This window comes from Vreelandella nanhaiensis (assembly GCF_003990185.1).
GTDB classification, from domain to species: domain Bacteria; phylum Pseudomonadota; class Gammaproteobacteria; order Pseudomonadales; family Halomonadaceae; genus Vreelandella; species Vreelandella nanhaiensis.
The window spans coordinates 1-57,671 of record NZ_RZHF01000029.1; the positions used below are offsets into that span (position 1 = coordinate 1).

Genomic DNA, 57,671 nt, shown 5'->3' on the forward strand with positions numbered 1-57,671 from the left:
GGCCGGCATTCTAACCAACTGAACTACCGGTCCGCTGTTACATCATGCTGATGCTACTTTGATACTGCTTCACGTTTCCAGGCCATCTTACGATGGTGGGTGGTACTGGGTTCGAACCAGTGACCCCCAGCTTGTAAGGCTGGTGCTCTCCCAACTGAGCTAACCACCCGCTGGTCACGTGGCGCTGCATTCTACAGAAGCCTGCCTGAATGTCAACACGTTATGTTTAAACTTTGTGATTTAAACCAGCGCGTTGCTCACATTCCCGAAGGCGTTCCATGAGCGCGGACGAAGGATGCCGCAAGTTGGGCTGCTTCGTCAATCAAAAACTCATGTTTTAACCCGGAAGCACGCCTTGGCTTGAAATCATGATCGCCATCGGCGAGCCATTTTAGGCATGCACGGGGAGTCAGTGAATAACGTTTTACTTCTTCATGGGTGCCAAAAGGATCACGCTCCCCCTGCAGTACAAGCAGTGGACATTGAATATCGGGCCAATGGCTTAACCGAAGTTTTTCAGGCGCCTTAGGGGGATGAAACGGATAGCCTGCCACAATGACGCCAGGGCAGCTCTGCTGGCTTGCCAGTAGCGTCGCAACCCGACCACCCATGGATTTTCCCCCTACCCACAAGGGCAGATCACCGAGCGGTTTAAGCAGGCGATGCCATGCTGCAAATGTTTCCAGTGTGCGCTCAACCGCGGGTGGCGGGCGGCGTTTACCCTGCTGCATCATTTGCTGCATGTACGGGAAATCAATCGCGAAGACCTGAATGCCCTCTGCAGCAAGTGCTCTGATCATCTGCTGCATAAACGGCGACTGCTGTCCCGCGCCAGCTCCATGGGCCCATAAAAGCCGCCCAATACGCGCCTCCCCCGCCACGGCCAAGGGGCCCAACCCATCCACCAGAAAACGCGACGGGGTGGCCTGCTTTAACGCATCAGCCAATGTTGCTGGCTGAATGGGTGCGTAACCTGGGTAAGCATCTTGCGTCACCGTTATTTCTCCTGGTATCCATATCTGTCAGCAGCCTGCTGAGTATCCTGCTAGTCTCTTCGAGCCATTAAGCATTACTATTTAGTGACCACCTATTCATGGCCTGTTCATTCAAGGAACGTTTCTTGCCTAATAAAGCGTTGATAACATGGCGATTCAAAGTGCTGACAGCAAGGTCATGACAATGTCTGCAGCCAGCGCCTGCTATCACTGCGGCAACCCCGTACCCGCCAATGCACCTTGGCATATTACGCTGGATGAAACAGTGCGCCCTTTGTGTTGCCCAGGCTGCGAAGCCGTGGCCCATGCCATTGTTGAGGGCGGCCTGGAAAGCTACTACTACCAGCGCACCAAGCTACCCGACAGGCCCGCTAGCGAGGCGCTGGATAGCGACCTCTGGGCGCATTTTGATCGTCCTGACCTGCAGAGCACCTTCGTGAGCCATGAAGGTGACATCGGTCAGGCAAGTGCCACGCTGGCAGTGGAAGGCATTACCTGCAATGCCTGCGCCTGGCTGATTGAACACCGCTTGAATGCGCTTGATGGTATTGTTTCAAGCGCAGTGAATTTGACCCACCACCGGCTAGTTGTTAGCTGGCAACCAGATCAGCTTAAACTTTCCAGACTCATGGCCGAGCTTGCGGCTATTGGCTACAACAGCCTTCCCTTTACGCCTGCCCCTGACCAAACGCGTTTGCAGAATAAGAAACGCCTGACGGCTAGGCGCCTGACAGTAGCGGCAACAAGCCTTGGGTGTATTGGCCTTTTGAATTTTTATCGCCCTATGGGTGGGGCTGAAGCAAGCGGTGACCGTGCTGATATTCTACTTGCCTGGCTATCGCTTGCGCTCGTCACTACCGTAATGTTTACCGCAAAGCCTTTTTTTCACCAGGCGCTTGACGATCTCAAACGCGGCCGTTTTGGGCCCATGCTGCCTGCGGGAATTGCCCTGCTCGCTGCCTATTTGACAAGTATTTATAGCGTGTTTTTGCATGTCGGCGAGTCCTATGCAGGCTTTATTGCCTTGTTAACCACCTTCCTGCTACTAGGCCGCTACGTAAAGCTTCGGCACGCCCTGAAAGAAACTCTGCACGCTAGGTTGCCCGTTTCTGCAACGCGACTCGAGGGCGACACAAGAAGCGAGCGCATGCTCCCCTTAAGTGAACTGATGGTTGGCGATTTGATAGTGGTGAAAGCAGGTCAGCGCCTTCCGGTTGATGGCACGATAGTTCAGGGGGAATCAAGCCTGAATGAGGTAAGCCTTACCGGTGAGCCGCTACCCGTCACACGTAAAGTGGGCGATCATGTATTGTGCGGTTGCCAGAATCTGGAGAACCCGTTAACCATCAAGGTAATGCAGATAGGCCCCCATACCCGTATCGCGCGCATCAACGCTCAGGTGAAAGCCGCCTGGTGCGAGCAGCTCTTGGCCGAGGTTGACTCTCGAAAAATACATGGGTGGGTTGTGTGCGTACTGCTGGCAACTGCCGCGATGGCGGCAATTGGATGGCGGTTTGGGCCAACCCAGACGCTGGATGGAACACTCGCCATGCTGGTCGTGGGAAGCCCCTTTGCCCTGGCGCTGGCGGCTCCAGCGGGCCTGCTTGCCGGTTATCAACAGCTGCGCAGGCGTGGCGTGGTGGTTACCCACCCAGGCGCGCTGATTTCATTGGCGCAAGCGCCCCACACTAAGTCTGCTCTCATGGCGTCTTGCCCTGAAGTGATCGTGCTTAGCCCCCGCTCAAGCCGCTATGAAGACATTTGCTACATTGCCCGTCTTGCAAGACGATACATAAGACAAAACCGATGTGTGGCCCTAGGCGTAAGTCTAATCCTGCTGCCTTTGGCCGCGTTGGGTTATCTTCCACCCTGGGGTGCTGTTATGGGCGCTGCCTTAAGCACATTGGCAGTGATTGGTAACACGCAGCGGTTTTCACGCCTTTTCCCTTTTCAGGCCAGAGGCAATTTATGAATCCTAGCGGGCTTGATCTTCCGCCCCTGCTGGCGGCCTTTGTGTTTGGCCTGCTGGGCGGTGCCCACTGTATCGGTATGTGCGGGGGAATCATGGGCGCGCTCACCTTTACCGTACCGCCCAGCATGCGCAGCCCCTTGCGCATGGGCGGTCTGCTGCTGAGCTACAACCTTGGCCGCATCTCAAGCTATATGACAGCAGGGGCGCTAGTGGCCGCCCTGGGCACGCTCATTTCCCTTTCGCTGCTGGCCCGCCTGCTTTTGCAGGGATTAGCGGCAGTCATGCTGATTTTAATGGCACTTTACATTGCCAACTGGTGGAAAGGCTTGCTTGGTATAGAAGCCTTGGGAAAGCGTCTTTGGCGACACATTGAGCCGGTAGGCCGACGCTTGATGCCGGTAGTGCATTTTCCCCAGGCGTTCGCATTGGGCGCCATCTGGGGTTGGCTGCCCTGCGGACTAGTCTACGCCATGCTGGCCTGGAGCCTGGCAACGGCTCTGCCGCTTCAGGGGGCGCTACTGATGGGCGCTTTCGGGCTCGGCACGCTACCCGCTTTGCTGGCCACCGGGCTTGCGGCCCGCAAACTTGGCCACCTTATCCGCCAACCGGCGACACGCACGCTGGCCGCACTAACGATCATGGCCTTTGCAGTATGGCAACTGTGGGCGCTGAACGCGCATTCAGGTGATCACGCCTCTTCACACTCCCCCACTCACTCTTCCTCTCATCCGGCTTCGCATTCGTTCTCTCACACCATTCATTGATATGGCTCAACTCTTCGCGACGCTATTTCACTTACTCTGTCGGCAGGACTTAACTACAGTAGATCGGAGGCGTTCTTCATGCCCGTTAGTGCCCCTGCTGCCTCCCTAACCACCATGGCGCCAGTGCCATCAATGCCCCATTGGGACGAAGCGCTACTGCGCCGCTACGATAGAAGCGGCCCGCGATATACGTCGTACCCAACCGCTCTGGCATTTCATGAGCACTTTACGGCGGATGACGTTACCCAGGCGCTAGTGCGTAGCAACCAGCGCAACCGCCCGCTTTCCGTGTATGTGCACGTACCGTTTTGCCGCAAGGTCTGTTTTTACTGTGCGTGTAACAAGATCGCAACCAAAGATATCTCGCTGGCCGAGCCTTACCTTTCGCGGCTTGATCGTGAAATGGTGCTAACCTCACGTCGCCTGGACACATCGCGCCCGGTCAAGCAACTGCACTGGGGAGGCGGCACGCCGACTTTCCTATCGCTTTCGCAAATGAGCGATTTGATTGACCGTTTGGATGCCCGGTTTGGTCTTTCAAGTGCCGCCGACCGCGATTACGCCATTGAAATCGACCCGCGCGAAGCGGATGTGCTTACCCTACGCCATTTACAGTCGCTGGGCTTCAACCGCTTGAGTCTCGGCGTTCAAGACTTGAATCCTCAGGTTCAAAAAGCGATCAATCGTCGCCAGCCACGCGTGCTGACCGAAACGCTGATGGACGAAGCCCACCGGCTAGGCTTTCGCTCCCTGAACCTGGATCTCATCTACGGGCTGCCCTTTCAAACCGAACAGAGCTTTAGCGAAACGCTGGAACAAGTAATCGAGTTGAGCCCGGCACGGCTATCGGTATTCAACTACGCCCATATGCCCGAGCGGTTTAAACCCCAACGGCGCATCCAGAGTGACGACCTGCCAAGTAGCGAAGAGAAGCTTGCCATCCTGCGCGCGACCATCGAAAGGTTAACTGCCGCAGGCTATATACATATCGGTATGGATCATTTCGCCAAACCCAATGACAGCCTGGCGATTGCCCAGGCCAACGGCACGCTGCAGCGCAATTTTCAGGGCTATTCAAGCCATGCACAGTGCGATTTGATTGGACTAGGCGTCTCGGCCATTTCACGCATCGATGATATCTACGCCCAGAACCCGACTGACTTGGCAAGCTATGAAGCCGCTTTGGATCAAGGTCGTCTACCTACGGCAAAAGGCGTCCGCTTAACTAGGGACGATCTGATAAGAGCCGACGTCATTGAACGGCTGATGTGCGATATGCAACTGGATTTGGCCGCTGTCGGCCAGCACTGGAAAATCAACGCATTTGACTATTTTACCGACGCGCTTGAAAAGCTACGCACCGCCGAGCGGGATGGGCTAGTCACTTGGCAGGGTGATACGCTTAGTGCAACGCCTATGGGTCGTTTACTGATTCGCCACCTGGCCATGGCGTTCGATACCTATCTGCCCGGTCACTCAAGCCCGCGCTATTCAAAGATTGTGTAGCGGGTTGACCACGCAGTCCCCTTCAGGGCACACGACACGACACGGAGAAATATATGTCACTACCGGCAAGCCAACGACGTTCGCTTCTTCAAGAAGCCCGCTGTCAGACCTGTAGTCTAAGCTCGCTATGCCTGCCGCTTGCGCTTGAGCTTGAAGATATGGGCCAGTTTGACGCCATCATCCGGCGCCGGGCACCGCTTAAAAAAGGCGAGCCGCTGTTCCGCCAAGGCGACCGCTTTACCAGCGTGTATACGGTACGTTCGGGCAGTCTGAAGCAGGTAACCAGTGAAGGTAACGGTAATGACCAGCTCACCAATTTCTTTTTGCCCAGCGAGCTTGTCGGGTTGGACGGTATTGACGAAGAGCACTACCCAGGCAGCGTGATTGCCTTGGAGACCACGACCATCTGCGAAATCCCCTTTGACCGGCTGGACATGCTTTCAGAGGAGCTACCTGAGCTACGTGGCCAGCTGTATCGCAGCATGAGTAAAGAGCTTCGTGATGACCGGCGCATGATGCGGCTTTTATCGCGCAAAACCGCCGACCAGCGGCTGGCAAGCTTTTTACTCACGCTCTCGGAGCGTTTTCGGCGCCGCGGCTACTCCCCTTACAGCTTTCGCCTCTCCATGGCCCGGGCAGATATCGGTAATTATCTGGGGCTCGCGGTCGAAACGGTCAGCCGTATCTTGAGCCGCTTTCAGCAGCAAAAGGTGATGGCCGTCTCTGGACGGGAGGTCAATATCCTTGATATGCAGCGCCTGATTGCTCTGGCCGAAGAAGACGCCCAGACGGTCAGTTCACGTTAAACGCCTGGATACGTCCACTCATCAGGTCGGCCTGTTTGGCTTCAAGGCCGGCAAAGTCAAACAGGTCACGGTCAGCCAATTGGGATGGCGCTACGTTAGTGACGGCCTTGAACATGCTCTCAAGGCGGCCTGGATGTTTCTTATCCCACTCGGCCAGCATCTCCTTGACGACCTGGCGCTGCATGTTGGGCTGTGAGCCGCAAAGGTTGCAGGGGATAATCGGAAATTCCATCAGCCGGGAAAACTCTGCGATATCCGCCTCTTTGCAGTAGGCCAGCGGGCGAATCACGATATTCTTGCCGTCATCGGAAAGCAGCTTGGGTGGCATCGCCTTCAAGGTGCCGCCAAAGAACATATTCAGAAACATCGTTTCCAGGATATCTTCACGATGGTGACCAAGGGCGATCTTGTTGGCGCCAATCTCTTCGGCAAACCCGTAAAGCGACCCGCGCCTTAACCGCGAGCACAGCGCACAGGTCGTTTTGCCTTCTGGGGTTTTCTCCTTCACTACCGAGTAAGTATCGCGTTCGAGAATGTGATACTCCACGCCAAGATTATCCAGATAGCGGGGCAGTATATGCTCGGGAAATCCGGGCTGTTTTTGGTCCATATTGACGGCCACCAGCGAAAAATTCACCGGCGCATTGCGCTGCAAATTGAGCAAGATCTCAAGCATGGTATAGCTGTCTTTACCACCGGAAAGGCAGACCATGACCCGGTCGCCTTCATTAATCATTTGGTAATCGATAATCGCATTACCCACTTCACGCCGCAGTCGCTTTTGCAACTTGTTGAATTCGCGCTTTTGTTTGGCATCAAAATGGTCTTGCTGGCTTTCAAGGCCAGCTGCCGGTGCAACCGTTGCGGAGGCGGGGTCAAAATGATCAATGTGTTGCATGGTATAAGCACTGCCAATGGTAGAAGGAGCAGAGGCTATTCTAACAATACTCCTTCCATTCCCCCAACTGGCAAGCTCAGGTCATTTATCCGTTAAATGCTAACCAGATTGGGTCATATCACGCTGTAAACGCATATAAAGCAAGGCGCTGGCGGTCGCTTTACCCAATAAGCCACGTGTGGCGATAGCGGGAATTTGCCAGCACGCCAGCGCGTCAGAAAACTGGCAGGGAGCCTCTACCAAAGGATGTCTGCGGCGTAGCTGGCGCTGGTGCAGTTTAGCGACATCCACCTGGGCGTTAGGCAACCCAAAGCCCAGGTGATCTTTAAAGGCGTTATTTAACGTCGACAGTTGTTGATCCAGCTGCCAGCCAATCAAGGGCCGATTACCGATAAAATCAGCCAAGCCTTTCAGCGTCTGAACACTGAACTGAAGGGTCGTTTCGATATTATAAAGCTCCCTGTGGCGGCGGATTGTTTTTTCACATGCTGCCTGCGGGTCTGAAAAGGTCGTCACCCAGGCCTGGCTCAGGTGAATCTGCTGCTGATCCAGAATCACCGCGGCAAGGCTTACCGTAGGTGTTTCTCCCGGCGTTACCTGACAGGCCAGGGCCACCAACTCCTCCCCCATATAGGGTTGGAATAGCCAGGCATAGGGCGTATTCGCGTAGCGCCGACGGTCCCTTTCACGCTTGACTAACCCGCGCAGCGAGCGTCCGAATAGCGTGACGTATTTATCGATTCCCTGCATGCTGCTCATGAATACTCTAAGTGGTAGCGGTGGGAAAGGTGCTGCTTGAAGTCCTTGACGATATGCAGCGACTCCCGCAGTAGATCGCGCTCAAGAGAGGACAGCTCCTGAACGATGACACGGTTGGAGTGGGTATCATTAACCTTCTGGCTACTCAGCTGTTGCTTAAGGCGCAGTTCGGTCAATAGCGATAGAGCCTCCCCCAGGTCATCGGCCATGCGGCGCTCCAGGCGGCCGTCATCGGCAAGCGCCTTCAACCGGCCAAGCGTTGAGGTCACGCCAATACGCCGCTCAAGCGCCATGGTACGCACGCCGTGCACAATAGGAAAAATACCGCCCTTCTTGATATCGATACCGTGCTGGGGCTTTTTAAGCGAGCCAAACAGGGTCAGTGGCGTTGAAAAGCGCAGCGCCGTACGGGCCAGATAGGAAAGCAGAATTTCATCGCGAGCACAGCGTTCAAACAGCGCTTCGCGCACGCCCTCTAGCAGCCGCGGATTACCCGCAACCGAGTGGGCGTCAAGCATAATGGCAAGTTTCATCAGGCTGTCGCCATCGCGCACGTCAGCCCACCTGGCAATGCTTTTTTTCCATTCAGTGACACTTGCCACCCACTGTGGATTGGATACCATGATATTGCCTGGGCACGACGGGTATCCCAAAGTAATCAGGGTATTGGTCAAGGCCTGCATATCCCCTGCAACCTCGGGCCACTGCGCATCGTCGGCCAGAATCAGCCCGTTATCCTGATCCGTTTTCAGAATCTGCTCACCCCGGCCTTCGCTGCCCATGACCATCAGGCAGCCTTGGGAATGATGCTGTTCATCCACGGTAAATTCCCAGGCCTTGTTCATGATGCGGCCGTTGAGTGCTGCAAGCAGATCCATGGCAAAGCGCAGCTTGACGCCCTGCGCCATGAGCGCGCTGACCAGCTCAGGAGTGCGATGGCTCGCTGCTGCCAATGTTTCCAGATCATTGGCCTGCTCCACCTGCAAGCTCACCACGTAGCTTCTGCTGGAAAAATAGCTGAGTACGTCAGTGAGCTCGACCACCCCTTTTAGCGTTGACTGCTCCATGACCACGACCCGCGTCACCTTGTGCCGGGTCATTAATACCAAGGCTTCAAAGAGATACTGATCGGGTGTCACGGTGACCAGCGAAAAGTGCGCTACCTGATCAATAAGGGCGGCCTGCGTGTACCCTTTGACGACCAGGCCGTTGAGCAAATCCGTTTTAGTAACCATGCCAAGCCTGCCTTGGGTCTCGACCAACAGGCTGTCGGCATGACTGTCATTGAGCTTTTTTACGGCGTTGGCAATGCTGATTGATGCATCCATCAGCAGCGGTTGGCGCATGCATTCGCTGACTTTGGCCAGCATGAACCCCGCCATGGTCACGCCACCTTCGGCACGCTTTTCAGTCAGTAAACGCGCTTTATGCGCCAGCGTCTGCCTAAAAAACTGCTCAAACGGCGGATACTGCCGACATAGCTGGGTAAATAGCGTGCTGGGCATGAGATAACATAAGCACTCCTGCTCGGCTTGAAAGCGATAGCGGCTTTTGCCGTTCAAGAGACTGATAGCACCAAACAGGTCGCCTGCCGTGTAGTGGCCTATACGGGCGCTGGCGGCAGGCAAGGTGGTGTCGATCTCGGCGACTTCGCCTTTATGGACAAGAAAGACATATTCGCCCTTTTCGCCCGTTTCTAGAATGATCGTATCGGGCTCAAAGTAAGCAAGGTCCATGCCTCGGCGAACGTGGTCGCGCCCTTCATCATCAAGCAGCGTAAACGGCGGCTGGGACAGATCAACATCAACCATGGGGCATGCCCTCACGACAAAGCTCTTTTACTAAAGAGGAAAGCGACGGATAACGTAAAGGCGATCAGATCAATCGTACGTATGGGAACCATTCCTGCATACGGTTTGTGTGCCGTATGTCGCTTGTTATTGTTAAACGGGAAAGCATCTTTTGTTAACAGCCAGTCGACGCAGACAACAACTAATTAAAGTTAAAAATTATTAAAATTTATTTAAACAGCATGCTTTCAAACCTCTTCATATACCTTTAGCTATGCTGCTAACGTCGACTCGACGTTTGGATTAACGACTAAAGTAGTGCTTTTAAAAGTCTAAAACAGACATAACTAGCCGCTTATTAAAAGTAGCAAACAATAGCTTAAACCAAACCCTAGACCATCGTTCTATTAACCGGCAGCCATTCGACGCGAGACAAAAAATTTCTTTTATTACAGCAGTATTAAAACGCACCTGTATTTCTAAACGGTTGTGATACCAAAGTCTGGGATTTATTTTTTAGCTATTATTGTCCAGTATTAACACTGTATGATTCAGGGTAATCTCATATGATCAACCAAAACTTGCCTTAGCGCTTAAACGACAACTCAGCCAAATTGAACCGATCTTATAACTGACAACTAAGAGATAAGTGGCTTTTGGCGTGTAATTACCCTGATACGCCAAACGCTATTCCTGGTGAACTTTCCAAACCTTAAAAAACACAAGTGGAGAGCAACACAATGGCAGACGACAAATCCAATGCTGCTGAATACTGGAAAGCCAACGTTCGCTTGATCTTCGGATGCCTAGTGGTATGGGCCTTCGTTTCTTATGGATGCGCGATCTTGTTCCGTCCGATCCTGGCGGGCATTCCTGTGGGGGGAACAGACCTGGGCTTCTGGTTTGCTCAGCAAGGCTCCATCCTTACCTTCATCGTTCTTATTTTCTTCTACGCCTGGAGAATGAATAAGCTCGATGCAAAATTTGGCCTGGGGGAGTAAGTCAACATGAGCCAGTTTGCGATTAACCTTCTGTTCGTTGGCGCCTCCTTTGCCCTGTATATCGGCATTGCGATCTGGGCGCGTGCGGGGTCTACCAAGGACTTTTATGTGGCGGGTGGTGGTGTTCATCCGATTACCAACGGGATGGCGACAGCCGCTGACTGGATGTCGGCCGCCTCGTTTATTTCCATGGCAGGCCTTCTGGCCTCCGGTGGCTATGCCAACTCTACGTTCCTGATGGGCTGGACCGGCGGCTTCGTTATTCTTGCGATGCTGCTGGCACCGTACCTGCGTAAATTCGGCAAATTCACCGTACCGGATTTCATCGGCGACCGTTTCTACAGCAACACGGCCCGCTTTGTCGCCATCGTGTGCCTGATTATTGCATCGGTCACCTATGTTATCGGCCAGATGACCGGCGCTGGCGTGGCCTTTTCACGCTTTCTGGAAGTCAGCAACACCTGGGGTATCTGGCTCGCCGCCCTGATCGTTTTCCTGTATGCCGTTTTCGGCGGTATGAAGGGGATCACTTATACCCAGGTGGCTCAGTACATCGTTTTGATTGTTGCCTACACCATTCCTGCGGTGTTTATTGCATTCCAGCTTACCGGCAACCCAATTCCCATGTTCGGCATGTTCAGTACGCACACCGAGTCTGGCGTCCCCCTGCTGCAGAAGCTTGATGACGTAGTCAGCGCGCTGGGCTTCCAGGACTACACCGCCGACGTGGACAATAAGCTCAATATGGTGCTGTTCACGCTCTCGCTGATGGTGGGTACAGCCGGCCTTCCTCATGTTATCATTCGCTTTTTCACCGTGCCTAAGGTATCCGATGCACGCTGGTCAGCCGGTTGGGCGCTGGTGTTCATCGCCCTGCTCTACCTTACTGCTCCGGCAGTAGGTTCCATGGCGCGCCTCAATCTGATGACCACGGTTTATCCGGAAATGGCAGGCCAGGTTGAGAACTATGAAGAAGCAGCGCAAACGCCCATTCTTTATGAAGATCGCCCAGGCTGGTTCCGCACTTGGGAGGATACCGGGCTCATCACCTTCAATGACCTGAATAACGATGGCCGCATTCAGTTCTACAACGATGCCGCTGACTACGCCGATCGTGGCTGGGAAGGCAACGAGCTAACGGTTAACAACGATATCCTGGTGCTTGCTAACCCGGAAATCGCTAACCTGCCAGGCTGGGTAATCGGTTTAATTGCTGCTGGCGGTATTGCCGCGGCCCTTTCAACGGCGGCCGGGCTACTACTCGCGATCTCCTCAGCAATCAGCCACGACTTGATCAAGACGATGATCAATCCGAGGATTTCCGAGAAAGGTGAGATGCTCGCGGCTCGGATCTCCATGGGGGGTGCTATCCTACTGGCGACTTACCTGGGCCTGAACCCGCCCGGTTTTGCGGCCCAGACCGTGGCACTTGCCTTCGGGATTGCCGGTGCATCGCTGTTCCCGGCGCTGATGATGGGTATTTTCTCAACCCGCATGAACAACGTGGGCGCGATTGCCGGTATGCTGTCAGGTCTGATCTGCACGCTGCTGTATATCTTCACTTACCTGGGTTGGTTCTTTATCCCAGGCACCAATACGCTGGCCAATACGCCTGACAACTGGATCATGGGTATCTCCCCGCTCTCCTTTGGTGCAGTAGGTGCGATGATCAACTTTATCGTGGCCTTCGCGGTATCCAGCGTCACGGCCAGACCGCCGCAAGAAATTCGCGAACTGGTGGAAAGTGTTCGCTATCCAAAAGGTGCTGGTGTAGCGATTGATCACTAAGCCATAATCATTCCGAGCGTTTTACGCGTCGGAAATCATAGAGTGACCATCGGGCCTCCTCAGGGAGGCCCGATGACTTTCAGAAAGGATGTTTTATGATATGGCACTTGATCGCCGCCGTGTTTGCCGGGCTTGCCGGCGCAGGGATTGGCCTACTCCTTCGCACGTTAAGCGGCAAACGACTTCCCAAATGGATCGTGCCTGTCTTCGGTGGGCTTGGCATGCTGGCCTACCAGATCCAAGTTGAGTACATGTGGTTTGAACATAAGCAGGCACAGTTGCCTGATACTGCCATGGTTATTTCAAGCGATACTTCAAGCGCCGTATGGCGTCCCTGGACCTTTGCTTTTCCCATGACCACCAAGTTTAGCGTCGTCGATAGCGACAATATCGTTACCCGTGAGATTGATGGCACGCAGGTGGTGGAATTCATTCTGTATCAGTTCGAGCGCCACCATACCGATATCCTGATCACCCAGCCTTACGTTCTAAACTGCGCAAGCCGCGAGCTGATACCAATGAATACCGACACAGGAGAAGCACAGCTTAGCGAGCTTCGCCGACTGCGCGAAACATCTCCGCTATTAACCACCGTGTGCGGTCTCGCTGGCGTGTAAGCGAGACGTAAGTGTTCGTCTTCGCCTAGAATGAGGCTCTTTGTACGCGCCGCTCGCTAGGCGAGATAAACGTTGGTGGGGGAATAGGCATGTTTCACGGTGGGCTACTGGTCGCGGTATCACTTCTGTATATCGCGGTTTTGTTCGGTATTGCCTGGTATGGCGACCGTCGTGCACGTACCCACGGGGCTAGCCGTCGGCGGCCTATTATTTATAGCCTGGCGTTGGCCATCTACTGCACCTCGTGGACCTTTTACGGGGCGGTCGGCCAGGCAGCCACTGCAGGCTGGTCATTTGCCAGCATTTTCGTTGGGCCCATCCTGACATTTTTGCTGTTCTGGCCGGTGCTGGCCAAGATGATTCGCGTGGCCAAGCATCAAAATGTCACGTCCATTGCCGATTTTATCGCCTCACGCTACGGCAAGACCCAATCGCTGGCGGCGTTTGCGAGTCTGGTGGCACTGGTCGGCACGCTTCCCTATATCGCGCTCCAGCTTAAAGCGGTCTCGACAACCTTTAGCGTCTTGACCGATACCGATACCACGGGCGCGCCGCTATTTGGCGACACAGCCTTTTATGTGGCGATTGTCATGGTGGTATTTGCAATCTTGTTTGGCACCCGCCACACCGATGCCACCGAGCACCATGAAGGCCTAATTCACGCTGTGGCGTTCGAGTCGATAGTAAAACTCCTGGCCTTTGTAGTGCTGGGCGCGTTCGTTACCTGGGGCATGTTTGATGGTTTGGGCGAGCTGATGGGCCATGCCGAGAGCCAGCTTGAACTGCAGCGCCAGCTCGCCAACCAGGACTTTGGACAAAGCTTCTGGGCACAAACCCTGCTCGCCATGCTGGCGATTCTATGCCTTCCCCGCCAATTTCACGTCGCGGTGGTCGAGAACATCCACCCTGATGATGCCACCAAGGCCCGCTGGCTGTTTCCCCTCTACCTTTTAGCTATTGCCTTTTTCGTGGTGCCGCTGGCCGCCGCCGGGCTGTTACTGTTTTCAGAAAGCGGCGTGGAACCCGACACCTACGTGCTGGCGCTCTCTATGCAGTCCGGCCAACAGTGGCTGACACTGCTTACCTTTATTGGCGGCTTTTCAGCCGCCACCGGCATGGTAATAGTGGCGGCCGTGGCGGTATCCATCATGATTTCCAATGAGATTGTCATACCGGCGCTATTTAGATTGCGCTGGTTTGATACCAAAGCCCGCGATTACGGCCGTCTGGTGCTGCGTGCACGGCGTATTACCATCGCCGTGGTGCTGGCCATGGCCTACGGCTTCTATCGGATGATCGCCGAGTTCACCTCGCTGGCTTCTATTGGCATGCTCTCTTTTGCTGCTGCGGCCCAGTTTGCTCCTGCCTTGATTGGCGGCCTTTACTGGAAACGTGGTAACCGGTTGGGCGTTATTGTAGGTATGAATGCTGGCTTTGCCATCTGGGCTTACAGCCTTTTGATGCCTGCCATGATCAATGCCGGGGTGCTGCCTGCAATGTGGCTCCAAGGCGGGCCACTTGGCGTGGCCTGGCTCTCGCCCACCGGGCTTTTCGGGCTGAACCTGGGCGACAACTTTACCCACGGCGTGATGCTGTCGCTCGGGGTTAACCTGTTTTGCTACATCTTCATTTCCCAGGTGACCTCGCAGCGCGTGGTGGAGCGTATTCAGGCCTCGCTGTTTGTAGATAGCGTTGAAACCCGCCAGACCTCGGTTAACCGCCCTTGGACAGGCGCTACCACTGTGGGTGATCTCAAGGTGCTATGCGAGCGCTTTCTAGGGGCTGGACAAGTCGACCGGGCATTTGAGGATTACGCCCGCCGCACAGGCAAACCTCTGGATAACAGCATGCGGGCATCCATTGACGTTATTCAGTTTACCGAACGCTTTCTTGCCTCAGTGTTAGGGGCTTCCTCGGCGCGCATTGTGGTGAACTCGGCGCTGCAGGGTCGTGGAATTGGCATTTCCGATGTCATCTCGATTGTCGATGAAGCATCCCAAGTACTTGAGTTCAACCGCGCACTACTTCAGGCTACCATTGAGAACATCAACCAGGGCATTAGCGTAGTCGACCAGAACCTGCGCCTGGTGGTCTGGAACCAGCGCTACCTTGAACTGTTTCGCTTTCCGGACCATCTGATTCGCGTCGGCGCGCCAATTGATCGTATCTTCCGCTATAACGCGCATAACGGCGAGTATGGCCCGGGCGACCCGGAAGAGCATGTTCAATTGCTGCTGGATAACATTCGCGATGGCCACCCCCATCGCTATGTTCGCTATCGCCAGGACGGCAGCGTGCTTGAAGTCCAGGGCAATCCCATGCCCGGCGGCGGGTTTGTTTACACTTACCAGGACATTACCCAGCAAAAACGCATTGAAGAAGCGCTGATTCGCTCGGAAAACAATATCCGTATTTACACCGACAACGTCCCTGCGCTGATCGCCTATTTTGATAAAGAGTGCCGTTATCTATTCACCAACCGTGCCTACGAGCAGGCGTTCAGCATTGATCGTAATGCGGTCATTGGACGACGCTTTGAAGACGTGCTTTCGCTAAAACAGGCAGAAGAACGCGTCCCTTGGGTTGAGCGCGCGCTAGCCGGAGAACGGGTGAGTTTTGAGGTAGCCATGCGCGTAAACGACGTCATGCGCTATATGCTGGTTACCTACACGCCCCACTTTGGTGACAGCCAGTCTATTCTTGGTTTCTTTGCCTTGTATCAGGATATTACCGAACGGCGCCGGGCAGAGATTGCGCTTAAAGAGACCAACGAAACCCTTGAAGAGCGTGTTCGCGAACGCACCCAGGCACTTTCCGAAGCCAATGCCGCGCTGCGCCAAGAGAACCGTGTACGCGCTGAGGCCGAGCAGGCCCTGCGCCAGGCCAAGCAGTTGGCGGAAGACGCCAACGCTTCCAAAACCCGCTTTCTGGCCGCGGCAAGCCACGACCTGCTGCAGCCGCTCAATGCTGCAAGGTTATTTACCTCAGCGCTGATGCAAAACGTGACGGCCCCGGATACCCAGCGCACCATTGGGCATATCGATAACTCGCTCCAAGCCGCGGAAGAGCTGTTGGGAACCCTGCTGGATATCTCCAAGCTGGATGCAGGCGCATTGACGCCACGGCGCAGCCACTTCGCGCTGGCGGATATTTTCCGCCCGCTGCGTGCTGAGTTCGAGGTAATGGCGGATAATCACGGCCTGGACCTGGACGTGGTTCCCACCCTGCAGTGGGTTGATTCTGATCCGCAAATGCTGCGCCGGATTGTGCAAAACTTTCTCTCCAACGCGATCCGCTATACCCAGCATGGTCGTGTACTGCTGGGCTGTCGTCGCAAGGACCAGCGGCTAATCATAGAGGTGTGGGACAGCGGCCCCGGCATTCCAGAATCCAAGCTCACCGAGATCTTCCAAGAGTTTCGTCGTCTGGATCAGACCACTCGCCATAAGGAGAGCGAAAAGGGCCTGGGGCTTGGGTTATCCATTGCCGATCGCATGAGCCGAGTGCTCGACCACCCGATCAAGGTCCGTTCCTGGGAAGGCATCGGCACGGTGTTTTCCGTCAGCGTGCCGATGGTGGGGGCTAAAGAAATGACCGCTGCCGAGCAGGAGCCTTCAAGCCGTCGCAGCAGCAACAAGCTTGCTGGCGCGCGGATTGTCTGTATTGATAACGAAACGCTCATACTTGAAGGCATGACAGCCATGCTAAGTGGCTGGGGGTGTGAAGTATTTACCGCCACCAGTATTGGCGGCGCAAAATCGATACTGCGTAACATGGATGGCGACCCGGATGCGATTCTCGCAGACTACCATCTGGATAACGAAGTGACCGGCTTAATGGCGCTGGAAGCCCTTAGCGAGCGCTTATCTGGCGCGGTTCCGGGCATTGTGATAACGGCAGATCGAACCGAAACCGTGGCAGAAGAAGTCAAACGGGGTGGCTATCAACTGCTGTTAAAACCGGTCAAGCCTGCCGCCCTGCGCGCCCTGCTAACCCGCACGCTTCAGGCTAGCCGAGGCAATATAGGCGCCAGCTCATAAGTACTACCCACGCGTTTTTTGATAACCTGTCGATTAGCATTCGTCTATAAAAAAACCTCGCTTGCAACTGAAGCAAGCGAGGTTTTTTTATACCGGAGAAAAACGCTTAGGATTCGACCTTAGGGGGTTCGACTTCTAGTTTCTGAGCCGCAATAACTGCCTGGGTGCGCGAGTGAACACCGAGCTTACGCAGGATAGCCGTAACATGGGCCTTGATGGTCGCCTCAGAGACGTTTAACTCATAGGCAATCTGCTTATTCAGCAGGCCTTCGGTCAACATGTTCAGCACGCGAAACTGCTGGGGCGTCAAAGAGGCAATCGCCTCGGCAAAGCGCGACTCTTCCTCGCTGGTTTCTTGAAGTACGTTAGCCAACGCTTCCGGTAGCCAGACTTCGCCTTGGAGGATTTCACCTACCGCTTCGGCGATCAGCTGTAAAGATGATGACTTGGGAATAAAGCCCGAGGCACCGTAATCAATCGCGCGGCGGACCACGTAAGGTTCATCACTACCCGATACCACCGCCACTGGAATATCCGGCATCTGGCCACGCAGTTGAATTAGCCCGGAAAAGCCATGCGCGCCCGGCATATGTAGATCCAGCAAAATCAGGTCAGCGTCAGGATGACGATTAACCACTTCCGTTGTGGCTTCCATGGTATCAGCCTCGACAATCTCAGCCTGCGGGGCCAGTTGACGCAACGCCTGGGTAAGCGCTGCGCGAAACAGCGGATGGTCGTCTGCAACGATAAACTTATGGGCTACTGCCATGGATATTCCTCCGGTTCCTCGTACAGCGGTTTTAAGCCGCCGCGACGCTAGGCTCATACGGTCACATGGTACCCCATGGGCTTATTCAAGCCCAAACATCCCATGCACATTTTGTCATCGTTATGTCACCCGTTTAAACGCAACAGTGCCGGCTCTGTGGCCGGCACTACAACGCGTAAGCGCAGTATGCTGCTAATCACACCCTTTCGGGTTGGCGCTTAAAACAGGTATCTTAGTCAGGCTAAGATCACTGAGTGATAAGCTACTACTGATTGGCGCGATGCTCAATCAAATCATCAACCACCGAGGGGTCTGCCAGTGTACTCGTATCCCCTAGACCATCACATTCATTGGCAGCAATTTTACGCAAAATACGCCGCATGATCTTGCCCGAGCGAGTTTTCGGCAGCCCCGGCGCCCACTGAATGACATCTGGTGACGCGATAGGCCCGATATCTTTACGCACCCATTGGGTCAGCTCTTTCTTCAATTCATCGGACGGGTCGATACCGTCATTAAGGGTAACGTAAATATAGATGCCCTGGCCTTTGATATCGTGGGGGAAACCTACCACTGCCGCTTCGGCAACCGCCGAGTGCGCTACCAAAGAAGACTCGATTTCTGCGGTGCCCATACGGTGGCCCGACACGTTAAGCACGTCATCCACGCGGCCGGTAATCCAGTAATAGCCATCCTCATCGCGGCGGCAGCCGTCACCGGTAAAATACATGCCATCGTAGGTGGAGAAGTAAGTCTGGACGAAACGTTCATGATCACCCCAGATAGAGCGCGCCTGCCCCGGCCAGGAATCAAGAATCACCAGGTTGCCCTCAGTGGCGCCCTCAAGCCGGTTGCCTTCGTTATCCACTAGCGCTGGCTGCACGCCAAAGAAGGGCAGCGTTGCCGAGCCGGGTTTTAAATCGGTTGCCCCAGGCAGCGGTGTGATCATGATGCCGCCGGTTTCGGTTTGCCACCAGGTATCCACAATAGGGCACTTCTCGTTGCCGATTACGCGGTAGAACCACTCCCAGGCTTCCGGGTTGATGGGCTCGCCCACCGAGCCAAGCAGGCGCAGGCTGTCTCGCGAGCTGCTATCCATCACATTGTTACCATGAGCCATCAGCGCACGCACGGCGGTCGGCGCGGTATAGAGAATGTTGACCTTATGCTTATCAATAATTTCACCCAAGCGGCCATGGGTCGGGTAGCTGGGCACACCCTCAAACATCAGCGTGGTTGCCCCATTGGCCAGCGGCCCATAAACGATATAGCTATGTCCGGTGACCCAGCCTACATCGGCGCTGCACCAGTAGACCTCACCTTCCTGATAATCGAACACGTACTGGTGGGTCATGGAGGCGTAAGTAAGGTATCCGCCGGTAGTGTGCTTAAGCCCCTTGGGCGCGCCGGTAGAACCTGAAGTGTAAAGAATAAATAGCGGATCTTCCGCGCCCATCGGCTCGGCTTCACACTCGGTTGACTGCTTGTCCACCAACTCATCAAACCAGAGATCGCGGCCTTCATTCCACTCGATATCACCACCGGTGCGCTTGACGATCAGCACGTTCTTGCAGACATCGGTGCCATCACGGGTCAGCGCTGAATCAACATTATCCTTGAGCGGCACATGCTTTCCACCGCGTACCGACTCATCGGCCGTAATGATCAGTTTTGAATCAGCACCGACAATACGTTGGGCTACCGCATCGGGTGAGAAGCCGCCAAACACTACCGAGTGCACCGCCCCAATGCGCGCGCAGGCCAGCATCGCCATGGCCGCTTCCGGAATCATCGGCATATATAAGGTAACGGTGTCGCCCTTCTTGATACCGAGTTCTTTTAATGCGTTGGCAAGCTGACTGGTACGTGCATGCAGCTCGCGGTAAGTAATATGTTTGGATTCATCAGGGTTATCGCCTTCCCAGATGATCGCTGTCTGATCGCCACGTTTTTCCAGATGCCGGTCAAGGCAGTTAGCGCTTACGTTGAGCACGCCATCCTCGAACCAGCGAATATCCACGTTATCGCGTTTAAAGGAGGTGTTCTTGATTTTGGTCGGCGCTTTGATCCAGTCAAGACGTTTGGCCTGTTCTGCCCAGAAACTTTCGGGGTCCTCCTTAGACTGCTGGTACATGGCCGTGAATTTATCTTTGTCGGCCCAGGCATTGGCGGCGATAGCATCGCGCACCGGATAGACGTTTTGATGTTCGCTCATAGTTGCCTCTGTCCGTGGAAACACATTCTTATAGGAAATGTAGTCGGTATTTGTTCTGGCACGCCGACACCACTAAATATTCCTCTAGCATAAACCTCCCTTAGGCGCCTTCATCTTAGACATTGGTATTAAGAATTTTTAATTTAAAAACAGCAACCTAGAGTTAGTTTACGATTCTCTTCAGGCAGTATAGACCAACGTCTGCTGACAATGGCGGCAGCGATAGCGGCGCCCCTTCACGACCAGGGCATGGCGTCTGCCCGTTAGCTGGTGGGTACGACAGCTACACCGATAGCTATAAGGCGCTGGCTGGGCTTTTTGAATATCAAAGCGGTGGGTCACAAGGGGAGCTACCCCAAACAGGTTGCGCATGACAGACTGCCATTCGTGTCCATGGGGTTTCAAGCGCTGCCCACCTTGGAGGTGAAAGACTAGCCAGTGAGCCATTTCATGGGGAATAACCTCATCGAAAAAAGCGGTGCGGTTATCATTCAGCAAAATAGGGTTAAAGCGCAACCCGCCCCGTCCGAGATGAGCCTGGCCAGCCGAGGCCCCTTTCAGATCAAACCACACACGAGGGCACGGCAGCTGTGGATAAACTTCCAGGCAGCGCTGCCACGCCTGCTCGACCCGACTTAATGCTGCTTTTTGCAGCGCCTCTACCGAAAGTGCAGCCAGCTCATTAACTGGCCAGGAGGGCAGCGGCGATACGCCCATTGGTGATCCCCCTATTAGTGATAAACTGGTCATTAATGAATGCCTGAACATTGTTACCTATTAAACTACTAAATTCATGAGGCTTGCCATGGCAGAACGCCCCCACGACGCAGCGCCCGAGACCGCCCCACCACAGCCGCTGCTTACCGACGAGCAGCTTGATCGGCTGGATGATTTCCTCGACTCCGACCAGGTGGACGAGGATGCGCTAGACCTGATCTCCGCCCACGGCTTTCTGGTGGCGTTGGCGGTAGCCCCCAGCGAGGTGCCGCCTGCCCAGTGGCTTACCGAGCTGTTTCAAGGCGAGCCACGCTATAAAGATGACAGCGAGCGCGACGAGATCGTCACTCTGCTGACGTTACTGCGCGATAACGCGATGGCGGTATTAGAACAAGGCGGCCTACCCGAGCTGCCCTTTGAGCTGACCCTTGATGGCTTGCCCGCTGAAGAAACGCCAATTGGCGATTGGTGCGCGGGCTTTATGGAGGGCGTGTTCAGTGACGAAAGCGCCTGGTTCCAGGACGATGAAGAAGCCGCTGCAACGCTGCTGTTACCTTTCATGCTACTTTCAGGGCTATTTGATGATGAGCCCGACATGGCCGAGATGGCCAGCGACACCGAGCGTCAGGAAGGGCTGGTTGCACAGCTTCCTGAGCTGGTGCTGGACCTATATTTGCACTACCGCGTTCCGCCGGAAACGCCCAAGCCCAAACCGCGCAAGAAAACGCCTGCCAAGGGTCGCAAGCGCCGCTAGGTGACTAGCTGTCTTACGTGGTTTTTTTACTTAAGCCGGGTAATCACCGAGTCCAGCGTACCAAATACCCATTCAAAAATACGCTGTGTCCAAGGGCGTTCGGCCCACTCTTCGGCCAGCACTTCCTTGCTGGCCGAAAAATTGCGCTCAAACATCGCCTGTACATCGCAGGCCAAGCGTTCATCCATCGCTTCCTGATTGGCTTCCAGGTTCCAGTGAAGATTCCAGTGATCGAAATTGCACGAGCCAATGCTCACCCAGTCATCCGCCAGCACGAACTTGGCGTGAATAAAGGTGGGCTGGAACTCATAGATACGTACGCCTGCTTTGAGCATTGACTGATAGAAACGTTGCCCGGCATAGCGCACGCTGGGGTGATCATGCTTGGAGCCGGGAAGCAGCAGCCGTACATCCACACCACGCCTGGCAGCACGGATCAAACGGCGCCGCAGGGTGAACGTAGGCACAAAGTAAGGCGTGCATAACCATAGGCGCTGTTGAACGCTACCCACCTGCTGGTAAAGCGAGTGGCGAATCGCCTGATACCGATATCCCCTGCCATGCATTGCCCGCCCTGTCGCCCCATCCGCGAACACCATCGCCTTGCGCTGTTTGGGAAGCGGCTCAGGGCCGCGCTTATCGTCTGCCCGCGCCAGCCGCGAGCGCCATAGACGGCGAAAGAGCGTTTCCCAGTCGGCAACTACTGGGCCTTCGATACGTACCGCAATCTCATACCAGGCTTCCAGAAACTCATCGACTGCGCCAAAACCACCGGTAAAGGCAATCTCTCCATCAATCACCAGAATCTTGCGATGATCGCGACTCAGGTTACGCGCCAGTGAGTGCAGCCCTAACGGATTAAAAAAACGCAGCGCGACGCCGGCCTTCAAAAGCCGCTCTCGATCTTTCCTTGCAAGCCCCATGGACCCGAAGCCATCAAGCAGCACATAGACGCCTACCCCGCGCCGGGCGGCTTTATCAAGCGCCTCAATAAACTGGTCAGCAAGCTTCCCCGACTCCATCAGGTAAAGCTCTACCAGCACATAGTGGCTGGCATGATTGATGGCTTCGAGCATAGCGGGCAGGAAGCGTGACGCCTCGGGCAGCAGGGTAAACCGGTTTCCCTTGTGCCATGTCAGAGGCTGATACCTCATAGTCCTGCTCCTTGTTGCATGAATCATTCTTCAGCGATGTATTTCGACCTAACGATGCAACGACTGTTTGACATAAAGATCATAGCGGCTGGTTTTGCCTTCCAGCACATGCTGAGGCGCTGGTCCTGCGACAGGAGGAGCCTTGCGCGGGCGCTTTACCACTACCCGGTGCGTGGCGATGTCCAGGGCAGCTTCCAGCAGCCGTGGCGCATCATCGTCATCGCCGGCCAGTTCACGAAACAGGCGCATCTCTTTTTTAACCAACGCCGATTTTTCCCGATGCGGGAACATCGGATCCAGGTGAATGACCTGAGGATCAAACGCTGCCTCTGCGATCAGTGCTTCCAGCGACTGGGCCGAATCGCCATGGCGTAACGTCATTCGGGCGATGATACCGGCGATTTCGGCTTCTTTTGCCCCACGTCTTAAGCCATCGTCAAGCAGAGCGGCAATGGCCTCGACACGCTCGATTAGCAGCACCCGAGCGCCTAGGCCTGCCAGTACAAAGGCATCCCGGCCAAGCCCGGCGGTTGCATCCACGATACATGGCGTAACGCCTTTAGCCAGCCCGCACGCCTTAGCCACCAATTGGCCACGCCCGCCGCCAAACTGACGACGATGCGCCGCCTTGCCTACAGCAAAATCAACACTTAACGGCTTACCGTAGCGTTTTTCATCCCCGGCCAGTACCAACTGGCCATCTTGCATGACAAGTGCCAATCCTGAAGGTAACTCAACCGTATGAGACAAGCTCATACCGGCTTTTTCCAAGCCACGTCATTGCGTAAGTAAACCGGCTGCGCCTGATGGGCGGCCAGACCCAACCCAGCGGCGAAATCGTCCGCAGCAAGCCAGGCCATCTCTTCAGCACGCGGCTCAAGATTATCCAGATGCTGAGACATGCGTACCTGCACAGTGGGCGCAAAACGCTCCCATAGGGTAAAACCCGAGCCTACGCCCACCCAATCGATTTCATCTTCCGGTAGATGGAACGCTTCGGGGGCCAGTACGGCTTCAGCACGCTTAAGACTTACACTGTCGCTCAGGCAGTGCCAGGTAGCCCCATATATCTCCCCCATGCGCGCATCAAGCGCAGTGACGATATGGCGAAAATGAAAGCGTCGATGAGCCTGAAGGGCCAGCGCCTTGAGCGTTGAAATACCCAGTAGCGGACAATCGAGACCAAATGCCAGCCCCTGCGCCGCACCTGCCGCAATACGCAGGCCGGTGAACGACCCAGGGCCCTGCCCAAACGCGATGGCATCGAGTGTAGCAGGTGTAATCTGCGCATCAGCCAGCAGTTCATCCACCATGGGCATCAGCCGCCGGGTATGGGCGCGCGGCGTCACCTCATGACGTGCCAGGCATTCACTAGTGCCACCATCCTGACGTAGCAGCGCAACAGAGCAGGCGCTGGATGAGGCGTCTAGCGCAAGAAGATGTAACGACATAGCAATTCAGCACTCATGATAAGTATCCAGCCATTATACCTTTAGCGTACCGATACGACGATGGCCCGCTAAAGGCGGGCCATCGGTTTGCACTACATCAAGGTATCTTAGCTAAGCGCTTCCTTAACCTGACGGGTAATTTCATTAACGCTGCCTACGCCTTCAACGCGGTGGTATTGCGGCGCGGCGGCGGGGTCATTGTTTGCCCACTGCTGGTAGTAATTCACCAGAGGCGCCGTTTGATCATGATAGACCGCCAGGCGATTACGCACGGTTGACTCCTGGTCATCCTCACGTTGAATCAGCTGCTCACCGGTCACATCATCTTTACCCGGCTCTTTCGGCGGGTTGTGATCAACGTGGTATACGCGACCAGAGGCTGGGTGAACGCGACGCCCTGCCAGACGGTTCACGATCTCTTCATCCGGCACGGCGATTTCAAGCACATGGTCAATCTTCACGCCGCCTTCCTTCATGGCATCCGCCTGAGGAATGGTGCGTGGGAAACCGTCAAACAGGAACCCGTTTTCACAGTCAGGTTGGCTAATGCGCTCTTTCACCAAATCGATAATGATCTCGTCGGACACCAGGCCGCCGCTATTCATAATCTCTTTAACTTTAAGCCCCAGCTCGGTGCCGTCTTTAATCGCCGCGCGCAGCATATCCCCGGTGGAAATCTGGGGAATTTTGAACTGCTCACAAATATATTGAGCCTGAGTCCCCTTCCCCGCGCCGGGGGCACCCAACAGGATTAAACGCATGGCACTGCTCCTTGAATGAAAAAAAATGCGACACAATGAATTAACTGACAATAACCGGGCCACTCAGGCGGCACAACTCCCCAAAAGCCTGAGAAACATGTTTTTCTGAATTTTTTTTAAATAAAACAGCTAAATGACGTAAACCTTGCACCATGGCTACTATTTTTATTCTCTAAACGCACGCGGCGCCCATAATGGGCGCCGCGCGATAGACCGTATCACTTGCTACTAACTGATTACTGCTGACTCATCATTACAGCAGCAAGCGGCGGATATCGGTCAGTACATCAGCCAGGAAGGCAGTAAAGCGTGCCGCATCGGCACCGTTGATCGCTCGGTGATCATAAGAGAGCGACAGCGGCATCATCAGACGCGGCTGGAAGGCACTGCCATCCCAGACAGGCTTCATCTGAGCTTTGGAAACACCCAAAATAGCCACTTCCGGCGCATTGACGATCGGTGTGAACGCCGTGCCACCAATCGAGCCCAGACTCGAAATAGTGAAACAGCCACCGGTCATTTCTTCACGCTTGAGCTTCTTGGTTTGTGCCTTCTTGCCCAGCTCCGCCATTTCCTTGGCAATCTCGATCAAGGATTTCTTGTCGGCGTTACGCAGTACCGGCACCATCAGACCATCCGGTGTATCAACGGCGATACCGATATGAACATAATTTTTCCATACCAGGGTTTCGCCATCGCCCTTCAGGCTGACATTGAACTGCGGGAACTTACGCAGTGCAAAGGCACAGGCCTTCACCAGGAAGGGAAGCGGGGTCAGTTTGGCACCCTGAGCTTCTGCTTCTGCCTTCATCGACTTACGGAAGTTTTCAAGCTCGGTGATATCCGCCTCGTCAAACTGGGTAACGTGCGGCACGTTAAGCCAGCTACGATGCAGATTGGTCGCGCCCATCTTGAGCAGGCGGCCCATCGGCTTTTCTTCCACTTCACCAAACTGGCTGAAGTCAACTTCCGGAATCGGCGGTATACCAGCACCACTGCTGGCCGTTGCTGCACCACCGGTGGCTTGCGCTTTACCCTGATTGGCAATGACCTGTTTCACATAGGCCTGCACGTCCTCTTTAAGCACGCGCTCCTTAGGGCCGCTCGGTTTTACCAAACCAAGGTCAACACCAAGCTCGCGGGCCAGCATACGTACCGCAGGGCCTGCGTGTACCAGTTTGCCGTCACGTGGCTTGTGGGCCGCCATTTGTGCTTCTGGGCTTGGCATGCCGCCGGTCGCCGTTGATTTATCCTGCTTGGCAGCGCTCTTGTCCGCCGTTTTCTCAGAAGCTTTTTGAGAAGCCTCTTTCTTCGGCGCTGGCTTGGAGGCGGCTTTCTTCGCGCCAGCCACTTCGATGTAGCCGATTACATCGCCTTCAGAAACGGTATCACCCTCTTTAACGCTTAGCTCAACGAGCTTGCCTTTATAGGGGCTGGGCACGTCCATGGAGGCCTTGTCGGACTCAAGCGTGATCAACGGATCTTCTTCGTTGATCTCATCACCTACCGCGACGCCAATTTCAATAATCGGTACGTCTGTAGAGCCCGAGATATCCGGAACGCGAATTTCCTTGCGTTCTGGTTCAGCACTTTCAGATTCAGAGCTCTCAGTTTCTCCAGTACTGTTACCTTCTTCATTGGCGGTGTCTACGGCCGCTTCAAGGTCGTCAGATACTTTTGGATCTTCGGTACGTGGCGGCGCGTCAGCAGCTTCGCTGTCGCCTTCACCCTCTTCGCCGGCAATTTCCATCTGGCCGATGACGTCGCCTTCGGAAACCGTATCGCCTTCTTTGACCGTAAAGGATACGATCTTGCCAGCGTGTGGGCTCGGCACATCCATGGAAGCCTTATCTGACTCCAGGGTGATCAACGTATCTTCAGCATCGACGGTATCGCCTTCGCTTACTGCGACTTCGATGATTTCTACGTTATCCGAGCCGCCGAGGTCAGGCACCTTGATATCAACGGTCTGCTTGCCACCGCTGGATTTCTTGGCACTCTTTTGCGCAGTCTTGGGCTTCTCTTCGACCGCGGGGGCTTCTTCCTGCTTGGGTTCAGACGCTTGTTGCTCGTCTTCACCGGCATCGCCACCACCTTCAACTTCCAGCTCAACGATATCGTCACCTTCAGAAACGGTATCGCCTTCTTTTACCAACACTTTAATGACCTTACCGCCTTTCGGGGCAGGAATGTCCATGCTGGCTTTATCAGATTCCAGCGTGATCAGGGTGTCTTCCGCTGCAATGACGTCGCCTTCCGACACCGCGATCTCGATGATTTCGACACCTTCGCTTCCGCCGATGTCGGGCACTTTGATGATTTCGCTACTCAAGGTCGCGCTCCTTTCAAATCGGATCGAGCCGGCAGGTACTTAACCTGCCGGGCAGCGGTTTAGCTGGTCAGCGGATTCGGCTTGTTAGCGTCAATGCCATATTTGTTCATGGCTTCGCCAACCTGCTTACGTTCAATCTCACCACGCTCAGCCAGCGCACGCAGAGCGGCGACGGTGACGAAGTAACGATCTACCTCGAAGAAGTAACGCAGCTTCTTACGCGTGTCCGAACGGCCATAGCCATCAGTACCCAGAACAGTATAGTCGCTTGGCACCCAGGCACGTACCTGATCCGCATAGAGCTTCATGTAGTCAGTCGAGGCAATCACCGGGCCGTCGCGACCTTCCAGACATTTCGTGACGTGCGGTTTGCTGGCCTCGGCGTCCGGGTTCAAGAAGGACTCACGCTCGAGCAGCAGCGCTTCACGGCGCAGCTCGTTAAAGCTGGTTACGCTCCAGATGTCAGCACCAATACCCCAGTCTTTTTCAAGAAGCTCAGCCGCGGCTTCTACTTCACGCAGAATGGTGCCAGAGCCCATCAGCTGAACGCGGCCTTTATCGCCCTTCGTTTCGCGCAGCAGGTACATACCCTTGACGATATCGTCAACCGGTACATTCTCAAGCTCCGGATGCTCATAATTCTCGTTCATGACAGTCAGGTAGTAGAAGCAGTTCTCTTTATCAGCGAACATGCGCTTCAAACCATCCTGAACGATGACGGCGACTTCGTGACCGTAGGTGGGGTCATAGCTACGGCAGTTGGGAATGGTGGACGCTTGGATTAGGCTGTGGCCATCTTGGTGCTGCAAGCCTTCACCATTAAGCGTGGTACGCCCAGCGGTACCGCCCACCATGAAGCCACGCGCCTGCAGGTCACCTGCGGCCCAGGCCAGATCACCGATACGCTGGAAGCCGAACATCGAGTAGTAGATATAAAACGGCAGCAGCGTAAGGTGGTTATTGCTGTAGGACGTTGCCGCCGCAATCCACGCTGACATCGCGCCCGCTTCAGTAATACCTTCTTCAAGGACCTGGCCTTTCTGGTCCTCGCGGTAGTACATGATCTGGCCTTTATCCATCGGCTCATACTTCTGGCCTTCGGCGGTATAAATGCCCAGCTGACGGAACATACCCTCCATACCGAAAGTACGTGCTTCATCAGGAATAATCGGCACGACCTGCTTGCCAAGCTTTTTATCTTTTACCAAGCCATTGAGTATCCGCACAAACGACATGGTAGTGGATATTTCACGGCCTTTAGAGCCCGCCATTTGCGTGGCAAAGGTCTTATCTTCAAGCGAGGGAATTTCCAGCGCTTCGAAATCACTTTTACGGCTGGGCAGGTAGCCGTTCAGGCGCTCGCGCTGAAGATGCATGTACTTGAGCTCGGGAGAATCGTCTTCCGGCTTGTAGTAAGGCACTTCCTTGAGCTGCTCATCAGTAAGCGGAATACCGAAGCGGTCGCGGAATTTCTTCAGCGCTTCGTACTCCATGCTTTTCACCTGGTGCGCTTCGTTGGCTGCTTCGCCATCGCCGCTGCCCATACCGTAACCTTTCACGGTATGCGCCAGGATAACCGTCGGCTTACCGTTAGAGGAATTGACGGCTTCATGATAGGCAGCGTAAACCTTGAACGGGTCGTGGCCACCGCGGTTGAGCTTCCAGATATCCTCATCGGAAAGGTCTTTAACCATTTCTTCGGTTTCAGGATACTTACCAAAAAAGTGCTCACGGGTATAAGAGCCACCGTTAGCCTTGTAGTTCTGGTACTCACCGTCGACCGCTTCGTCCATGCGTTTTTGCAGGAAGCCTTTCTTATCCTTCTCGAATAGCGGATCCCAGTGACGGCCCCAGACAACCTTGATGACGTTCCAGCCAGCACCACGGAAAACGCCTTCGAACTCATCCATGACGCGCGAGTTACCGCGTACCGGACCGTCCAGACGCTGCAAGTTGCAGTTGATGACGAAGATCAGGTTATCCAGGTTCTCACGGCCTGCCAGGGAGATGGCGCCTAGGGACTCCGGCTCATCACACTCACCATCGCCCATGAAGCACCAGATCTTACGATCATACATGTCCTTCATTTCGCGATGATGCAGATACTTCATCACGTGGGCCTGATAGATCGCCTGGATTGGGCCAAGGCCCATGGAAACGGTCGGGAACTGCCAGTAATCCGGCATCAGCCAAGGGTGCGGGTAAGATGACAAACCGTCGCCATCCACTTCTTGACGGAACTTGTCCATCTGTTCTTCAGACAAACGGCCTTCCAGGAAGGAACGCGCATAAATACCCGGCGCCACGTGCCCCTGGATGTAGATCAAATCTCCGGCGAAGTCACCTTTAGGCGCGCGGAAGAAGTGGTTAAAGCCCACATCGTACAGGGTTGCCGATGACATGAAACTGGCAATGTGGCCGCCAAGCCCGGGGTTGGCCCGGTTATTACGAATAACCTGGGCAATCGCGTTGTAGCGAATCAAAGAGCGGATACGACGCTCCATGAACAGATCGCCAGGCATCGGGGCTTCACGATGAAGTGGAATCGTGTTGCGATGCGGGGTTGTCACCGAGAAGGGTACCTTCATACCGTCACGGCGTAAGCGATCCGCCAGGCGGGTCATCAGGTAACGGGCGCGATCTTCGCCCTCACGATCCAGTACCGATTCCAGGGATTCCAGCCACTCCGTGGTTTCGATCGGATCGAGATCTTCTCTTGTCTCCAGACTCATAGAGGTCTCTCCGAATGACGATAAATGACATGAGCCCCGCCAACCCAGTTGGGCTTGGGGCGGCTGCGATGATTGGTGGCCACCGCAGAAATGCATTTGCGCGGTAACGCTAATGGTATTTTTATCCCTACATTCAATGAGCTACAGCAACCTGAATGTAGTAAAGCTACACAAATGTCGTAAAAGTTAGCCTTTTGTATATAGGAAGATACCGCAAAGTCGTCACGCTGCCAATTCCAGAGCTACGGAAAAGACTATCGAAAACAAACTATTGCACCGCAACATTAGCGATTTATGGGTGTCTTCCTTATTCTCTGAAAAAACGATCACTGTAAATAAACTACCGTTTTATTTACTTATTGATTAATCACTTAACACACAGCTTTAAAGCGCATCAAGGTCACTTGCGCTCAATAATTGATGAAAATAAGCCCAATCAAACGCTGGCCCAGGGTCCGTTTTACGCAGCGGCGCGACATGGGCATGGCTGGTAATTCGTGAAACGTTAAGCGCTGAATAGCGGTTTTTTAGCCATATCACGACCTCCACCAGCATATGATACTGAGCCCTGGTAAACGGCGTAGTGTCGTCACCTTCAAGCTCAACGCCTAGCGAAAAATCGTTGAGCGCCTGACGCCACTCCATTCGCTGCTTATCCCACCACCTTGAGCGTCCCGCGTGCCAGGCGCGCTGATCTGTATCAACAAATTGCACGCATTCACCATCGCGCCGAATCAAAAAGTGTGCAGAAACGCGAAGGTGCGCAATAGTGGCAAAATAAGGGTGCTCATCCGCGACGAGCTGATTGGTAAATAACGCTTCAATAGCCGGGCCGCTAAACTGGCCCGGCGGTAGGCTGATTGCGTGCAGCACCAGCAAGGACACTTCGTCCGCAGGCCGCGGGTCACAGTTAGGTGATGCCACCTTTCGCGCCTGCTTATACCATCCGTCTGGCTTCCCGTTATCAATCACGCGCGAGGTCTCCTTTCGGTTGGCACGTACTTTCACTCTCTCTTTTACTATAATGCCGGTCACACTTGACGATGCCCAGAGAACTCACTGCTATGAATGATCAGAATGCGCTTGCTGAAGAGATCCGCCTCTGCGCTGCTCGCCTGCTGGCTGAAGACGTAGGCAGTGGCGATATTACCGCTCAGCTAATCCCCGAAAACCAGTGGGCAACGGCCAAGATTATTACCCGCGAAGCCTCTGTGCTCTGCGGCGCAGCCTGGGCTGAGGAAATTTTTCGTCAACTAAACGAGCGCGTCACGCTCCGTTGGCAGGCAGCTGACGGTGATCGGCTGGATGCTGGACAGTGTTTTCTTGAAATTGAAGGCCCTGCACGCAGCCTGCTGACCGGTGAGCGCGCTGCGCTGAACATGTTGCAAACGCTATCGGCGACCGCCACCACAACGCGTGCTTATGTGGACTTGATTGCAGGCACCGGAGCACGTTTACTGGATACCCGGAAAACGCTGCCCGGCATGCGTCTGGCGCAAAAATATGCAGTTACCTGCGGTGGTGGCCATAATCATCGTATCGGTCTGTGGGACGCGTTCTTAATCAAGGAAAACCATATTGCAGCCTGTGGCGGCATTCAGGCGGCCATCACCCAAGCGCGGGCGCTTGCACCTGCTTTACCGGTTGAGGTTGAAGTTGAAACCTTTGAAGAGCTGGATCAGGCGCTTGCCGCCGGCGCCGACATCATCATGCTGGACAACTTTGCCTTGGAAGACCTGCACGTCGCCGTTGAGCTAAACGGCGGCCGAGCTACGCTTGAAGCATCGGGTAACGTGGACGCCACTACGCTAAAAGCCATTGCCGATACCGGGGTTGACTGTATTTCCAGCGGCGCACTCACCAAAGATATTAAATCAATTGATCTTTCCATGCGCATTACCCAGACGTTCAACGTTTAACATTCAACCCAGGCTAGGTTTCAATGGCGCTTAGCCGCTTTTCCAGCCGGTAGCGCTTCAACGACTCACCGCTGCGCTCGACCCACTGCTCGCCCAGATTCTTCCATCCGCGGCGCAGCAGTCGGTCGAACAGCACCAGACTTGCTTCAATCTCTACCCGACCGACGCCTTGCTCCAGCAGTATTCGCTCGGCATGAATCAATAGCGTAGTGCCTATTCCGCGACCAGTGAGCGACGGCCAGACATACAGCGTTTCGATACGTCCTTTAGAAATATCCAGCTCAAGGAAGCCAACGCAACGTCCATCGCATACGGCTACTAGCGTTGTGTAAATTGCTTGTCGTGCTGCCCAGGCGCTGGCCTCACGGGGCAGCGCATTAGCCCAGGCACGCCGCTGGCTCAACTCATAGTGGCTAGCCGCGCCCTGCATGACCGCATGATAAAACACTTCGGCCTGGTCTGAGGCGTCGCGCGTTAGCGCCGCACGGTAAGTCACGCGGGCGGTAGGCGCTTTAGGCGCAGAAAGCTGCTCGGTGGTTGGCATGCATCACCTCTACGCTAATATCGAAAGGAAGGTTATGTGTGTTGCTTGGCGCATGGCGCCAGGCTGCTTTGCACTTAGCCTGTCTATACTTAACCTGTCTATACCTAGTCTGCTTTATACTTAGGTTGCTTTATACTAAGGGCACCTATCTCAGCATAAGGCAATATGATGCGCAACGCCCCCCAATGTGCGCCCTTTACATTAACGACCATTGGTTATGTTGAGAGCGACTACCCAGACAAGTTCGGCATTCCCCGTCAACCGGGGTTAGCGCCAGCAGCTGATGCCGTTCTTGCACTGGTACCTCCCTACAACGATCCGCTAACCGTGCGCGGCCTGGAAGATTTTAGCCACCTTTGGGTGTCGTTTATCTTCCACCAGAGCCCCGAGCGCTGGACACCTCTGGTACGCCCTCCCCGGCTTGGCGGCAATCGCAAAGTAGGTGTATTTGCCAGCCGCAGCACGCACCGCCCTAATCGGCTGGGGCTGTCGCTGGTGAAGCTTGCCGGTATTGAAACCCGGCACGGCGTGCGCTTGAAACTTGAAGGCTGCGATTTGGTAAGCGGCACGCCGGTGGTGGACATTAAACCCTACCTGCCCTGGGCAGAGGCGCATCCCGAGGCCCGTGCTGGCTTTGCCCCCCAAGTTCCTGACTTGCTGCCTATAAGCTTTAGCCAAAGCGCGCTGGACACGCTGGCCGCACGCGCCGACAGCGCCACGCTGCATGCGCTCATTACGCAGGTGCTCGGCCAGGACCCTCGCCCCGCCTATAAGCGCGGTGAAGAGAGTGAGCGTGTCTATGGCGTACGCCTACGCGATGTGGATGTGAAATTTTGCGCCTTACAAAACGACGAAGCCACCACGTTGAACGTGGTGGCTATCGACGTGGCCACGGAGGAATGCGCGCAGCTTAGGCCGGGAAAGTGATACCCAAACGGCGGCCAACTTCTTCATAGGCTTCGATCACGCCGCCCAGTCCTTGGCGGAAGCGGTCTTTATCCAGCTTCTCGCGAGTATTGGCATCCCACAGGCGGCAGCCATCCGGCGAAAACTCATCGCCCAGCACCACTTCGCCCTTGAACACGCCAAACTCAAGCTTGTAATCCACCAACAGCATATCGCCTTCGGCAAACAGCTGTTTTAGCACATGGTTGACCTTGAAGGTGAGTACCTTCATTTTGGCCAACTGCTCAGGTGTTGCCCAGCCAAAGGTTTCCGCCAGCGATTCGTTGATCATCGGATCGCCCTTTTCGTCGTTCTTCAAGAACAGCTCAAAGGTCGGCGGCGTCAGTGCAATGCCTTCTTCAACGCCCAGACGCTTCACCAGACCACCAGCCGCAATATTGCGTACCACGCACTCCACCGGGATCATCTGCATTTTTTTCACGAGGCTTTCGGTAGGCGAAAGCTGCTTTTCAAAATGCGTAGGGATTCCCGCTTCTTGCAAGCGCTCCATAATGAACGCGTTGAAGATGTTATTCACCATCCCTTTACGGGCAAGGGCTTCTTTCTTCTTGCCATCAAACGCGCTGGTGTCATCACGAAAATGCAGTACCAAAAGGTCCGGATCATCGGTGGTATATACAGATTTTGCCTTGCCGGCATAGAGTTCTTGGCGCTTTTCCATGAGAGCTCCGAAGGGGATCAAGTAACAGGTTAACGTAAATAGCCAGCCACACGTTCGATCAGCTCACGCTGATCATCGGGGGTAAACTTGCGCTCGCTGGCATTGACCGCACGCAGAATGGTCTGGTTACCATCAGGCTGCAGAACAAGGCGTATTTCTTGAGACATCTGACGTACGTCCGCACTGAAGATAATCTGTAGCGGATTGCGGTCACGCTCGGTGGCCGTCATGTAATCAACCAGAAACTCATGGTTCTCAGGGTTACTGGCCAGCAGGTTACGCTCGCCTTCCCGGGTAAAGTCCAGGGCCAGGTAGTGGCTCAGCTCGGCCCATACGCGGTCGACTGGCTGGGGGATAACAGCTTCCCACTCATCACCTTGCTGACGGATCTGCAGCGTTTGCTGCGTGTTAAGGCGCTGCGCGTTCCAGGAAGAAGTCACGCTCTGCGATGCGCTGCGAGCGCCCAAATACTCTTCAAGGGCGTCCAGGCAGTTCGTCACCGTCTGACCACCGCGCTCACAACGCACTTCACTGCTACCCGCCCGCATGGCGCTTTGCAGACGCAGATCAGCTTGAGAGGTGGCAATCAACCCTTGCGAGACATCGCTTTGCTGTATGCCGAGCTGGCGGCTACGGGCAAAGGCTTCCAATTGCGGCCAGACAGCGCCTGTATCGGCAGCGACAACTAGCCAGCTTTGGTTGCCTACCTGGCGGCGTTCAACGTATTCTGATTCCAAACCACTGCCAATCGCCAGTGACTGAGGCGGGCGTACTTCTGCCGCCTCCTTGATCCGCGCGCCCTGAACGGCCGCTTGAGGAACGGGCAAGGCATCCTGGTAGCGCTGAACATTGCGGGTCTCGGGTAGTACCAGAGGCGGCGCCGGAGCGGCTTCCGTGTAATCCAGGTTGCGGTCGTGATAATAACCATCGCGCGCGCACCCGGCCAGGGTGACAGCCGTTACGAGTGCCAGCGGTATCCATTTAAGCGCAGAGTTCATCAAGCCACCTTAACAGTCAACAAATCAGCTGCCCGGCAACGCCTTAGGGTGCGTCGGGCAGCACAAGGTATCGCGCCGGAGTAATGGAAGAGCGTTACTCCTCGATCACACCCGCCATTTGCATCGCTTCACTCACAGTGGCATGGTATTTTTCAGACAGCCACGTCAACGGCAAACGAATCCCCGCATCCATATAGCCCATGCGGTTAAGCGCCCATTTTACCGGAATGGGGTTCGACTCAACGCCTAGATTGGTATGTAGCGGCATTAAGCGGGTGTTGATTTGATGCGCTTTATCAGCATCGCCAGCAACAGCGGCCGCACACAGTTCATGCATCGCCTTCGGGGCAACGTTTGCAGTGACGGAAATATCGCCATGCCCACCCATTAGCATAAAATCGCAGGCGGTTGCATCATCACCGGAGTAGAGCATGAAATCGCTGCCTTTCAAGCGAGCAATTAGATCTTCTGCGCGCTCAAGGTTCCCGGTAGCATCTTTCAAGCCAATAATGTTGTCCACACCGGCCAGACGTACCACGGTTTCATTGTACAGATCAGAACAGGTACGGCCCGGTACGTTATACATGATGACCGGCAACTTGCTGCCTTCTGCCACGGCCTTGAAGTGCCGGTACAAGCCTTCCTGCGTCGGCTTGTTGTAATACGGGCACACTGACAAGCAGTAATCAGCACCTACTTCGCTGGCATAACGGGCAAGCTCCACAGCTTCTGAGGTGGCATTGGCACCTGTTCCGGCAATCACCGGTATTCGCCCGTTAACTTCCTCGACCACGCTTCTGATCACGTCAAAGTGCTCGGCAAATGACATGGTCGTTGGCTCGCCCGTGGTACCTGCGGCCACGATACCGTCAGTCCCGTTATCAAGGTGGAAATTTACCAGACGACGAAGCGCCTCCCAGTCGATCTCGCCATTGACTTTCATCGGCGTCGCCAGGGCGACGATGCTGCCTGTGATCATCCGTTTATTCCTCACCTGAAAAATTATGAAATCAAGCCCAACACGGGTAGTGAGACAAGGAGTCGAACTACTGACTAGAGCAGCAGTGTTATCGCCCTTTTGGGCTTACAGAGGGTAAATGGTACTCAGGCGATTCAAGCCTGTACAGCGCAAACCGCTGTGAGTTTGTGACGCATGCCTTTTGCACCTTTGACATACAGCCTCAGGTTGCGTGTAATCACCCCAATATATTGCCAACGATAAGGAGTTTCCATGAGCCTTGAAATAGGCCAACCTGTGGCTGATTTTTCTGCTAGCGCTACAGGTAATACCACCGTAACGTTATCGGAGCTACGCGGTAAACAGGTCGTTATCTACTTTTACCCTAAAGCCAGCACGCCGGGATGCACCACCGAAGGCGGCGACTTTCGTGACCGCAAATCCGCGTTTGACGCAGCCAATACCGTTATACTGGGTGTCTCCCGGGACGGTCTGCGTGCTCAGGAGAACTTCAAGGCCAAGCAGGGTTTCAACTTTGCGCTGATTTCAGACAAGGATGAAACGGTTTGTGCACACTTCGATGTGATCAAACTCAAAAAAATGTACGGTAAAGAGCATCTGGGGATTGAGCGCAGCACCTTCTTGATTGATGCAGACGGCAAACTGGCTAACGAATGGCGTGGCGTTAAAGTACCTGGCCATGTTGATGAAGTGCTGGCAGCGGCGCAAGCGCTCAACGCCAACCGCTAATCAATAACGCCCGCCCGGTTTCTAGCCGAGCGGGCGCAACGTCTGGTCACTAAGCCTACCTATTTATCTGTACTTACCTATCTATTCTCCCCAAAGAACGCAACAGCTCACCGCGCTACCCAGCCGCTTGTACGCGGTCTTATGAATCCACCCTGACAATGCCATTGGCCGTTTCCTGCCTGTGGATACCTCGCGGCCACGCATAGATAAGCGCCTTGAGTAGCGTTGCCAATGGAATAGCAAAAAACACGCCCCAAAAGCCCCAGATTCCGCCAAAGAATAGTACAGCTACGATAATGGAAACCGGGTGAATATTGTTGGTTTCGGAAAAGAGTATTGGGGAGAGCACGTTGCCATCCAGCGCTTGAATAACACCGTAAGCCACCAGCACGTAAAAGAACTGGTCGCTCAAGCCGAAATAGAAACCAGCCACTGCTGCCACGGGCAGGGTAGCGACCGCTGCACCGATAAAAGGCACCAGCACCGAAAACCCAACCAACACAGCCAGCAACGCCGTATAGGGGAGACCAAAGAAGGTAAAGGTAAAAAACGCGACGGTGCCCACGATCAGGATTTCGATGAATTTACCGCGAATATAGTTAGCGATCTGGTGATCCATCTCTTTCCAGATCCGCGTTAATAACGCGCGTTTCTGGGGCAGTAACGAAAGCGCGAAACCTACCAGCACCTCACGGTCTTTAAGCATGAAGAACACCAGGATAGGCACTAATACCAGGTAAATTATTAACGACATCACATTACCCAACGAAGCCAGGGATAGCGTTAGGGCGCGCTGGCCCAACTGACTAATCTCCCGGCTCGCCACGCCAATCCAGCTTTGCATTTGATCCGGCGTAATCAAGTTGGGATAGCGCGCCTGCATCTCATCCAGCCACAACTGGCCGCTGGCAAACATCCGAGGTGTTTCCTGAACAAGTCCAACCAACTGATTCCAGATAAGCGGCATCAAAATGAGCGCCAGGGTTAATAGCGCGCTGACAAATGCTAGAAAGATGATAATAACCGCCAGCAGATGCGGTACGCCGCGTCGTGTCAAAGCGCTCACAACGCCCTGCAATAGGAAGGCAACCACTAGCGCGGTAAAAAAAGGCGCCAACATGCGGCCAAACAAGATAATGGCGGCAAAACCGGCGATCAGTATCAGCAGTAGAACAAGCGCTTCTTCATCGGAGAAATAACGCTCAACCCAGCTTTTTAAAATCGTTCGCATGGTCATGAACGCATATCTCCCGCCTTGCGTATCCAGAAAACATACTCATCTTCGCGTTGCTCGCGAGCTTCCATAGTATGACCACTTTGATCCGTGAAGGAGCCCATATCTCGCCAGGATCCGGCATCGGTCGCGCGCACTTCCAGCAACTGCCCGGCAGCAAGCCCTGTGAGCGCCTGCTTGGCTTTCAGCAATGGCAACGGGCAGGGCAACCCACGTGCATCCAGCACGCCGTCAGGTTGAAGACCTGTTGATGGTTCAGACATACGTACTCCTAAAAATGCCTGCATGATCATCGCATTGTTGCATAAACTGTTTACTTTGCGATGCTCAATGACTACTTGATTTAACGGCACTTCACTGCATCATCAATGTCACAGGTTGATCGCTGCGCCTTACTTTATAAATGAGGATGCCATGCCGCACTTACGGACTGTTTACTCGCGCGGGCTTCGCGCGCTTGTCATTGCTTGCAGCCTTAGCGTATTAAGCCCGCTAAGCTACGCGCTCAATGACTACCACCTGCCCTCGCTTGGCGGTGCTGCGTCATCGGCTACCAGCGAAGAGTCTCGGTTAGGACGAGCCTGGCTACGCCAGTTCCGTGCGCAAGCGCCTCAATGGCAAGACCCTATTGTCAGCGACTATTTTGAAAACCTGGTGGCACGCTTGATGCCCTATAGCCAGCTAGGCGGCCTGCAGACCACGACCGTAATGGTGGATAATCGCTCCCTTAACGCCTTTGCGGTGCCTGGCGGCGTCATTGGCATCAATTCAGGGCTGTTTGCATTTGCCGAAGATGAAGGCGCGTTTGTGTCAGTTATCGCTCACGAGCTGGGCCACCTCTCTCAACGCCACTATGCACGAGGAAGTGCCCGCGCTGAACAGACGCAGCTACCTGCCATGGCCGCGATGCTGGCAGGTATGCTGGTAGCCGCTAGCGGTGGCGGCGATGCCGGCATAGCCGCCGCCATGGGCTCCCAGGCGGCGCTGATTCAGGACCAGCTCGCCTATTCACGGCGCTTTGAGCAAGAGGCTGACCGCATCGGCCTACAAGCCATGGCAGACGCCGGGTATGACCCGCAATCGATGGTACGCATGTTTGCCGCCATGCAGCGAATGGCCCGACTGCAGGGCGGCACGCCGCCCGAATTTCTGCTGACTCACCCCGTGTCTGATAGCCGTTTGAGTGACACCCAAGCACGCGCCTCGCAGCTAAGCGTAGCCAATGCGCGCACCAGCGATACACTTTATGACATGATGCGCGCTCGCGCGCTGCTGAGCATTTACAGCAGCTCACCGCAGCAAGCCGCCTCCCGGCTTTCCCAGGAAGGCGTCGAGGAGCCTGCAAGACGCTATCTGGATGCATTGATTGCTGCCCGCAACGGCCAAACCGACCGCGCCTTGCAAATAATTGACCAGCTAGCGACCGAGCTTCCCGATTACAGCATGCTGCCCGCCTCAGGAGCCAGCATTGCCCTGGATGCCCAGCGCTATGATGACGCTATTACCCGCAGTCAGCGTTTGCTGAGAATAATGCCCGGCTATTTACCCGCCCAGCTGACTCTGGCCGAAGCGCAGCTACAGCGAGACCCAGCCGCTGCCTACGCGCTTCTCAACGATATCACGTCACGCCACCCTGAGAACCCTCAGGGCTTCAACCTGCTTGCCGAGGCGGCAGGCCGGAGTGGGCATAATAGCTGGGGGCACTTGGCTCGCGCCGAGCACCTACAACTTACCGGACGAGTAGACCAGGGCATACGCCAGCTTTCGCTAGCGCGTGATGCCGCTGAACGGGATAACGATCAACAGGCGCTGGCACGCATTGAACAGCGCCGCGAGGCCTTTATTGAATACCGCGAGGCGTTAAGGGACTTTTAAGAGCACCCGCTCGGCCGATTACGTCTTCCACTATTGCCAACAAGGGCGCCCGGCCTGTTACCGCCGGGCGGGCGTTCTTGCATGGAATGCCTTCAACCTGCTCGATCAGGCGTTGAAACTGAGCATCCTCTCCAGGGGCTTGAGTGCACGCAGACGAAGCGACTCATCTACATGAATTTCGCCGCTGCCGTGGCGTAGCGCGCCAGCTAGATTATCCAGCGCGTTCATCGCCATCCACGGGCAGTGGGCACAACTACGACACGTGGCGCCGTTTCCAGCCGTGGGCGCTTCAAATAGTATTTTGCCCGGCACCGCTTGCTGCATCTTGAAGAAAATCCCCCGGTCAGTGGCCACAATCAGCTTATCATTGGGCAGCGACTGGGCCGCCTTAATGAGTTGCGAGGTAGAACCAGCCACATCCGCCATGCTGACCACCGACGCCGGCGACTCTGGATGGACCAGGACCGCTGCCTCGGGGTAAAGGCGCTTCAAATCCTCGATTCCTTTGGCCTTGAACTCTTCGTGGACAATACAGGCACCGTCCCACATCAGCATGTCGGCGCCGGTCTTTTTCTGGATATAACTACCCAGATGCTTATCCGGCGCCCATAAAACCTTTTCGCCCCGCGACTGCAGATGTTCAATCACCTCGACCGCAATGGAGGAAGTCACTACCCAGTCAGCACGTGCCTTTACAGCCGCTGATGTATTGGCGTAGACCACTACCGTGCGGTCAGGGTGGGCATCGCAGAAAGCGCTGAATGCTTTCTCCGGGCAGCCGATATCCAGCGAGCAGGTTGCCTCTAGAGTAGGCATTAATACGCGCTTTTCAGGTGAAAGAATCTTGGCTGTTTCGCCCATGAAGCGCACACCGGCCACGACTAGGGTGGTGGCATCGTGGCGCGCACCAAAGCGGGCCATTTCAAGGGAGTCTGCTACGCAGCCGCCGGTTGCTTCGGCCAGCTGCTGGATTGCATCGTCTGTATAGTAATGCGCGACCAGTACCGCATTGCGCGATTTGAGCAGCTGCTTTATCTCTGCAACACGTGTCTGATCTTCAGCGGGAATACGGGTCGGGCAATAAGGGCTAGGCAGCGGAGCATCGAGCTCAGCCTGAGAAGTCATTATAGTCATCGTGTCTACCACTGTGACGAACAGGGAATCCCCCTGTTAAACACCTATCGCGGTTTGTGTGATCCACACCTACCGCTCGCGATTGCAACAAGCCGATGCGTCTTTCGCCTGGCCTGCTGCGCTACTAGCTACGTTCTTTTTGCTACTATTCAAATAACTCTTTCTTGCTGGTGAGTCAGCTGGAAATACTATCAGCCAGTTTCCAATTATTGTGGTAGCAAAGCAATACTTGCCACAAGCGAAATATAGCCTGCCGCCCTGCCTTAACGCGCATAGCAAAACGCCCCTGGTAGCAAGCTACCAGGGGCGTAAAATTTGGTGGGTCGTGTAGGATTCGAACCTACGACCAATTGATTAAAAGTCAACTGCTCTACCAACTGAGCTAACGACCCAAATTTTTGCTTCTAACTTTTACAACGGCGCCGCTCAAAACGGCTATTACATCATTCGAATGGTGGGTCGTGTAGGATTCGAACCTACGACCAATTGATTAAAAGTCAACTGCTCTACCAACTGAGCTAACGACCCCCTCGAACGGATGCATATAGTACAGATACAGCTTATGCATAGCAAGAGCTTTTTTATCTTTCGACGTATATCCTTTGACCAAGGGAAGAAAAGCCGTCACATAAGCACAAAGAGTACATGGGTCGTTCGAGGTCGTCTTCTCAATTTCCAGACTGATCGCTGAAGGATGTTGGTCCAGCCTGAAAGCGAGGGGCAGTCAGCGATCAAGGTGCCAACTTTTAGGCATGCTAACCACCCCCGGGAGATAAGAACTACGCTCTATGCTTAAAAGACAAACAATTAATGGCGATTAGGTTTAGGCTTGGCTTTACGCATGGTCTGTACTGGTCGACGCTTATTTTTATCGCGGCTCCAGCGGTTCTTTTCGTCAGGCGTAAGCTCAGGCACTTTACGTGTTTCAAGATTGGCCAGCGTAGATAGGTCGTCGACCTCGTCTTGCGAAAGTTCAACCCATTCCCCTGCTTTAGCGCGCTTATCGATAAAGATGTTGCCGTAACGAACACGCTTTAGGCGACTTACGGTAAGCTCTTGCGACTCCCACAGGCGACGCACCTCGCGGTTTCGGCCTTCCAGAATGACAACGTGGAACCAGGTATTGATACCTTCGCCGCCGAATTCCTGAACATCGGTAAAACGTGCGGGTCCATCTTCCAGCATTACCCCGTCAACCATAGCGACGATGTGTTCGCGTTTGACTTCACCCATAACGCGAACCGCGTACTCACGCTCAACCTGGGTTGAAGGGTGCATTAAACGGTTGGCAAGCTCGCCATCTGTAGTGAACAGCAGCAAGCCACTGGTATTAATATCCAGTCGGCCAATCGCGATCCAGCGTTCACCTTTCAAGCGCGGCAAGCGATCAAACACCGTACGACGGCCTTCCGGGTCTTTACGGGTACACAACTCACCTTCTGGTTTGTTGTACATGATGACCCGACGCGGCGTCTCATTTTCAGGCCGCAGCGTTACCGGGCGATCATCAAGGCTGACCTTGTCGCGAATTTCAACACGGTCGCCTAGTTTAGCCACTTGGCCATTGACCTTTACCCGGCCATCGGCAATCACGGTTTCCATTTCACGCCGCGATCCAAGCCCTGCACGAGCAAGTACTTTTTGCAGCTTTTCGCTGGAGGGGGGGGTGTTATTGCTCTGAGTCATGATTATCTGACCTCATATCATTGGTCTTCATGCGTGCGCTGTCATCATTTGAGCGCTGCGCACGTGCCGCGAGCCGTGCTTCCAAGTCTGCAAAGCTCAGCGGCTGGGTTAACGCCGTCTCGGCGTGGTTGTCGGCTATCTCAGCCGTCTTGGGTGGCGCATCCTGCACGCTTTCAGGCGCTTCGTCCAGTATTTCTTCCGAGTTTTCTTCGTCATTATCAGCATTGGAGAACATCATACTTTCTTGTGCGCTGGGCGCTTCTACCTCGTCCGTTTCTTCCCACTTGGCAAGTTCATGCATGGGTGGCAGGGCGTCCAGCGTTTTGAGGCCAAAATCATCCAGAAAGCTACGCGTGGTGGCATAAACCGCTGGTCGCCCGGGCACATCACGATGTCCAACAACGCGGATCCAGCCGCGCTCCATTAATGTTCGCATGATCGAGCTGCTGACACTAACCCCTCGAACTTCTTCAATATCCCCGCGGGTAACGGGTTGCCGATAAGCAACCAGTGCAAGCGTCTCAAGCAGAGCCCGTGAATAGCGCTGAGGGCGCTCATCCCACAAACGCGATACCCAATGCGACAGTCGCGGACGAATACGCAGCTGAAATCCTGACGCGGTCTCGACCAGCTCCAAGGCGCCCTCCTTGTGGCGCTGTGAGAGCCGCGCAAGCGCGTCACGTAGCTCACGCCGAGCGGGACACTCATCTTCCAGAAACAGGGTTTCAAGCCGCTCCAGTGCCAGAGGCTCGCCTGCGGCAAGCAGCGCCGCCTCAATAATATCGTCTAGGGTGGTATCTCTCATGGCGACTTCTCATAAAGCTCAAAGGCGGACTCTTCGAAAGCGGACTCGTCCACATCAGACGCTTCAAAGACACCCTCTTCTCCGTCGGCCAGCGCAGCACTACGCGCACGCACGTGAATGGGCGATAGCGGCGCATTTTGAACAATTTCGATCATGGCCTCTTTTGCCAGTTCCAGGATTGCCATAAAGGTCACCACGACGCCTGCCCGCCCTTCCTCCAGCGTGAACAGGGTTTCAAAGGGCGTGTAGTGTTCGCTGGTCAGCTGCTCCATTATCCTGAGCATGCGCTCACGGGTCGAAAGCACCTCTCGGCTGATCTGGTGGGCCTTGACCAGCTCGGCACGCTTGAGAATATCGGACAACGCACCGAGCAGCTCATCAAGCTCTACATCGGGATGAATGACTCGCGCTTCCAGAGGCGGCAGACCTGCCTGAACGCTGAACCAATCGCGGCCCATGCGGGGTAGCGTATCCAGGGTTTCCGCAGCAGCCTTTAGGCGCTCATACTCCTGTAGCCGGCGAATCAGCTCGGCACGCGGGTCTTCTTCCTCCTCCCCTTCGGCCTTGGGCGGCCGCGGCAGCAGCGTGCGTGACTTGATCTCAGCTAGCATTGCCGCCATCAGCAGATACTCACCGGCAAGCTCAATCTCCATGGCCTGCATCAGCTCTACGTACTCGATGTACTGATGCGTAATCGCCGCCACGTTGATCGTAAGAATATCCAGGTTTTGCCGACGAATAAGATACAGAAGAAGATCCAGCGGCCCCTCGAACGTTTCCAGAAATACGCGCAGCGCCTCGGGGGGAATATATAAATCCTCGGGCAACTGGGTAATCGGCTCGTCAAACAGCCGCCCAAGCGCCTCCTCCACCGGCTCTGACGTAAGGGTAATCGGTTGGTCTGAATCGACAGTGGCGCTTTGTATCTCGCTCACGCAGTAGATGTCTCTTGATCAATGGGCTCTGGCGCGCAGTGTAACAAAGTCGACGCATGGCGAGGCGTAGCGTTTGAAGTAGCGACCATCTTAGCCAGCCTCGTCCGCTTTGCGGTAACGACCTTGATAATCGAAAAGCTTGTCACGAATCTGGAAATGCCGACCTGCCTTACGCCCAACCACGAAATCCGGATGGCGTAAGCGGCACTGTTCGTTAATCACTTCTTCGGGCGTTACCGGCTGCCAGGAAGTGCCCGGTGCCCGCAGGTGATGGCGTAGGAAAACCGCATAAAATGCTCGACGCTGAGCGGGCGTTTCCAGAGCAAACCACTCGGAGAGCGCTGTACCATCCTCATCGTGATAGGTAACTTTTAAACGCGGCAGCCCACGCCCATTTTGAGCAGCCTCCAGCTGCATACCGCTGACTCGCAGCACTCGGGCATCTTTGAGCCTTAATGCGTCCTTGAGCTTATCGTCCGCATCCACTAGCAACTGCTCGCAGCCATGGCAGCGTCGTGCGGCAATATCGTTTTCAGCGCCGCAGTTATCACACACCTTGAAGCGAAAGCGGAAATCGCACTGGATACGTTTTCCGGCATCATTTTCAATCAGCCCCTGGCAGCGGCGGCCAAAGTGCTCAATCACCAGCTCACCATCGCGCTTGCCCCAAAAAAGATTGGCGTGACCGCAGGTCGGGCATTCCACCTGGACAGGCTCGTTGTCCCCCGGCGGCTTAGGCTCGCCCACTTCCGGCGCGTAAAGATCCCAAGGATTACCGGCATAATCCAGAATCAGACAGTTTTCCTTACCTTCAGAGAGGCGTAGCCCTCGCCCAGCAATTTGCTGATACAGGCTCACCGACTCAGTGGGCCGCAGTATGGCAATTAAATCCACATGTGGTGCATCAAAACCGGTGGTCAGTACCGAGACATTGACCAGGTATTTAAGCCTTCGTGCCTTGAAAGCGTTTATCAGCTCAGTGCGCTCGATGGAAGGTGTTGCTCCGGTAATAAGGGCCGCTTGATCAAGTGGTAAATACCCCATGATTTCTTCGGCGTGAGCAACAGTAGCAGCAAAGATCATCACACCCTGACGCGAAGCGGCGCGCTCAATAATCTGGCTGATAATCATGGGCGTGGCGCGGTTACCGGCAACCACCCGGTTAAGTTCCGCCTCACGATAATGCCCGCTTTCAGCGGGCGCCAGCAGGGAAAAATCGTACCCTTCGATTGCCATATCCAGGCGTTTTGGCTCGGCCAGATAGCCTTGCTTCACCATCAGGCGAAGCGGCTGCTCAAACACACAGTCGCGAAAAAAGCTCTCTTCGCTGCCGCGCACCATGCCATGGTAGTGGCGGTGATAGATAAATCCTTGCCCCAACCGATAAGGCGTGGCGGTCAGGCCCAGCACCTTGAGATTGGCATTCTGCTTGCGCAGGTGATCAATCACCTGGCGGTAGCTGGCCTCTGTGTTAAGCGATACACGGTGGCACTCATCAATCACCAGCAGTGTGAAGCCTGCATCGTTGAATGAATCCAGATTGCGCACCACCGACTGCACTGAACCAAACACTACCTGACGGGAAGCCTCCTTGCGCTTTAGCCCCGCGCTGAAGATATCCGCTTCAAGCCCATAGGCCTGGTATTTGGCGTGGTTTTGCTCCACCAGCTCGCGCACGTGGGCCAGCACCAGCACGCGCCCGCGTGCAAGGCGCGCCAGCTCTGCAATGACCAGCGATTTGCCGCTGCCGGTAGGCAGCACCACCACGGCAGGCTCGCTGGAGGCGCGAAAGTGTTCCACTACGCGTTTCACGGCATCTGTCTGATATGGCCGCAAGGCAGGTGACGACATAACACTCCATTGGCATGAAAATGGATCAGCAAGCTACTGAGCCTGCCGACCTGGCTCACCTCTCATTAGCGATAACGGCGGCCCCAGGGCCGCCGTTATGCGTTGCTACTACCTCAGTACCGCGAGGCTTAACCCACCCATACCCGCGCATTACGGAACAGGCGCAGCCAGGCTCCGTCTTCTGTCCATTCTGCCGGACGCCAGGAATTCGTCACCGCCCGGGTAACGCGCTCCGGGTGGGGCATCATGATCGTGACACGGCCATCCGGTGTAGTTAGTCCAGTAATACCTGAAGGCGAGCCGTTGGGGTTAGCCGGGTAACGCGTAGTTACCTGCCCATAATTATCGATGTAGCGCAGCGCAATCTGGTTGCTGGACTGCATGCTGCGCAGATGCGCCGTATCCCGAAACTCGGCGCGGCCTTCGCCATGTGCAACCGCGATAGGCAGCTGAGAACCTTCCATACCGGCAAGCAGAATCGAGGGCGTCTTCTCAACCCGCAGCATGGCAACCCGCGCTTCAAACTGCTCGGACTCGTTGCGCACAAAGCTTGGCCAGTTTTCTGCGCCCGGAATCAGCGACTTCAGCTGAGATAGCATCTGACAACCGTTGCACACACCTAGTGAGAAGCTGTCGTCGCGGGTGAAGAAGGCCGCAAACTGATCACGCGCGCGCTCATTGAACAGCACTGATTTCGCCCAGCCGCCACCAGCCCCCAGCACATCGCCATAGGAGAAGCCACCACAGGCAACCAGCCCCTTGAACTCATCAAGTGAAACGCGACCTTCCAGTATATCGCTCATGTGCACATCGACCGCGTCGAAACCGGCCTTGTCGAACGCCCAACCCATTTCGACCTGACCATTCACACCCTGCTCACGCAGCACCGCCACGGCCGGTTTAGCGGTGTTGATAAACGGCGCGCTGATATCCTCGTTGATATCAAACGTCGGTGTTGCGAAGAGGCCGGGGTCGCGCGTATCGAGCAGGTTATCAAACTCACTCTTGGCGCACTCGGGATTATCACGCAGCGCCTGCAGGCGGTAGCTGGTTTCTGACCAAGTACGCTGGGTCAGCTGACGCGTGGTTTCCAAAAGCGGCTCTTCAAACAGCGTCACCCGCACCTGATCGTCGTAACGTGGCCTTGCGATCACACCACAGGTTTCAATACCCGCCACGGCGAACTGGGAGAGCACTTCTTCAGTGTGCTTGCGGTTGACCTGAATGACCGCGCCAAGCTCTTCAGAGAACAGTGCATTGAGCGCTTCAACCGGCTCATCAATCATCCAGTCCAGCTTTATTTCAAGCCCGGCATGCGCAGCGAAGGCCATCTCCAACAGTGTGACCAGCAGGCCACCATCACTGCGGTCGTGGTAGGCCAGCAGCTTGCCGTCGCGGTTAAGCCCTTGGATGACTTCAAAGAACGCCTTCAAATCTTCCGGGTCATCCAAATCCGGGCAGGTATTGCCCACCTGACCGTAGACCTGGGCCAACGCAGAGCCGCCCAAGCGGTTCTGGCCGTTACCCAGGTCGATCAGGATCAGATCCGACTCGTCCTGCTCCAGGTTGATCTGGGGCGTCAGGGTGGCCAGGGCATCGGTCACCGGGGCAAAACCGGTAATCACGGCCGCGAGCGGAGAAGTGACGCTTTTCTCCTCGCGCTCGCCCTGAGCATTCTCATCCTGCCAAGCAGTGCGCATGGACATCGAGTCCTTACCTACCGGTACCGCAATGCCAAGCGCCGGGCAAAGCTCCATGCCGACGGCATATACCGCATCATACAGCGCCTGGTTCTCGCCAGGATGGTCGGCTGCGCTCATCCAGTTGGCGGAGAGTTTGATGTCCCCCAGCTTGGCAATCGGCGCCGCCGCCAAGTTGGTAATCGTCTCGGCTACCGCCAGTCGCGCACTGGCCGCGGGGTTAATCAAGGCCACCGGCGGACGCTCGCCCATCGCCATGGCTTCACCGGCATGTGTGTCGTAGCTGGCGGTCGTGACCGCCACATCCGCTACCGGCACTTGCCAGGGGCCGACCATCTGGTCGCGGGCCACCTGGCCCGTGATTGAACGGTCGCCAATGGTAATCAGGAAACTCTTGGAGGCCACGGCGGGCAGGCGTAATACACGATCAAGCGCTTCACGAAGATCAAGGTTATCCAGCATCACCCCGGAAAGCTCGGGTTCGTGGCGCTCAAAGCTGCGCTGCATTTTCGGCGCCTTGCCGAACAGCACGCTCATGGGCAGATCAATTGGCTTGGTATTGAAGTGACCATCGCGCACTTCCAGGTGATGATCCGCCTGGGCCTCACCCACGACCGCATAGGGGCAGCGCTCTCGCTTGCACAGCGCATCAAAGGTGGCCAGGTCTTCAGCCGCTACCGCCAGTACGTAGCGCTCCTGGGCTTCGTTACACCAGATTTCCAGCGGGCTCATGCCCGGTTCGGCGTTGGGTACGGCGCGCAGATCAAAAAGCCCGCCCCGGTTGCCGTCTTTAACAAGCTCTGGAAGCGCGTTGGAGAGCCCCCCTGCGCCCACATCATGAATAAAGCAGATCGGGTTTTTATCCCCCAGCGCCCAGCAGCGGTCGATTACCTCCTGGGCGCGCCGCTCGATTTCCGGGTTTTCTCGCTGCACCGAGGCAAAGTCCAGATCGGCGCTTGAAGTGCCGGAAGACATGCTGGAGGCAGCACCACCGCCCAGACCAATCAGCATCGCCGGACCACCCATCACGATCAGCTTGCCACCAACCGGAATATCACCCTTCTGGACGTGCTGGGCACGGATGTTGCCATACCCACCGGCAATCATGATCGGCTTATGAAAACCGCGCCGCTCAATGCCACCCTCGTTGAGCGATTCCTGCTCGTAAGTACGGAAATAGCCGGTGAGATTGGGACGGCCAAACTCGTTGTTGAATGCCGCACCGCCAATCGGGCCTTCCAGCATGATATTAAGCGCCGACTGCATGCGCTCCGGCTTGCCGTAGTCAAACGCTTCCCAGGGCTGAACAAACTCAGGAATACGCAGGTTTGAAACGGTGAAGCCTGACAGGCCAGCCTTGGGCTTTCCGCCGATACCCGTTGCGCCCTCATCGCGAATTTCGCCACCCGAGCCGGTCGCCGCACCAGGAAAAGGTGCAATCGCTGTAGGGTGGTTATGGGTTTCCACCTTCATCAGGATATGAATGGGCTCCTGATGCGTGCCGTAAAGCGCACGCTCATCGTCTGCGCCGGTCAGCGGCGTTGCATAAAAGCGGCCCGCCTGACTACCTTTGATGACCGCCGCGTTATCGCTGTAGGCGGAAAGCACGTTATCGGGAGACGTGGCAAAGGTGTTCTTGATCATCTTGAACAGCGAGTGGGACTGAAGCTCCCCATCGATCACCCAGTCGGCATTGAAGATCTTGTGCCGACAGTGTTCGGAGTTGGCCTGGGCGAACATCATCAGTTCGATATCCGTTGGGTTACGCCCAAGCTCGTTGAAGGCATCTACCAGATAGTCGACTTCGTCATCAGCCAGCGCCAGACCCAGCTCACGGTTGGCCGTCACCAGCGCCTCGCGGCCGCTGTTCAGGATATCCACACTACCCAGCGGCGCCGGGGCGTGGTGGGCAAACAGCCTTTCCGCATCAGACGCGTCATCAAGCACGGTTTCTGTCATACGGTCGTGTAGTAATGCCGCTACGGCCGTCAGGCTCTCCTCGCTGGGGGCCGTGCTAAACCCTATCTGGTAATCGACCCCACGCTCAATGCGGCGAATTTCTGACAGGCCACAATTATGGGCAATATCAGTAGCCTTGGATGACCAGGGCGACTGTGTGCCTAAGCGTGGCACCACCAGAAAACGTTTAGCGTTGGCTGGCGCTTCAACCTGAGAAGCGGTGCCATAATCCAAAAGCTGCGTTAGACGCTCACCAGAGGCGTCGCTGAGCTCTTCACGGTGGTCAATAAAATGAACATAGTGGGCAGACAGCGCCTCCACCTCGGGAACACGTTCACGCAGCACCGTTAACAGCCGTGTATGACGGAAGGCAGAAAGGGCGGGTGCGCCTCGCAGTTCGAGCATATCCAGAAGCCTCTAGAGCAGGGAGAATTCGAGCAGGGAAATAGCAGGCCGCTATGCGACCCCCTTAAATGACACTGATTAGGCACTATGATACTGGAAAGCGGCGGCCACACGAAATCAACAAGGTGACAGCATGCCCCTGTCTGGGTATCGTGGCAGCATGTTTCATGCCGAAAAGCCCCCATGCCGACGTTGATCCACCCACATTTCATAGCGCATTATCGCCGCTATTTTGCGTTACTTTTCATCATATTAATGATTCTCACCCCGACGTTTCCCAAGGTGGCGCCAGGGGAGCATTTAACGCAAATTCAAATAAAAGATTTCATCACGGCGCAGACCCGCAATACCCCAACGACCTACTACGAAGGGCGCCTGGGGCCAACCGGGTTTGAGTACGAGTTGATGCACCTGTTCGCCGAGTATCTCGGCGTCAGCCTGAATATGAATGCCAAACATAACCCTGAAAGCGTTTTGTCGGCGGTGCGAGAACAGGGCGACCTTGGCGCGGCGGCCCTGCCGCTACTGCCCGCCACGTCGGGCGTCCACTACACCCGCCCGATCATCCAGATGCAGCCGCTGGTGGTTTATCGACGCGGCCTTTATGGAATACAGAAACCTGGTGATTTGGTGGGGCTGGAGCTTGGCACGCTAAGCGAGGCGGGTACCAGCGAGGCGCTGCGCGAGCTTCAGCGCGACTATGCTGCGTTAAGCTGGAAAGAGTCTTCCGAGTTGGAGGTTGCCGAACTGCTTGCCCAGGTAGAGAACGGCATGCTGGACGCTGCGGTTATTTTCGACCATCAGTTTCGGCTTAACCGGCTATTTTTCCCTAATGTCGAGCGTGGTTTTTTGCTCGGTGACCCACTCTCCATGGTATGGGCTGTGCCCAGCGGGCGGGGATTGGGGCTACTGGAAGCAGCCAACCAGTTTCTACAGGACCTTGAGGAAAGCGGCTCGCTTAATCACTTGATAAACCGATACTTCGGCCACGATGACTACTTAGAGTATGTGGGCACCCGCACCTTTCTTGCCCATCTAGATGCCCGACTGCCATCGTTTATCGATCTGTTCCAGCAGGCAGCGAGCGAAACCGGATTCGACTGGAAACTGCTCGCCGCCGTAGGTTATCAAGAGTCACACTGGGATGCGGAGGCAGTATCGCCTACCGGTGTGCGCGGGCTGATGATGCTGACCCACCCAACGGCCAGCGAAATGGGCGTGGATAACCGCCGCGACGCGGCACAAAGCATTGATGGGGGTGCGCGCTACCTGCGTAGTCTCAAGAACCGTCTTCCTGAAAGCATCACGGGCAACGACCGCCTGTACATGGCCATGGCTGCTTACAACGTTGGCTTGGGGCATCTCTACGATGCGCGAAAAATTGCTGAAATGCGCGGCGGCGATCCTAATCTGTGGCGCGATGTTCGCGAAGCGCTGCCGCTATTACAGCACGAGGAGTGGCATAGCCAAACGCGCCACGGCTATGCGCGCGGTGGTGAACCGGTTATTTACGTACGCAATATTCGCCGCTATTACGAAATGATTGAGTACGTGGAGCGCAGTCGTCAGCAGTTTTTTCAACTAGAACAAGCGGGCAATGACAGCATGTCGATGCTTCCGTTTGAGCTTGTCCCGCCGTTAAGCCAGTAACGCTTGGGCTCACTTCTTTCAGCCCAACCCGCGTGTATGCCTTTTTTATATAAAAAATAATTACCTAAACTGAGGAATTAAAGAAAATTCACGGCATATGGATTACGCTTTTCTAACGGTTGAATAAAAATATGCTCACCATCAGCGTTAGTTGCGTTAACACAACGTCAGGCGCAGATTCTGTAAAGTGCTATGAAGGAACATGCTGGCCTGGCACTCGTGGCCGCCGCGCACTTTCAGCGTCTGACAGACATATCGCCATAATGGGAAACCAGGGATTGCTTTAATGAACGCCAGCGTCGATACACTCTCAAGCCATGAAGACGAGTTGCAGGCACTGCGCGACGCGCTTCAAACACGCCTTGCGCAGCTGCTGCCCGAAGGGCATGAACACGACTTGGTGTGTACGGCAATGCGTGAAGGGACTCTGGTGCCGGGTAAACGCATCCGTCCGCTGCTATTGATACTGGCAGCCCAGGATTTAGGCTGCGAACTAGGGCAGCCAGGACTTCTTGATCTGGCCTGCGCGATTGAAATGGTCCACGCGGCCTCGTTGATTCTTGATGACATCCCCTGCATGGACAACGCATTAATGCGTCGCGGCAAGCCTACCATTCACCGCCAATTTGGTGAAAATGTCGCAATCCTGGCGGCCGTGGCGCTACTCAGCCGGGCCTTTGGTGTCGTGGCAGAGGCTGAAGGCCTTAGAGATGCCAGCAAAACCGAGGCGGCCGCCGAACTATCGCGCGCGGCAGGCCTGCAAGGCCTGGTTCAGGGCCAGTTTCGCGACTTAAGCGAGGGCAGCCAGCCACGTAGCGCCGAGGCAATTCTCTCGACCAATACGCTTAAAACCAGCACGCTGTTTGAGGCGACGCTGCAAATGGCAGCCCTGGCAGCGGGCGCCTCAATGCAAGTCCGCCAAACCCTGCGCTACTTTGCCCAGGATCTGGGGCAAGCTTTTCAACTGCTGGACGATCTTTCCGACGGCTGCACCACCACAGGCAAGGACATCAACAAAGATAGCGGCAAGTCGACATTGGTCGCCATCCTCGGCCCAGAGGCCGTACATCAGCGTCTACAAGAGCATCTGATCAGTGCCGATGAGCATCTTTCACATGCCTGCGGTCACAAGGCCGTTACCCGGCATTTTATGCGCCGCTGGTTTGAAAAGCAGCTGACCATGTTCGGCTGATTTCTCATACGTATAGCGCAGCCCTTGCTATCTTATCGGTATGGGAAGCCAGTAACACAACGGCGGTGTGCCTCCATATCCAGGTTCAAAGGAATGACAATGAAGGATACAGAGCTGACTCGGCGTAAAAACGATCATTTGGACATCGTACTCGACCCGGCGCTGGCGATAAAAAAGACCCGAACGGGGTTTGAGCACTGGCGCTTTGAACACTGCGCACTGCCCGAGCTTGACCTAGACCGTATTGATCTAACCACATCGCTTTTCGACCGGGCCATGCAAGCGCCGCTTCTGATCAGCTCCATGACCGGCGGCGCCAGCCGCGCCAACAATATCAATCGCTTCTTGGCCGAAGCAGCGCAAACGCTGGGGCTGGCCATGGGCGTGGGTTCCCAGCGGGTGGCACTAGAAAGTGACGCCAACTGGGGACTAACCCGCGAGCTGCGTAAACTGGCCCCGGATATCCCGCTACTCGCCAACCTGGGCGCCGCGCAGCTTCTTGGCCAGCACGGCAGCGATTACGCCAAGCGGGCGGTAGAGATGGTCGACGCCGACGCGCTGATTATCCACCTGAATCCGCTGCAGGAAGCACTGCAAACTGGGGGGGATCGCGACTGGCGTGGCATTCTGGCAGCCATTGAGCGGGTCACGGCCTCGCTGGGCACCCCGGTAGTCGTCAAGGAGGTAGGTGCAGGACTCTCGCCCACGGTTGCCCGGCAGTTGTATGAGTCCGGGGTTGCCATGCTGGATATTGCGGGTGCTGGTGGTACCAGTTGGGCCGCCGTTGAAGGCGAGCGCGCCAGCACACCGCACAAGCGCGCAGTGGCCATGGCCTTTGCCAACTGGGGGATTCCTACCGCGCAGGCCCTGTGTCAGGTGCGCAAAGCGCTGCCTACCATGCCGCTGATCGCTTCAGGCGGTATCAACGACGGTATCGATGCGGCCAAGGCGCTGTGTCTGGGAGCTGATCTGGTAGGCCAGGCAGCGGCGGCCCTGCATAGCGCAACCACCTCCCTGGAGGCGGTTGTCGAGCACTTTCAAATCGTGATTGAACAACTGCGGGTGGTCTGCTTTTGCACCGGCAGCGCTGACCTGACCGCGCTAAAGCATGCAGCGTTACTGCCGTTAGAGAACACGCCATGAGCCACTATGCGGTTGTCGCGCCACCGCTTCACAGCCATGTTAAAGCGCTGCAGGCGCTGGCTATCCGTTTGATTGAGCGCGGCCACCGAGTCACGTTTATCCAGCAGTTCGAGGCACGCACGCTGCTTGATGACCCGCGTATCGGTTTTTACCCTCTGGCCGAAACGCGTCTTGCTTCAGGCAGCCTGGCCAATACCCTGAAGCTTGCTGCCCGCCCCTCCGGTTTTGGCCTGCTTCGGCTGATTAACGACCTGGCCACCACCACCGATATGCTCTGCAATGAGCTTCCTGCGGCCATTGAAGCGTTAAGTATTGACGGGCTCATTGTCGATCAGATGGAAGCCGCTGGCAGCTTGGTAGCTGATGCGCTAAAACTGCCTTACGTATCGGTCGCCTGCGCCCTGCCGGTTAACCGCGAGCCAGGCCTGCCACTCCCCGTCATGCCATTTGGCTACGCCACCAGCATCCAGGCCCGCCACCGCTATCAAGCCAGTGAAAAAATCTATGACTGGCTGATGCGCCGCCATGCCCAGGTGATTGCACGCCATGCCCAGCGCTTTGGTCTGACACCGCGCCATGCGTTGCATGAGTGTTTGTCCACACTTGCCCAGATCAGCCAAACGCCTGTGACGCTTGATTTTCCTCGCCACTCCCTGCCCACCTGCTTTCATGCGGTAGGGCCACTACGGGAAGGCAGACCTGCCGGTCATTTATCAATCGCACAGGCGGCCATACCGCCCGAGCCGTTTGTATTTGCCTCGTTAGGCACGCTGCAAGGCCATCGCTACGCGCTATTTAACAAGATTGCCAGGGCCTGCCAACGCCTGGAGATGCCGTTGCTGATTGCCCACTGCGGCGGACTAAACACAACGCAAGCCGCCAAGCTTGCAACCTACGCCACGACGTCTGTTACCGACTTTGCCGACCAGCACGTCGTGCTTTCCAAAGCCCGCGCGGTGATTACTCACGGCGGCCTGAACACTGTTATTGATGCCATTGAAAGCACCACACCCATGCTTGCAATACCGCTGGCCTTTGATCAACCGGGAGTGGCGGCACGCGTTGTTCACCATGGTATTGGGCTACGCGCTTCCCGGTTTGCCAGCAGCGCCACTCTGGCCACGCGTTTAAGCAATCTGCTCAATAATGATATTTATCGGCTTCGCCTGCGGGCCATGCGCGCCTCGCTTGGTAGCCCAGAAAGTGCGGTTCAAACAGGTGGCGCCCTACAGGCAGCCCTGATCACCGAACAGGCGCTTCGTGAACGGCGCCCCGTGCTGGCGGTGGCAGCATGATGAATACCCGGTGGGATCTTATTCTGGTGGGCGCGGGGTTAGCCAACGGTCTGATTGCCTGGCGCTTGAAACAGCGCCAGCCTGCGCTTAACGTATTGCTACTGGAAGCGGGCCCGACTCCCGGCGGCAATCATACCTGGTCATATCATCACGGCGACCTCAGCCCTGCCCAGCACGCCTGGCTTGCCCCGCTGGTAGTACACCGCTGGGATGATTACGACGTCTTCTTTCCAGCCCTCACCCGCACCGTGGCGGGCAGCTACTACAGTGTGACGTCCGAGCGCTTTGCCGACATCATCAGCCAAGCACTTGGCGAGCAGCTGCTCACCCATACGATGATTACTCAGCTAACGCCCACCTCGGTAACTCTGAAAGATGGACGCACGCTTGAAGCAAGGGCGGTTATTGATGGCCAAGGCTACCGACCAAGCCCATACCTCACTGTCGGGCTTCAGGCTTTTCTCGGTCAGCAGTGGCAGCTTGAGCGCCCTCACGGGTTAACCCGCCCACGGCTGATGGATGCCACCGTAGATCAGCAAGGCGGCTACCGCTTTGTCTATACCTTGCCTCTGTCCGCGACGGAGCTTTTGATTGAAGATACCCACTACATTGACCAGGCCACGCTTAAAGCGCAGCAGGCGCGTGACAATATCCGGCTTTACGCGAGCGCTCAAGGCTGGCAGCTCGAGACGTTACAGCGCGAAGAGCAGGGCAATCTGCCCATCACCCTGACAGGCAATCATCAAGCGTTCTGGCAGGCGGCCCAGGGGCAACCTTGCAGCGGTCTGCGTGGGGGACTGTTTCATCCCACCACAGGCTACTCATTACCACAAGCGGTGGCGCTGGCGGATTTGATCGCCACCCAAGCAAGCTTTACGCCTGAATCGCTTTATCGCCTTGTTCACCGCTTCGCCAGCCAGCGCTGGCGAGAGCAGCGCTTTTTTCGCATGCTCAACCGGATGCTGTTTCTGGCAGGGCCGGCAGACAAACGCTGGCAGGTAATGCAACGCTTTTACGGCTTGAATGACGGCCTAATTGCCCGGTTTTATGCAGGCAAGCTGACTCTTGCCGATCAGGCACGACTTTTGACGGGTAAACCACCGGTACCCGTGCGCGAGGCCTTACAGGCCGTTCTCAAACAAACTCCACGGCTGTGAGCCTTTCATGATGAGTAAAGCTATCGTAATTGGGTCAGGCTTTGGTGGCTTGGCGCTGGCTATCCGTTTACAGGCAGCGGGTATTCCTACCCTGATTCTTGAACAGCGCGACAAACCGGGCGGGCGCGCCTATGTTTACCAGGACCAAGGCTTTACCTTTGATGCAGGCCCCACGGTAATCACCGACCCAAGCGCCATTGAGGAGCTGTTTAGCTTGGCGGGCAAGCGCCTGGCCGACTATGTCGAGCTCATGCCGGTCACGCCTTTTTATCGTTTGTGCTGGGAGTCGGGAAAGGTATTTGATTACGATAACGACCAGGCCCATCTCGAAAAGCAGATTGGTCAGTTTAACCCGCGTGATGTGGAAGGCTATCGGCGCTTTTTAGACTACTCTCAGGCGGTATTCAAAGAGGGCTACCTGAAGCTTGGCACCGTTCCATTTCTATCGTTTCGCGATATGGTACGCGCAGGCCCCCAACTGGCGCGCCTGCAAGCCTGGCGCAGCGTTTACAGCATGGTGGCAAAATTTATCGAAGACGACCATTTGCGTCAGGCGTTCTCTTTTCACTCGCTTCTGGTGGGCGGCAACCCGTTTGCCACCTCCTCCATTTATACGCTGATTCACGCGCTTGAGCGCGAGTGGGGCGTATGGTTTCCGCGCGGCGGCACCGGCGCCCTGGTGCAGGGCATGGTGAAGCTCTTCCAGGACTTGGGCGGCAAGATTGAACTCAATGCTGAAGTCACGCAGCTTGAAGCCGAGGGCAATACCCTGCAGGCGGTACAGCTTGCCGACGGCCGGCGCATTGAAGCGAGCGCTGTGGCCTCCAACGCCGACGTAGTGCATACCTATGAAAAGCTCCTCGGCCATCATCCTGTGGGGGAGGCGCGCAGCACCTCGCTCAAGCGCAAGCGTATGAGCAACTCACTGTTTGTCCTCTATTTTGGACTCAATCATCACCACGATCAGCTGGCCCACCACACCGTCTGCTTCGGACCGCGCTATAAGGAGCTGATTGATGATATCTTTAATAGC

Annotated in this window: 45 protein-coding genes and 3 tRNA genes (1 of these 48 running past the window's edge); 19 read left to right on the forward strand and 29 right to left on the reverse strand. The window is 55.5% G+C overall.

Annotated elements, in window-relative coordinates; all coding sequences use genetic code 11:
• Positions 1-93: 93 nt before the first annotated feature.
• Positions 94-169, reverse strand: a tRNA-Val gene (locus tag ELY38_RS18040).
• Positions 170-257: 88 nt separating this feature from the next.
• A complete protein-coding gene (locus ELY38_RS18045) occupies positions 258-995 on the reverse strand; it encodes an alpha/beta fold hydrolase (protein ID WP_340148043.1) in 738 nt (245 codons plus the stop codon).
• 148 nt (positions 996-1,143) lie between these two features.
• Between ELY38_RS18045 and ELY38_RS18050 the strand changes: the two genes are divergently transcribed.
• The 4 genes from ELY38_RS18050 (at position 1,144) to fnr (ending at position 6,043) form a co-directional block, all read left to right on the forward strand.
• A complete protein-coding gene (locus tag ELY38_RS18050; RefSeq protein WP_127063552.1) occupies positions 1,144-2,967 on the forward strand; it encodes a heavy metal translocating P-type ATPase metal-binding domain-containing protein in 1,824 nt (607 codons plus the stop codon).
• Complete coding sequence (locus tag ELY38_RS18055; protein ID WP_127063553.1) at positions 2,964-3,731, forward strand: sulfite exporter TauE/SafE family protein; 768 nt, start codon at positions 2,964-2,966, stop codon at positions 3,729-3,731. Before ELY38_RS18050 ends, ELY38_RS18055 begins: the two co-directional genes overlap by 4 nt.
• 78 nt (positions 3,732-3,809) lie before the next feature.
• Entirely contained in the window at positions 3,810-5,237 is a 1,428-nt protein-coding gene (gene hemN / locus ELY38_RS18060; protein ID WP_127063554.1) for an oxygen-independent coproporphyrinogen III oxidase, read from the forward strand.
• Between the two features lie 53 nt (positions 5,238-5,290).
• On the forward strand, positions 5,291-6,043 hold the full coding sequence (gene fnr, locus ELY38_RS18065) for a fumarate/nitrate reduction transcriptional regulator Fnr (protein WP_127063555.1): 753 nt from the start codon (positions 5,291-5,293) through the stop codon (positions 6,041-6,043).
• On the opposite strand, the gene ttcA is transcribed toward fnr, so the two are convergent.
• The 3 genes from ttcA to ELY38_RS18080 form a co-directional block, all read right to left on the reverse strand.
• Positions 6,030-6,941, reverse strand: a complete 912-nt coding sequence (ttcA, locus tag ELY38_RS18070; RefSeq protein WP_127063556.1) for a tRNA 2-thiocytidine(32) synthetase TtcA — start codon at positions 6,939-6,941, stop codon at positions 6,030-6,032. The genes fnr and ttcA overlap by 14 nt on opposite strands.
• Positions 6,942-7,040: 99 nt before the next feature.
• Positions 7,041-7,700: a 3'-5' exonuclease family protein gene (locus tag ELY38_RS18075; protein WP_340148044.1), complete on the reverse strand. Its 660-nt coding sequence runs from the start codon at positions 7,698-7,700 to the stop codon at positions 7,041-7,043.
• Entirely contained in the window at positions 7,697-9,511 is a 1,815-nt protein-coding gene (locus ELY38_RS18080; RefSeq protein ID WP_127063557.1) for a DUF294 nucleotidyltransferase-like domain-containing protein, read from the reverse strand. The genes ELY38_RS18075 and ELY38_RS18080 overlap by 4 nt, the downstream gene beginning before the upstream one ends.
• 719 nt (positions 9,512-10,230) lie before the next feature.
• Between ELY38_RS18080 and ELY38_RS18085 the strand changes: the two genes are divergently transcribed.
• The 4 genes from ELY38_RS18085 to ELY38_RS18100 all read left to right on the forward strand — a co-directional run bounded on the left by ELY38_RS18085 (position 10,231) and on the right by ELY38_RS18100 (position 16,936).
• A complete protein-coding gene (locus tag ELY38_RS18085) occupies positions 10,231-10,491 on the forward strand; it encodes a DUF4212 domain-containing protein (protein ID WP_127063558.1) in 261 nt (86 codons plus the stop codon).
• 6 nt (positions 10,492-10,497) lie between these two features.
• On the forward strand, positions 10,498-12,279 hold the full coding sequence (locus ELY38_RS18090) for a sodium:solute symporter family protein (protein WP_127063559.1): 1,782 nt from the start codon (positions 10,498-10,500) through the stop codon (positions 12,277-12,279).
• Positions 12,280-12,374: 95 nt separating this feature from the next.
• On the forward strand, positions 12,375-12,896 hold the full coding sequence (locus ELY38_RS18095; protein ID WP_127063560.1) for a hypothetical protein: 522 nt from the start codon (positions 12,375-12,377) through the stop codon (positions 12,894-12,896).
• An 89-nt stretch (positions 12,897-12,985) separates the two neighbouring features.
• Positions 12,986-16,936, forward strand: coding sequence for a hybrid sensor histidine kinase/response regulator (locus tag ELY38_RS18100; RefSeq protein ID WP_127063561.1), 3,951 nt, complete (start codon positions 12,986-12,988; stop codon positions 16,934-16,936).
• Between the two features lie 106 nt (positions 16,937-17,042).
• On the opposite strand, the gene ELY38_RS18105 is transcribed toward ELY38_RS18100, so the two are convergent.
• From ELY38_RS18105 to ELY38_RS18115, 3 genes are all read right to left on the reverse strand, one after another.
• Positions 17,043-17,705, reverse strand: a complete 663-nt coding sequence (locus ELY38_RS18105; protein ID WP_127063562.1) for a LuxR C-terminal-related transcriptional regulator — start codon at positions 17,703-17,705, stop codon at positions 17,043-17,045.
• 265 nt (positions 17,706-17,970) lie between these two features.
• Complete coding sequence (gene acs / locus ELY38_RS18110; RefSeq protein ID WP_127063563.1) at positions 17,971-19,920, reverse strand: acetate--CoA ligase; 1,950 nt, start codon at positions 19,918-19,920, stop codon at positions 17,971-17,973.
• A 180-nt stretch (positions 19,921-20,100) separates the two neighbouring features.
• On the reverse strand, positions 20,101-20,637 hold the full coding sequence (locus tag ELY38_RS18115) for a SprT family zinc-dependent metalloprotease (RefSeq protein ID WP_246009189.1): 537 nt from the start codon (positions 20,635-20,637) through the stop codon (positions 20,101-20,103).
• An 88-nt stretch (positions 20,638-20,725) separates the two neighbouring features.
• Between ELY38_RS18115 and ELY38_RS18120 the strand changes: the two genes are divergently transcribed.
• Positions 20,726-21,391 carry a YecA/YgfB family protein gene (locus ELY38_RS18120; RefSeq protein WP_127063565.1) on the forward strand — a complete coding sequence of 222 codons (666 nt, stop codon included), beginning with the start codon at positions 20,726-20,728 and terminating at the stop codon, positions 21,389-21,391.
• 26 nt (positions 21,392-21,417) lie between these two features.
• On the opposite strand, the gene ELY38_RS18125 is transcribed toward ELY38_RS18120, so the two are convergent.
• The 7 genes from ELY38_RS18125 to ampD form a co-directional block, all read right to left on the reverse strand.
• Positions 21,418-22,545 carry a phospholipase D-like domain-containing protein gene (locus tag ELY38_RS18125; RefSeq protein ID WP_127063566.1) on the reverse strand — a complete coding sequence of 376 codons (1,128 nt, stop codon included), beginning with the start codon at positions 22,543-22,545 and terminating at the stop codon, positions 21,418-21,420.
• 48 nt (positions 22,546-22,593) lie between these two features.
• The gene (locus tag ELY38_RS18130) at positions 22,594-23,301 is read right to left on the reverse strand and encodes a class I SAM-dependent methyltransferase (RefSeq protein WP_127063567.1); all 708 of its coding nucleotides are present in this window, start codon (positions 23,299-23,301) and stop codon (positions 22,594-22,596) included.
• A complete protein-coding gene (gene tsaB, locus ELY38_RS18135) occupies positions 23,298-23,996 on the reverse strand; it encodes a tRNA (adenosine(37)-N6)-threonylcarbamoyltransferase complex dimerization subunit type 1 TsaB (RefSeq protein WP_127063568.1) in 699 nt (232 codons plus the stop codon). The genes ELY38_RS18130 and tsaB overlap by 4 nt, the downstream gene beginning before the upstream one ends.
• Before the next feature lie 107 nt (positions 23,997-24,103).
• Complete coding sequence (adk, locus tag ELY38_RS18140; RefSeq protein ID WP_127063569.1) at positions 24,104-24,757, reverse strand: adenylate kinase; 654 nt, start codon at positions 24,755-24,757, stop codon at positions 24,104-24,106.
• 253 nt (positions 24,758-25,010) lie between these two features.
• Positions 25,011-27,089 (reverse strand): pyruvate dehydrogenase complex dihydrolipoyllysine-residue acetyltransferase, encoded by a 2,079-nt coding sequence (gene aceF / locus ELY38_RS18145; protein ID WP_127063570.1) that lies wholly within the window; start codon positions 27,087-27,089, stop codon positions 25,011-25,013.
• Positions 27,090-27,148: 59 nt separating this feature from the next.
• The gene (aceE, locus tag ELY38_RS18150; protein WP_127063571.1) at positions 27,149-29,821 is read right to left on the reverse strand and encodes a pyruvate dehydrogenase (acetyl-transferring), homodimeric type; all 2,673 of its coding nucleotides are present in this window, start codon (positions 29,819-29,821) and stop codon (positions 27,149-27,151) included.
• A 384-nt stretch (positions 29,822-30,205) separates the two neighbouring features.
• Complete coding sequence (ampD, locus tag ELY38_RS18155) at positions 30,206-30,793, reverse strand: 1,6-anhydro-N-acetylmuramyl-L-alanine amidase AmpD (RefSeq protein ID WP_422822350.1); 588 nt, start codon at positions 30,791-30,793, stop codon at positions 30,206-30,208.
• Positions 30,794-30,885: 92 nt separating this feature from the next.
• Between ampD and nadC the strand changes: the two genes are divergently transcribed.
• Complete coding sequence (gene nadC / locus ELY38_RS18160; protein ID WP_127063572.1) at positions 30,886-31,740, forward strand: carboxylating nicotinate-nucleotide diphosphorylase; 855 nt, start codon at positions 30,886-30,888, stop codon at positions 31,738-31,740.
• A gap of 13 nt (positions 31,741-31,753) precedes the next feature.
• Here the strand turns inward: nadC and ELY38_RS18165 are convergent, their stop codons facing one another.
• Entirely contained in the window at positions 31,754-32,284 is a 531-nt protein-coding gene (locus tag ELY38_RS18165) for a GNAT family N-acetyltransferase (protein WP_127063573.1), read from the reverse strand.
• Between the two features lie 168 nt (positions 32,285-32,452).
• Between ELY38_RS18165 and tsaA the strand changes: the two genes are divergently transcribed.
• Positions 32,453-33,211 carry a tRNA (N6-threonylcarbamoyladenosine(37)-N6)-methyltransferase TrmO gene (gene tsaA / locus ELY38_RS18170; protein WP_127063574.1) on the forward strand — a complete coding sequence of 253 codons (759 nt, stop codon included), beginning with the start codon at positions 32,453-32,455 and terminating at the stop codon, positions 33,209-33,211.
• Here tsaA and purC read toward each other — a convergent pair.
• From purC to dapA, 3 genes are all read right to left on the reverse strand, one after another.
• Positions 33,195-33,911 carry a phosphoribosylaminoimidazolesuccinocarboxamide synthase gene (gene purC / locus ELY38_RS18175; RefSeq protein ID WP_127063575.1) on the reverse strand — a complete coding sequence of 239 codons (717 nt, stop codon included), beginning with the start codon at positions 33,909-33,911 and terminating at the stop codon, positions 33,195-33,197. The two genes, tsaA and purC, sit on opposite strands and share 17 nt — an antisense overlap.
• 29 nt (positions 33,912-33,940) lie before the next feature.
• Positions 33,941-34,909, reverse strand: coding sequence for an outer membrane protein assembly factor BamC (locus ELY38_RS18180; protein WP_127063576.1), 969 nt, complete (start codon positions 34,907-34,909; stop codon positions 33,941-33,943).
• Between the two features lie 94 nt (positions 34,910-35,003).
• On the reverse strand, positions 35,004-35,888 hold the full coding sequence (gene dapA, locus ELY38_RS18185; RefSeq protein ID WP_127063577.1) for a 4-hydroxy-tetrahydrodipicolinate synthase: 885 nt from the start codon (positions 35,886-35,888) through the stop codon (positions 35,004-35,006).
• 252 nt (positions 35,889-36,140) lie between these two features.
• Between dapA and ELY38_RS18190 the strand changes: the two genes are divergently transcribed.
• Entirely contained in the window at positions 36,141-36,617 is a 477-nt protein-coding gene (locus ELY38_RS18190; RefSeq protein ID WP_127063578.1) for a peroxiredoxin, read from the forward strand.
• A gap of 139 nt (positions 36,618-36,756) precedes the next feature.
• Here ELY38_RS18190 and ELY38_RS18195 read toward each other — a convergent pair whose 3' ends face one another.
• Positions 36,757-37,854 carry an AI-2E family transporter gene (locus tag ELY38_RS18195; RefSeq protein ID WP_127063579.1) on the reverse strand — a complete coding sequence of 366 codons (1,098 nt, stop codon included), beginning with the start codon at positions 37,852-37,854 and terminating at the stop codon, positions 36,757-36,759.
• Positions 37,851-38,114, reverse strand: coding sequence for a sulfurtransferase TusA family protein (locus ELY38_RS18200; protein WP_127063580.1), 264 nt, complete (start codon positions 38,112-38,114; stop codon positions 37,851-37,853). Before ELY38_RS18200 ends, ELY38_RS18195 begins: the two co-directional genes overlap by 4 nt.
• 151 nt (positions 38,115-38,265) lie before the next feature.
• On the opposite strand from ELY38_RS18200, the gene ELY38_RS18205 reads away from it, so the two are divergent.
• Entirely contained in the window at positions 38,266-39,726 is a 1,461-nt protein-coding gene (locus ELY38_RS18205; protein WP_127063581.1) for a M48 family metalloprotease, read from the forward strand.
• A 105-nt stretch (positions 39,727-39,831) separates the two neighbouring features.
• Here the strand turns inward: ELY38_RS18205 and nadA are convergent, their stop codons facing one another.
• From nadA to purL, 8 genes are all read right to left on the reverse strand, one after another.
• On the reverse strand, positions 39,832-40,860 hold the full coding sequence (gene nadA / locus ELY38_RS18210; protein ID WP_127063582.1) for a quinolinate synthase NadA: 1,029 nt from the start codon (positions 40,858-40,860) through the stop codon (positions 39,832-39,834).
• Between the two features lie 316 nt (positions 40,861-41,176).
• Positions 41,177-41,252 (reverse strand) — tRNA-Lys (locus ELY38_RS18215).
• Positions 41,253-41,312: 60 nt separating this feature from the next.
• Positions 41,313-41,388, reverse strand: a tRNA-Lys gene (locus tag ELY38_RS18220).
• Positions 41,389-41,667: 279 nt separating this feature from the next.
• On the reverse strand, positions 41,668-42,546 hold the full coding sequence (rluB, locus tag ELY38_RS18225) for a 23S rRNA pseudouridine(2605) synthase RluB (protein WP_127063583.1): 879 nt from the start codon (positions 42,544-42,546) through the stop codon (positions 41,668-41,670).
• Entirely contained in the window at positions 42,530-43,351 is an 822-nt protein-coding gene (gene scpB, locus ELY38_RS18230; RefSeq protein WP_127063584.1) for an SMC-Scp complex subunit ScpB, read from the reverse strand. Before scpB ends, rluB begins: the two co-directional genes overlap by 17 nt.
• Positions 43,348-44,244, reverse strand: coding sequence for a segregation and condensation protein A (locus ELY38_RS18235; RefSeq protein WP_246009196.1), 897 nt, complete (start codon positions 44,242-44,244; stop codon positions 43,348-43,350). Before ELY38_RS18235 ends, scpB begins: the two co-directional genes overlap by 4 nt.
• A 132-nt stretch (positions 44,245-44,376) precedes the next feature.
• Positions 44,377-46,137 (reverse strand): DNA repair helicase RadD, encoded by a 1,761-nt coding sequence (gene radD, locus ELY38_RS18240; RefSeq protein WP_127063586.1) that lies wholly within the window; start codon positions 46,135-46,137, stop codon positions 44,377-44,379.
• A gap of 128 nt (positions 46,138-46,265) precedes the next feature.
• Positions 46,266-50,201 carry a phosphoribosylformylglycinamidine synthase gene (gene purL, locus ELY38_RS18245; RefSeq protein ID WP_127063587.1) on the reverse strand — a complete coding sequence of 1,312 codons (3,936 nt, stop codon included), beginning with the start codon at positions 50,199-50,201 and terminating at the stop codon, positions 46,266-46,268.
• Positions 50,202-50,384: 183 nt separating this feature from the next.
• Between purL and mltF the strand changes: the two genes are divergently transcribed.
• The 6 genes from mltF to ELY38_RS18275 all read left to right on the forward strand — a co-directional run.
• Positions 50,385-51,851: a membrane-bound lytic murein transglycosylase MltF gene (mltF, locus tag ELY38_RS18250; protein ID WP_127063588.1), complete on the forward strand. Its 1,467-nt coding sequence runs from the start codon at positions 50,385-50,387 to the stop codon at positions 51,849-51,851.
• 286 nt (positions 51,852-52,137) lie between these two features.
• Complete coding sequence (locus ELY38_RS18255; protein ID WP_127063589.1) at positions 52,138-53,043, forward strand: polyprenyl synthetase family protein; 906 nt, start codon at positions 52,138-52,140, stop codon at positions 53,041-53,043.
• 99 nt (positions 53,044-53,142) lie between these two features.
• A complete protein-coding gene (fni, locus tag ELY38_RS18260) occupies positions 53,143-54,186 on the forward strand; it encodes a type 2 isopentenyl-diphosphate Delta-isomerase (protein WP_127063590.1) in 1,044 nt (347 codons plus the stop codon).
• A complete protein-coding gene (locus ELY38_RS18265) occupies positions 54,183-55,481 on the forward strand; it encodes a glycosyltransferase (RefSeq protein WP_127063591.1) in 1,299 nt (432 codons plus the stop codon). The genes fni and ELY38_RS18265 overlap by 4 nt, the downstream gene beginning before the upstream one ends.
• Positions 55,478-56,638, forward strand: a complete 1,161-nt coding sequence (gene crtY / locus ELY38_RS18270) for a lycopene beta-cyclase CrtY (protein WP_246009190.1) — start codon at positions 55,478-55,480, stop codon at positions 56,636-56,638. The genes ELY38_RS18265 and crtY overlap by 4 nt, the downstream gene beginning before the upstream one ends.
• Before the next feature lie 7 nt (positions 56,639-56,645).
• Positions 56,646-57,671 carry the 5' portion of a phytoene desaturase gene (locus ELY38_RS18275; RefSeq protein WP_222845169.1) on the forward strand. Its footprint extends 459 nt past the window's final position, so only the first 1,026 of its 1,485 coding nucleotides appear in the window; its start codon is at positions 56,646-56,648; the stop codon falls past the right edge of the window.

Coding starts and splice junctions, on each gene's coding strand:
- ELY38_RS18190 (WP_127063578.1), top strand. CDS start 36,141: ATGAGCCTTGAAATAGGCCAACCTGTGGCTGATTTTTCTGCTAGCGCT.
- ELY38_RS18205 (WP_127063581.1), top strand. CDS start 38,266: ATGCCGCACTTACGGACTGTTTACTCGCGCGGGCTTCGCGCGCTTGTC.
- purL (WP_127063587.1), bottom strand. CDS start 50,201: ATGCTCGAACTGCGAGGCGCACCCGCCCTTTCTGCCTTCCGTCATACA.
- purC (WP_127063575.1), bottom strand. CDS start 33,911: ATGGAAAAGCGCCAAGAACTCTATGCCGGCAAGGCAAAATCTGTATAT.
- rluB (WP_127063583.1), bottom strand. CDS start 42,546: ATGACTCAGAGCAATAACACCCCCCCCTCCAGCGAAAAGCTGCAAAAA.
- ELY38_RS18130 (WP_127063567.1), bottom strand. CDS start 23,301: ATGAGCTTGTCTCATACGGTTGAGTTACCTTCAGGATTGGCACTTGTC.
- scpB (WP_127063584.1), bottom strand. CDS start 43,351: ATGAGAGATACCACCCTAGACGATATTATTGAGGCGGCGCTGCTTGCC.
- ELY38_RS18180 (WP_127063576.1), bottom strand. CDS start 34,909: ATGAACTCTGCGCTTAAATGGATACCGCTGGCACTCGTAACGGCTGTC.
- ELY38_RS18075 (WP_340148044.1), bottom strand. CDS start 7,700: ATGAGCAGCATGCAGGGAATCGATAAATACGTCACGCTATTCGGACGC.
- ELY38_RS18265 (WP_127063591.1), top strand. CDS start 54,183: ATGAGCCACTATGCGGTTGTCGCGCCACCGCTTCACAGCCATGTTAAA.
- nadC (WP_127063572.1), top strand. CDS start 30,886: ATGAATGATCAGAATGCGCTTGCTGAAGAGATCCGCCTCTGCGCTGCT.
- ELY38_RS18050 (WP_127063552.1), top strand. CDS start 1,144: ATGGCGATTCAAAGTGCTGACAGCAAGGTCATGACAATGTCTGCAGCC.
- tsaB (WP_127063568.1), bottom strand. CDS start 23,996: ATGTCGTTACATCTTCTTGCGCTAGACGCCTCATCCAGCGCCTGCTCT.
- tsaA (WP_127063574.1), top strand. CDS start 32,453: ATGCGCAACGCCCCCCAATGTGCGCCCTTTACATTAACGACCATTGGT.
- fnr (WP_127063555.1), top strand. CDS start 5,291: ATGTCACTACCGGCAAGCCAACGACGTTCGCTTCTTCAAGAAGCCCGC.
- ELY38_RS18085 (WP_127063558.1), top strand. CDS start 10,231: ATGGCAGACGACAAATCCAATGCTGCTGAATACTGGAAAGCCAACGTT.
- ELY38_RS18055 (WP_127063553.1), top strand. CDS start 2,964: ATGAATCCTAGCGGGCTTGATCTTCCGCCCCTGCTGGCGGCCTTTGTG.
- ELY38_RS18200 (WP_127063580.1), bottom strand. CDS start 38,114: ATGTCTGAACCATCAACAGGTCTTCAACCTGACGGCGTGCTGGATGCA.
- ELY38_RS18165 (WP_127063573.1), bottom strand. CDS start 32,284: ATGCCAACCACCGAGCAGCTTTCTGCGCCTAAAGCGCCTACCGCCCGC.
- ELY38_RS18080 (WP_127063557.1), bottom strand. CDS start 9,511: ATGGTTGATGTTGATCTGTCCCAGCCGCCGTTTACGCTGCTTGATGAT.
- radD (WP_127063586.1), bottom strand. CDS start 46,137: ATGTCGTCACCTGCCTTGCGGCCATATCAGACAGATGCCGTGAAACGC.
- ELY38_RS18090 (WP_127063559.1), top strand. CDS start 10,498: ATGAGCCAGTTTGCGATTAACCTTCTGTTCGTTGGCGCCTCCTTTGCC.
- ELY38_RS18100 (WP_127063561.1), top strand. CDS start 12,986: ATGTTTCACGGTGGGCTACTGGTCGCGGTATCACTTCTGTATATCGCG.
- ELY38_RS18095 (WP_127063560.1), top strand. CDS start 12,375: ATGATATGGCACTTGATCGCCGCCGTGTTTGCCGGGCTTGCCGGCGCA.
- fni (WP_127063590.1), top strand. CDS start 53,143: ATGAAGGATACAGAGCTGACTCGGCGTAAAAACGATCATTTGGACATC.
- ttcA (WP_127063556.1), bottom strand. CDS start 6,941: ATGCAACACATTGATCATTTTGACCCCGCCTCCGCAACGGTTGCACCG.
- crtY (WP_246009190.1), top strand. CDS start 55,478: ATGATGAATACCCGGTGGGATCTTATTCTGGTGGGCGCGGGGTTAGCC.
- ELY38_RS18105 (WP_127063562.1), bottom strand. CDS start 17,705: ATGGCAGTAGCCCATAAGTTTATCGTTGCAGACGACCATCCGCTGTTT.
- ELY38_RS18125 (WP_127063566.1), bottom strand. CDS start 22,545: ATGAGGTATCAGCCTCTGACATGGCACAAGGGAAACCGGTTTACCCTG.
- dapA (WP_127063577.1), bottom strand. CDS start 35,888: ATGATCACAGGCAGCATCGTCGCCCTGGCGACGCCGATGAAAGTCAAT.
- ELY38_RS18195 (WP_127063579.1), bottom strand. CDS start 37,854: ATGACCATGCGAACGATTTTAAAAAGCTGGGTTGAGCGTTATTTCTCC.
- ELY38_RS18120 (WP_127063565.1), top strand. CDS start 20,726: ATGGCAGAACGCCCCCACGACGCAGCGCCCGAGACCGCCCCACCACAG.
- aceE (WP_127063571.1), bottom strand. CDS start 29,821: ATGAGTCTGGAGACAAGAGAAGATCTCGATCCGATCGAAACCACGGAG.
- hemN (WP_127063554.1), top strand. CDS start 3,810: ATGCCCGTTAGTGCCCCTGCTGCCTCCCTAACCACCATGGCGCCAGTG.
- ELY38_RS18255 (WP_127063589.1), top strand. CDS start 52,138: ATGAACGCCAGCGTCGATACACTCTCAAGCCATGAAGACGAGTTGCAG.
- nadA (WP_127063582.1), bottom strand. CDS start 40,860: ATGACTATAATGACTTCTCAGGCTGAGCTCGATGCTCCGCTGCCTAGC.
- adk (WP_127063569.1), bottom strand. CDS start 24,757: ATGCGTTTAATCCTGTTGGGTGCCCCCGGCGCGGGGAAGGGGACTCAG.
- ELY38_RS18115 (WP_246009189.1), bottom strand. CDS start 20,637: ATGGGCGTATCGCCGCTGCCCTCCTGGCCAGTTAATGAGCTGGCTGCA.
- mltF (WP_127063588.1), top strand. CDS start 50,385: ATGCCGACGTTGATCCACCCACATTTCATAGCGCATTATCGCCGCTAT.
- acs (WP_127063563.1), bottom strand. CDS start 19,920: ATGAGCGAACATCAAAACGTCTATCCGGTGCGCGATGCTATCGCCGCC.